Consider the following 53,217-nt stretch of genomic DNA (forward strand, 5'->3'; position numbering starts at 1 on the left):
CTTGTTTCTTTGGCGAGAAAAGCGTACCACTTTCAGCAGTTGGCTTCCTCTTCTAAACCTTTCTATGAGTGTCGCACTTATTATATGAAATCAGGCTTCTTCAGTGCGAATTTCATTCTAGGGAATAGAAATTTTTTGTTAATATTTAGCGTTTTACTTCCATATATTTAAAATATATCCTTTTTTAATTTTTATTTATTGAAATGTTAGATTTAAGATTTATGGTATGCAAAATGTCATAGCTGATGAAATTAACTATATGGTTAGTTTTATGTTGAATTATCTGATTTTATGGCTTTTTCTTATTTCCACACTTATTAATTTCGCAAGCTCTATCTCTTCTGGCAGTTTGAGTGATTGGCATTTAGGAAGAAAAGAAGTCACACTATTATCATTTGTGATGTTTATACTCAGGGCAAGATCACGAACTTTACCTTGACTTAAAAGTATGATCTTATATGTTTTTTTAGGTTGTTACTTTTATGTCTGATCCCCTTTTTCTAGAATATTTTGAATCAATTGATGACCCTCGCCAACAAGGTAAAGTCGTTCACAAACTCCTTGATATCATATTCTTAACTGTGAGCGCTGTTATTTCAGGATGCCAAGGTTGGGAAGATATAGAAGACTTTGGACATGATCGACTCAATTGGCTTAGAAAGTTTGTACCGTTTAAAAATGGCATTCCTCGCCACGATACGATTGCTAGAGTCATTAGCCGTATAGACATAACACAATTTCAAGATTCATTTTCATCTTGGATGAAAACGTGTTGTAAGCTTACTCATGGCGAAGTAATTGCCTTAGATGGGAAGCGATTAAAAGGCTCATTTACTCAAGCTGATAGGCGTGATGCACTGTTTATGGTGAGTGCTTTTGCGTGTGAAAACAGCGTCGTTTTGGGACAAGCCCAAGTTGATAAAAAGTCTAATGAAATAAATGCGTTACCAGAGCTTTTGAGACTTTTAGAAATAAAGGGTTGCTTAGTTACGATTGATGCAATGGGGTGTCAAAAGTCGATAGCGCAAAAAATCATTGATAAAGAGGCCGATTATCTACTTGCAGTTAAGGCAAATCAAAAAGCGTTACTTAAGCAAATTGAAAGTGCTCTATTACCAAAGCTAGCCGAACAAGCAAAAGGTGGTGTGCTGTTTAATGAAGCTGACTATCAAAGAAATAGAGAAGAATTCCGGTGTTGTGCAGTGAGCCATGATTTAAAGCAATTATCAGAAACGGTTCATTGGAAAAGTGCAAAAACGATTGGTGTAATTGCATCATATAGAAAAGAAAAAGGTAAAATAAGCAATGAGTTAAGTTATCGCTATTACATAAGTTCAGCGCATTTAACAGCAGAAGAACTGGCGATATCAGCGCGTCAACACTGGCAAATTGAAAATGGATTACACTGGCGCTTAGATGTAGGTTTTAGAGAAGATGGTTGCCGAATTAGGCGTCAAGGAGCAGCATCAGTGTTCGCAGGACTTAGGCATATAGCTTTTAATCACCTAAAAGCTGAAACAAGCTTTAAGAAAGGTATGCCCGCAAAGCAAAAGAAAGCGATGCGTAGTACAGATTACCTCGAAAAGGTCTTGAGTTTATAATGTTTTTTTCATGCTCTTACCCTGGTTTTTATCGTTCTATTAATTTACTTCCTTTTTGATATTGTTACAATTTTAATTGTATGCCGCTTTGTTAGAGTAACGAGTTACGCAGGCCATTTTTGTCGATTTTACCTGGTGCTCTGTCTCAGCTTAAATGCCATTTTTTTTCTTATATTGCATGTCGATGTTGTACTTAAGTGGGGCACTAAAGAGTATGGAACTTGGTTGCTTTGGACCATTCATTTTTATACGGTAAATACGTTGGATGGAATAATGATAGCCGTACTTTTATTGAAAAGGGATTTTTTAGGTATTTATCAGTTGAAAAGAAAGCTAGTGGGTATGAAAGGTTGTTGTTGAATCTTGCCCAAGTTTGCTTTATGCAGAGTTTATTTAAATTAGAGGTACTGCCACTGTACCTCTAATTATGTGGATCGCTGCTGTAGATATTTATCTATATAGCTACTAAAACATAGCTACTAAAACTGAAACTCCCAGCTTATTTTTACTGCACTTTCTATGTCACTCTCTTTTTGCGCGTTATCGTCTTGCCAAACAGTGACTGCTAACTTAGCGAGTCCGTTGAGTAAACCTTGTTGATAGCCGCCTTCTAACAATATACGGTTGGTTTGTGTGTGCTCAAAGTTGATATGCTTTAGCTTTGCGTACCCCCCAACACCTGACATTTGATAGTGATCCGCGGCAAGGGTAATGCTTTTAGCCTGAGGGCCTATTGCTGCACCTAGCCAGAGATCTCGTTCAGTATAATCAGAACCGTTATTTATATTGTCAAAATTACATTGAAAGCTAACTTGTTGAGCTTGGCAGTTTGTGGTGCTATCACTGTATTCTAGGTAGGCTTTAACTCGGTATTCAACGTCGCCAAAAAAGGTTTCTGCACCCAATGTGAGGCTGTTATGCTTTGATGAAATACCATTGTCATTGTTTCCTGCCAGTTCACCATAAACTGAGATAGGTTGGCTTTGCAGGGTTGTTGAATACTTAAAATCGATACTCGTGAGCCGTGTTTTTGTTGTCTGCTCAGGGTTATTAATTGGGTCTAACTGGGTATATACAAAATCACTGTGGGTGCTATTAAATGCCAACTCTAGTCCAGCAATAGGCGTGCTGGATAAACGAATTCCCCAGAAATTACCTTCCTCTGTACGTGTTAGTAATGGTGTTTGTTTAGCGGCTATTGCGGTTACTTGCCAAGGGCCAACAAAAGATAAAAAATTGGGGCCTTCATAATTGCTATTAGCGCGACTCAAGCGCAGTGCTTTCATTGGAGACGCATTGTTTGACAGGAGCAGTGCATTTTCATTGGCAGGTCCCCACCAATAATTTAATCGCTCAGCACTAAGCGCCCAGTTACCGTAAAGTATAGCGAGGTGGCTACCATGATGATTTACATGCTTTTTGTCTTGTGCATCGTGCGTGTAATTCATATTCAATTTAGCACTCACGTTTGCGCCAGTAATAATGCCATAGGTATTTAAACCAGAGCGCGCAGCATGGCGTGATCCAAACCCATTGGGTAAGTCTGACTCACTATTATACTGTGCTCTGATACTTGAATATTGTGTGCGTTTTGCTTGTTGTAAAGCATGTTTTAAGTGCTGCAAAGCAAAGTGAGATTGCGCTGTTAGGTTTGCTTCATCAATGGTTGCTAAATCTTGCACTATACCTTGCCATAGTAAGGGGTACTGATTTACAGGGCGGTTTATTATGTTATGACTTACTAATAAATCAATAGAGTGCTTTAGAGCTGCTTGATCATGGGTTACCCAAGGGCTTGCGATGACCTGTGTGCTTGCAGCAAGACTCAGTGCAATAGTGTGCGGAATGTACTTCATCCGTGTAATTTTTCCTTTAATGCGTTGGATACTAGAGGGCTGACAAACTCACTGACATCACCGCCATGTAATGCGACTTCTTTAACCAGTGTTGAAGAGATAAAGGAGTTTCTTTCTGAAGGGGTTAAAAACACACTTTCTAAATTTGGGTTTAATCGGCGGTTCATATTGGCCAACTGAAATTCGTAATCAAAATCGGAGACCGCTCTGATCCCACGGATCAATACTTCTGCATTTTGCTCTTTAGCTAAATCGACTAACAACCCTGAGAAACCAATAATTTTAACGTTCTTATGCTGGGCAAGTACTTGCTTAGCTAATTCCACTCTTTCATCTAATGTGAAACACGGCTTTTTATTTGGGTTATGTGCAATCGCAAGGATGACAACATCAAACATTTTGGCTGCGCGTTTAATAAGATCAGCATGGCCGTTGGTTAATGGATCAAATGTACCTGGGTATAAGGCGGTCACTTTCATAAAATCATAGTAATCATTGGAATTTTCGCTATGGTAGCAGTGTTCCATGTAAATTTCACTGGTCTGCTTAGATGTAATATTGCTTATATCTAAAACTGATTAATGCTATTTTCAGTTATTCTATTTAGCTATACTCAGCTAATAGAAATTCACTTATATTATAAAAATTTGCGTGTTAGAGAGAACAGGATATGAATACCAAGGAAAAAATTATTCGTACCAGTATTGCTTTGTTTAATTTACATGGGGAACGGGCGATCACCACCAATCATATTGCTTCCAATTTGGGGATAAGCCCAGGAAACTTATATTATCACTTTAAAAACAAGGAGGACATAATCCGCAATATTTTTACGTTATATCGTGAACATCTAAGTACGCATTTTAAACCTTTGAATACCGAGTTTGAGCCGTTAGAACAGTTGACTAAATATTTAGACTCCTTGTTTGAACTGATGTGGCGATACCATTTCTTTTACGATAACTTGACAGACATTTTGGCCAAAGATGAGGTGTTGAAAAAAGACTATATTTCATTTCAGGCTGACCTCTTTGAGCAAGTGCGTTCTGTTGTTATTGGTTTACGAACCAGTAAGGTCATTGATATTAGTGATGAAGATGCTGTTGAAGTGGCGCATATGCTAAAAATGACCGTAAGCTTCTGGACACCATATGTTAAAGCGAGACGATTGACCGGTGTGCTTGAACAACAAGATATTTACAATGGCATTGTTAAAGTCCTCATGCTGTTTAAACCTTATTGTACCGACTTAAGTGTACAAAAGATTAGTGCGTTGCAGGCGCACTACCAGCGGCTTGCTGATGAGTCACTCCCGAGTATTGCTTGATAGCATTGTTTTATGTAGGTGGTTATTTCCTAGTCGCAGAGAAGTTTGCTATAATCGCGCGCCTGTTGTCCCGGCGCGCGTTCGCCTAGTCTAAAGAGTTGTTTCTATGCTTAAATTTATCGTCAAATTGCATCCAGAGATTGCAATTAAGAGCAAGTCCGTTCGTAAGCGCTTTACACAAGTGCTTGAAAGAAATATTAAAATCATTTTGCGTCGGATTGATGAAAATGTAAAAGTAAAAAACAATTGGGACAATATCTCGGTTGAAAGTCAAAGTGTTGATGAAAATCTACGGTGTCAGTTTGTTGATAATTTAAAGCGGGTGCCAGGTATTGTGCAATTTATTGAAGTACAAGAAACAGCATTTGAGGGCTTAGATGATATTTATCAGCGCACGCTTGAATTAGCTGGGCACAGCATTGAAAACAAAACGTTCTGTGTACGTGTAAAACGTAGAGGTGACCACGAATTTACCTCCTCGGATGTAGAGCGTTACGTCGGAGGTGGGTTAAACCAGCATGTAAAAGGCGCACACGTTAAGCTAAACAAACCCGAAGTGACTGTTAAAATCGAGATTAAAGGTGACTTAGCTTATATTGTAACGCATACGCATTATGGCATTGCAGGCTTCCCATTACCTACACAAGAAGATGTTTTGTCACTTATTTCCGGTGGCTTTGATTCTGGTGTTGCAACCTATCAAATGATGAGAAAAGGGGCGCGTACGCATTTTTTATTCTTCAATTTAGGTGGCGCTGCACATGAGATTGGTGTGAAGCAAGTGAGCCATTTCTTATGGAATCGTTTTAGTTCTACCCATAAAGTGAAGTTTATTACGGTAGATTTTGAGCCCGTGGTTGCTGAGATTTTGGAGAATGTAGAAAACGGGCAAATGGGTGTGGTGCTCAAGCGTATGATGATGCGTGCAGGCAGCCAAGTGGCCGAACGATTAAATATTCCAGCTTTGGTTACTGGTGAAAGTATTGGTCAAGTATCAAGCCAGACATTGGCAAACTTGAACGTGATTGACCGTGTAACAGAGACGCTGATCATTCGTCCACTGATCCAGCATGACAAAGCAGAAATCATTAAGATTGCGCGTGATATTGGTACCATTGAAATGGCTGAGGCGATGCCTGAATATTGTGGGGTTATTTCGAAAAAACCTACAGTTAAAGCAAAGCTTGAGACTATTGTTGCTGAAGAAGCCAAGTTTGATTTTGATGTGTTAGATACCGTGATTAAGAACGCAACGGTTAAAGACATTAGAGAGATTGAAGCAGAAGCCAAAGAAGAAATTAAAGAAGCCGAAACGGCAAACCAACTACCTGAGAATGGTGTGATCCTTGATATTCGCTCACCTGATGAGGAAGATGCGGATCCATTAGAGGTTGAGGGCGTTGATGTAGAGCATTTACCGTTTTTCCGCCTAAGCACGAAGTTTGCCGACTTACCGCAAGACAAAGAGTACTATTTATACTGTAAAAAAGGGGTGATGAGTCAATTACAAGCGCTTATCCTTCATGAAAATGGCTTTATGAACGTTAAAGTGTATAAACCAGAGTAAATTAACAGTACATTATTTATCGCTGGGTCTACAAACTCAGCGATATGTCAGCTATGAAGCTTCAATAGCTGATTTAGCATCTCGCGGTTATAGGGGGTGTCAATACCATGATATGCTCCTCTTTTTACGATATATCCGCAAATAGCATCGATTTCAGTGTGTCTACCGTTCAGTATGTCTTGTGCCATAGAAGATGAGTTATGTTGAGTTCCAGTCATAACTTGATAAGCACTGGTGAGTGCTTCGTTGAGTTTTATGTCTATATTGTCTGCATTTGCCACGACACATGCTTCATTTAATAACTGTAAGATCATGCTGGCATAGCGTGGCTGACGTAGTTGACCATTCTTTACTTGGTGAATGGCAGATAAAGGGTTTATCGCGACATTTATGAGTAGTTTTTGCCATCGCAGTTGTGCGATATTATGATGAATTTTACTGTGTGGAATTTGCGAGCAGAAGAACTGGTTAAAGCTGAGAGATAGGCGCTCTAAAGCGATATCATTACATGCACCGAGATAGGTTTCTCCAGCTCCAGTGGCTTTTACGGTGGTGTCATTTATCTTTAATCCACCCATAGATGTACTGAAGAAAAACAGTGCCTGTTTTTCACCTAAATATTGTTCTATTTCTTTCAGATCGCTCATGCCATTGTGACTAATAAATAGATTGGCATGCTCTGCTAAATAGGGTGCAATTGATTGAATTGCTTGTTTTAATTGATATGACTTAACACAAATAAAGCCATGCTGGATGAGTGGTTTATTTTGTGTGGGATCGCTCAAGTCGATGTGCTTTACAGGTAAATGATACAGCTCTTGGCCGCTTGAAAACGCAAAAGGTACTGTATAGCGTCGTCTTACCAGTAAAGTCACTGAGTGATCATAAGCGAATGCGTTAGCAAGTGATAAACCAATTGCGCCTGCACCCACAATATGTAGATTAGCCATATTTGTTACCACGCCAAGTACGCCATAAAATATAGCTGGCGTAATAGCTAATAGCACCAAGGACATCGGCAATAAAGTCTGCAAACGATGCGTGACGGTGTGGCAGCATGCCTTGCATTAACTCAATACCAACGCCATAACTTGCGAGCAAGGTTATTTGTAACCACATTGGCCATTTAAAGGCGTGATGCATAATAAAAGCAAGTATAAAAAATATGCCAAAGTGAGCAATTTTATCAAGGTGTTCTATCCGTATGCCTGAATGTTGGATTTCTTTCGCAAAAAGCGCAGTACAGATAGCCAAGGTAATAAGCAAAACAATTTGATAAATACGTCTGGTCACAAAACTTCCTGGGTTGTTCGTGTGTAAAATAGTGAAGTCAGTATATCACTGAAAACTGGCTGTTGGGTGAATATAAAAAGTTGTCCAAAATTTATTTTAGGTTGATATAATTGCAGCATAAATATTAGGAGATTTACTATGCCATCATTTGACATTGTGTCAGAAATTGAAATTACAGAAGCGCAAAACGCAGTAGATAATGCGAAGCGTGAATTAGAAACTCGTTACGATTTTCGTGGTGTTGATGCCTCTATTGAGCTAACAAATGAAACCATTACGTTGAAAGCAGAAGCCGATCCACAAGTCATGCAATTGTTTGATATTTTAGCAAGTAAAGCATCAAAACGTGGTCTAGACGTAGCTAGCTTAGAGTTAAAAGACATTGAACGTGCAGGTAAGCATGTTTCACGTAAAGTGGCTTTAAAGCAAGGTATTGATAAAGAAACGGCGAAAAAAGTCGTTAAAGCGATTAAAGATGCCAAAATTAAGGTGCAAGCGGCGATTCAAGGTGAAGAAGTACGTGTGACAGGCAAAAAGCGCGATGACTTACAAGAAGCGATGCAAGTAGTTCGCACTGCTGATTTAGGGCAGCCTTTTCAGTTTAAAAACTTCCGCGATTAATGAAGATTCAGTGGTACCAAGCTGTACCACTTTTACTTGCAAAGTTTATGCTGGTCCATCAAATTATCGACTCTATGTGTGAACTTTTGGTTTTTAGATTTCTAGACGTCCATTGACATATCCCCTCAAAATTCGCACAATAACGGCTCTTTTCAAGGTGCTTAATAAGTTTCTATGATTTTCATATTGTGCAGTTAATATGAATAAACTTGCTAAGATAATCGGGAAGTTGGTGCAAATGCATGTACTGGTTTAAGTCCAACACTGCCCCCGCAACGGTAATGCTTTATAAGCAAAGTCCGGAGACCGGCCTTGATATTCATTTACTAATTATTACTTGTACGGTGGGTATGAGTAAGGGGAAACAATGCTAGCTAAATCCGCACTAAGCGCTGCAATTTTGACTGCGCTCTCTTTTTCTGTATCAGCACAAAGTTCATCTACCGAAAATATTGAACGTATTACGGTAACAGCAAATAAATTTGAACAAGCAATTAATAACACGCTTGCTACGGTCAATGTGATTGAACGTGCAGAAATAGAAAGCAGCAATATCCGTGATTTGCCTTCTTTGTTAAACACGGTAGCTGGCATTGATGTAGTACGTAACGGTGGCTTTGGTCAACAAGCCAGTGTATTTGTTCGAGGTGCAGCGACAAAGCATACCCTAGTATTGGTTGATGGGGTACGTATTAGTGATGCCAATTCAGGCAGTGTGTCATTTACCAATATTCCCGTAAACAGCATCGAGAAAATCGAAGTCGTTAAAGGGGCACGTGCTGCGATTTATGGTTCTGATGCGATGGCTGGGGTGATCAATATTATTACTCGCCAAGCTGTGCAGCATGAAATTACACTCACGAGTGGTAGTCACAACTATGTGAATTATCAGCAAGCGGGTGAGTTTAGCCAAGATAATATTACCCTTGGTTATAACTTAGGGTATGAGGATACAAAAGGCTATGACGTCATAGCAAAAGACCCTGTAGCACCTGTTGGTAAAGATCATGATTCAGATGGTTACAATAACCAAAATATTGGATTTAATCTTACGGTAAATACGGATGAGTTGGGCCAATTTAACGCCATTGTTCAATATAGTGAAGGCGATGCTGAGTATGACAATGCATGGGGTAATGATGCCTATGACTTTGAAAACTATAGCGGTAGAATCGCGTGGCAGAAAAAGTTAGGTCAATTTGAACACTCCGCCTCAGTGAGTACATCGCTAGAAGAGAACACCCAAACTGGTATACCTAAGCATGATATTTATAGTACTGACCGTGTAGAATTCGAATACCGTACTTTGTATAGGTTAAATGACGCAACTCAATTTACTGGTGCTGTTAATTATTTGACTGAAGATCTTGGCGGCTCTACTGCGACTTTCAGTGAAACACAGCGAGATAATCAAGCGGTATTTTTGGGTGGGTTTTATGATGATAATAAATGGCTAGCAAATGTGGTTGTGCGCTCTGATGACTATGATTACCATGGCAGAGCAAATACTTATACTACCGCTTTTGGTGTTAAACCTCATAGAGATGTGACATTTAGAGTAAATCATGGCACAGCTTTCAGAGCCCCTTCACTGACCAATACTTTTGTAGCGCAAAGCCCATGGTATTTACCGAATGCTGATATTAAGCCTGAAGAGGCAACTAATAATGAAATTGGCATGTCATTGTCAACGCGTTGGGGTCGATATGATGTTGCTGTTTTTCAGAACAAAATAGATAACTTGATCAGCAATCAATATGATGCAGATTCTGGAAAGTATATTCCTTACAATGTGGATAAAGCCACGATGGAAGGGGTGGAGCTGTCTGCAAATGTGAGTGCTTTCGGTTTTGAACATAGTATCAATGCCACATTTTTAGACGCTAAAGATGGCACAACTGGCGAAAAGCTTGTTCGCCGTCCTTCAGAGTCATTCAATTACACTGTGGCACGTTCATGGGACAAGCTTGATGTGAATCTTGCCATGCAGTATCGCTCATCACGCCCTTCAATTAACTTGTATGATTCGAATTTAGGCCAGTCTATGGCGACCATCCTTGCAGGGTATACAGTGTTTAACTTAGGCGCTAATTATAGGCTTTTTGATGGGTTAACCTTGAATGCGAGATTAGAGAATATTGCCGGTAAAGATTATATTACCGCAGCCACTGGATATGCGAGTAATGGCAACGTATTGGGGTATACTTCGTTGGGCCGTCAAGCTTATGTTGGTGCAACAGTACGTTTTTAACTGGCACTAACTGTGCGGGCTGAATATTGTTTAAAAAGGCGAGTAATTACTCGCCTTTCTTATGCACTCAGGTAGGCGTTGCGTAGCGCTTAAGCATACGTTAATAAATTAGCCGATAATCCATCTTCTAAATACTTGCTCAAACTTGGCTATTTTTGGTGCAATTAAGATGCTGCAATACCCTTGTTGAGGGTTTTCGTTGAAGTAATCTTGGTGATAGTCCTCAGCGGGATAAAAGGTTGAAGAGGGGCTTACTTCTGTCACAATTGGCGCGTTATGATGCGCTTGTTGTGTAGAGATCATTGCATGTGCTTTTAGCTGCTGCGCTTCGTTATGAAAATAGATGACGCTGCGGTACTGTGTGCCCACATCATTCCCTTGACGATTTAATTGCGTTGGATCATGCAATGTAAAAAACATCTCTAATAATGTGTCGTAATCAATGACTGTTGGATCAAAAGATATTTTGACCACTTCAGCATGGCCGCTGTCACCTTGACATATTGCCTGGTATGTCGGTGCTTCTAGATGACCTCCCGTATAACCTGAGCTTACTAAGGTGATGCCTTTGACACGGCGAAACGCCGCGTCAATACACCAAAAACACCCTCCACCGAAAGTCGCAATGTGTAGATTAGTCATGTTGTATCTCTTTAGTTGTTGAGGCCTGCTGTTCTAGCTTTTGTGCTAAAAACTCAGGCGACTGGGTATTTTTACAGAATAAGTTGTAAGCACACGGGATCACAAACAGCGTTAACAATGTGGCAATACTGACTCCAGTAAACACAACCACACCAATCACCATTCTGCTTTCTGCTCCCGGGCCGACAGCCATTACTAGTGGAATTGAACTCATTACTGTGGTGAGTGAGGTCATGATAATTGGTCTTAAGCGTTGCACAGATGCATCAACAATTGCTTGTTCGAACGCGACGCCTTTATCACGTAATTGATTGGCAAATTCAACAATGAGAATGCCATTTTTAGCACTTAGGCCAATCAGCATGACAATCCCGATTTGGCTATAAATATTGAGTGAACTATCGGTTAAGTACAAGCCATACATAGCACCTACTAGGCCTAGTGGCACTGTGAGCATGATCACAAGTGGATGAACAAAGCTTTCAAACTGGGCTGCAAGTACTAAAAACGTCACTGTTAGGGCGAGAATAAATACATAGGTCATTGCTGAAGCGCCTTCATAGAACAGCTGTGACTCGCCTTTATAATCAACAGCCCCATCGATGTCATTTTCTTCTGCTGCGATGGTATTTAAAAATGCGAGCGCCTCAGCCAGTGTATAGCCATTGGCGAGGTTGGCTGTGATGGTGATAGCACGCATTCTGTTGTACCTATTAAGCCTAGAAGCGGTCGCCTCTTCATTAATATTAATGAGACTGTCTAGCGGGATCAGTTGTTCGGTGCGTGATTTAACAAAAATGTTGGCGATATCATTAGGTCCACTAAAATCAGCTTTAGTGCCTTTTAGGATAACGTCATACTCTTCACCACGGTCGATAAAGGTGGTAATACGGCGTTGTCCTAGCATTGTTTCTAATGTATTACCTATATCACTTATAGATACACCTAAATCTGCGGCTTTGGTTTTATCTATGTGGATAAGAAATTGTGGAAAGGTTTCTTTATAATCATGGTCAAGGCGCACTAGGCCTTTATTTTCCTGTGCGCGTTTTATGATCCGGTCTCTCCACTGCGATAGTTCGGCGTAATCATTGCCCTGAAGTACAAATTCTATAGGACGAGATTGCCCACCGCCACCGATACCACGGCGCATGATGGCAAAGGCTCTAATATCTGTGACCTCACGCATTTTTGTACTGATCTCGCCCATTACTTCCCAAGTTGAGCGCTTTCGCTCATCCCAGTCAGGCATACCAATGATGGCTACGCCACCTTGCCCACCCCAGCCTGGTACCCGTACTAACACTCTACTAAGCTCGCCTGCATCGACATAAGGCAATAAGCGTTGCTCAATTTGTGACATGTTTTGTTCGTTATTCTCATAGCTTGCTCCTTCAGGACCATTCATCATAACAAAGAATGTACCTCGGTCTTCTTTAGGGGTTAGTTCTGAGGGGATCTGTTTATATAGGCTAAAGCTGGTAAAACCTGCCAGTATCAAGAGCACGATAAGACTGTAGCGACGTTTTAAGTTGGCTAATAAGGTATTGCGATAACCTTGCTCCAAACGCGTAAACTGGCTATCCATCCATTGACTGAATTTATTATTTGAATTGCTTGGCTTGAGGACTTTTGAGCATAAAGCGGGGGCAAGCGTTAACGCTGTAATACTAGAAAACAACACCGCAGCACTGACAGCCATGGCAAACTCTGTAAACAATGCGCCAATCCGACCATCCATAAATACCAATGGTAAAAAGACTGAGATGAGTACCAATGTAGTCGCGATAATGGCAAATCCCACCTCTTTTGCGCCCCGATAAGCGGCGAGAAGCGGGGGCTCTCCCTGTTCTATGCGGCGATGAATATTCTCTAACATGACGATGGCATCATCAACGACTAGCCCTATAGCCAGTACAAGTGCGAGTAGGGTGAGTAGATTGATGGAATAACCCATTGCCAGTAAAAACATAAAGGTGGCAATTAATGCCACAGGTACTGTAATTGCGGGGATTAGAGTAGCACGAATAGTGCCTAAAAATAAAAAGATGACGGCAACGACAAGGCCCATCGCTATCGCTAATGTACGGTACACTTCAGTAATTGATTCTTTAATAAAAACTGAAGAGTCATAGCTGTCTTGAATTGTGGTGCCTTCAGGCAGGTTGCGTTTTATCTTTTCTAGTTCTTGGCGTGCGTTATCAACCACATCTAAGGTATTTGCCTTTGCTTGTTTGACAATGCCAAGGCCAATCATATTTTTACCATTGCCACGGAAGGTGCTTTCATCATCTGCGGCTTCTAATACAACATCCGCGACTTCTCCGAGCTTAATTAAGTAGCCCTGATCACCGCGTTTAATAACGAGGTTTTTAAAATCATTTTGGGTTTTATAGCTACGTGCAATACGCACTGCAAAATCTCGATCAAGTGATTCAATTTCCCCGGCGGGAAGCTCTACGTTTTCTCGACGTAATACTTGTTCTATATCGCTTGTGGTAACACCTCGGGCGGCCATTGCCTGCCGATTTAGCCATACTTTCATGGCGTATTCTCGCTCGCCACCGATCCGGACATTAGACACGCCGTCTACCACAGCTAGTTTATCGACAATAAAACGCTGAGCGTAGTCAGATAGCTGTAATGTGTTCATATTGTCGCTGTTAAGTACAAACCATGCGATTGGACTTTCATCTGAATTTGACTTAGATACTTCAGGTAGTCTTACTTGTTCGGGTAACCTATCTAATGCACGCGATACTCGCTCTCTCACGTCATTTGCCGCCGCATCTATATCCCTATCAATATTAAATTCGATGGTGATATTAGAGCGACCATTTCGACTCGACGAGTTAATACTTTTGATCCCTTCAATACCCGAGATTCGATTTTCAAGCACTTGTGTTATTTTTGCTTCAACAACTTCACTTGATGCGCCTGTATAGTCAGTGCTGACACTGACAATGGGAGTTTCGATGTCGGGGTATTCGCGTAATGGCAGCATACTAAATGCCACGATACCAAAGGTCAGTAGTAGCAAATTAATAACAATGGCAAAAACAGGTCTTTTAACCGATGTATCAGTTATTTTCACAGTCTACCCCTTCTCAGTGACTGCAGAACCAGAGCGTATTTTTGTTGTACCCTCTGAAACAATTTTTTGGCCTATTGCGAGGCCATTTTTAATGGCGACCCAGCCACTAAATCGAGTGTGTAATTCAACCTCTGTGAGCTGTGCTTTGTTTTCATTATTAATTACAAACACATAATGTTGCCCTTTCCTTGGTATAATGCTTTTCTCAGGGACCATAATGGCGGTGAGAGCACGCAGCTCTACGATAATGTGTAACAACATGCCTGGTTTAAGTTGCGTATGCTCGTTTGTAAAATCGGCGGTGATTTGCACCGTGCGCGTTGTTTCATCAATACGTGGGTCGATGTGAGAGATCACGCCGTCAAAAGGGGTGGTGCCATATGCATCACTTAAGGCTTTGACAGTCATGCCTTTTTTCAACTTGCCTAAATATTTTTCAGGTACTTGGAAGTCGACTTTTATCACGCTGATGTCATCTAGTGTTGTGATCCGTGTATTGTTATCAACAAAGCTACCTACCGAGATAAGTCGTTTTCCGAGTACGCCTTTAAAAGGTGCTGTGACAGTCATTTGTGCCAGTTCTACTTTGGCACTTTGAAGTTGTGTGAATAAGGCGTCAGCCACTGAGCGCTGCTCTTCTAAGGCTGACTGTGCCGCTGATTGTGTCTTAGCCAATTCAGTGAGGCGTGCGAGTTGTCGTTGTTGTTCTTTTAATCGGATAGTTAATTCTTTCACTGCCAGCTTTTCTTCTATATCTTGCAGTTGTATTAATTTATCATTTTGTAAAACCATATCGCCGTCGGTAAAATAGACATCACTAACATAGTCATTTTGCGAACTGACGATGTCGATAGCTTGATTTGCTCTGGCGTTGCCTATTGCGGCAATTGTAATGATCCGAGATTGTTCTTGTGCTGAGACTGTTGTAACGGCTGTTGCGCCGCGTTTAGTATTTGTTGATTTACCTTGTGATGCGGGGAAATACAAATAGCCTGATATACAAATCAAGACTAAAATAATAAACGGAAAGAGGGCTTTACCCGATTGTTTTGCATACATGTTATTTGACCACTGCTATTGATAACCTTAGTGTACAAAATATGTAGCGAGAAAAGGTGGTTGGATGTCTCGTTAATTTGTGCGTTGACCGAAAAAACGCCTAAATATTTTATGTTTGTACCTAAATGTTTGAATTATATATTATGACTAAACGACAAAAGTGTCAGACGTGTAGGAGAATACGGCAATTGCTGGTATGGGCGATCATTATGTTTGTATTTTATTTTGGTCTTTATACGTAAAGGTGGCGTAACAAATGCAGGCAAAACTAAGAGCGCAGGCAAATCGGCATAGTATCGAGTTTATGATAGTTGGTGGTATTTCGCTGGCGGTTATTATGATTTTTGTATCTTTGCGTAGCAGCGCGATTAGTATCCTTGAAATCGCTTTAACAAGTAGCGCTATAGTAGCGATATTAATAGGTTTTTTGAAAAGTCAGCAGCCATATTATAGTATATTACTTGATGCACAGCAGATCGTATATGTGCACAAGTTCGGTCAATGGCAAATAGGGATACACAATTTGCATTCTTGCGGGATCCCACAGGCAGGGGAAACCTTTGAATTACTGGAATTAAACGCAGTTGGCATTAAACTTATTAGTATAGATGAGTTCTTAGAGGCGTTGAGTCCAAGATTAGCGGGTAAATTGTTGATTGAACAGCGGCATATATTTTTACAAGCTGTTAAAATGCATTGCAAAAATGGCAACTGCCCATCAGAATGGTTAATTGAGCCAGATGAATTTAAATCTGATTCAGGGCAAACATATACAGGCTTAATTGCGATGTTTGCTAACCGAATGCACAATTTGAAAACGTTAACCGGTTACGATTTGCTATTACCAGCAAATGTGTTGGACCGAGACATTTGGCGTTTTTCTACTTTATTAAACCGCTGGAAATTAAGTCCAGAACAGGTGGTTAAAAACTTGCGAGAAGAGCAGGTTACCAATGAACAGATGTAACAGGAATAGTCCATGAGCGATGATAGAGCCTATATAAAAAGCGGTCGTAATACGATCATTCATAAAGAGAAAAAGCTCGATTTGGTTATAGTTAACGGGGAAAGTCACCCGAAGATCCAAGTCACTGTGAATGGACTGATCCCGTTTAAAGATGAGCTTCCACGCAATCGTAGAGAAGCCAAAGAGCGATATTTAGAGGTGGTAAATATTGGCAGTGCCGATATATTTGGCGAAGTGAAGCGGTTGTTATTTATCCAGTCGCTGGACGGCAGAGAATATAAAGTCGATTATAGTAAAGTAGGCACAAAATTATTTGTGAGAATTCATCAAGAGAGCTACATGTAGCAGGCTAGGAGCCGAAGTATGTTGAACCGTTTATCCTGTATAGTTCTCTTTAGCAGTATTGTAATAGGCTGTGGGGGCGGTTCATCTTCCTCTGAGCCGACGGAAGTTAACGCCAGTATCAATGTAAGTAACAGTGTTACAGTGGTAGAGAAAGCCAGTGTAACCATAACGGCGTCAGCTTCACCAGCCGATGGGACATTTAATTGGCAAGTGATCAGTGGTCCCGCATTGGAAGGGTTTCCGCAGCAAACCAACGAAGTCACAATTACTGCTCCTGATGTAAAAACGGACAGTGTGATCACCTTACAAGTTGATTACCGAGCACCTAATGATAAAACGGCATCAGACACTGTGGTCATCAATGTGACGTCTGAGAATCAGCTACCTGTGGCTGTTGTCACTCAAACAGAACCAGCCGCATTACCTGCCAAATATCCAGATACGGTTAAACTCAGTGCAAAAGATTCAACGGATCCCGACAGCAATGGCGCCGTTGTGTCATATCAATGGCAGCAATTGTCAGGCCCGACATTAACGTTCAGTGATCTAATGCAAAGTGAAATAAGCTTTACTCATCCACTCCTATTACAAAGTCAAACAGCTCGATTTAGTTTAACGTTAGTGGACGATGAAGGCGGTGAAGCCGGCACTGAATTCTCAATGACATTAGAGTCTACGGATACGCCTGTTATTGCTGACGCGGGAGATGAACAAAGCGTTGTTGAGTTTGATACGGTCACGCTCGATGCATCCAAAAGTGTAAGTGTGTCTGGTAACTATACTTGTACATGGAACCAAGAAGCCAGTGGTAGCTTAACACTTTCGATATCTGATCCTACCTCCTGTAAAACCACGTTTTTAGCCCCGGATGTCGACAGCAGCATTGAAACTAAATTTAAAGTCACGGTGAAAGACCCGTTAAATCTGGTGAATGACGATGAGGTGACTATTACCATTAACCCTAAAGCACTCGGCTTGTTAAACGATTCTGGTATGGAAAGCTGCTTTAGTAATACGGCGCTGATCTCTTGTAACGATGATACGTTTATTGCTCAGGATGGTGATATGGGCCGCGATAGTGTTGCGAGCTACCTAGATAAAACTGGCACTGGGCGTGTGGCTTTTGATTTTACTAAATTAAATGAGTTTGCTGATGAACTACCAGACACTGAAACCACTTTTAGTTGTGTACGAGACAATGTTTCTGGGCTAATTTGGGAAGTGAAAGAAGCGAATACGGGCACGCTTCCAAATACATCAGTACGTGAAGGGAAAAATCACTATACTTGGTATCTAACCACAGATGGTACCGCGCAGGATGGCTCTATTACGGGGTCTGCGAATACAACCTGCCCTAGCAATTTGCATTGCGGCATTCAGTCGCTCATTGATGATGTAAATGCGAGCAACTTCTGCGGAGGAAGTAATTGGCGATTACCAACCTACATGGAGCTACTGAGCATCATAGACTTCGGTCGAAGTGATGGTTTGCAGTTGCTTGACCCTGTATTTTTTCCTAACACACCCAGTGAATCATTTTTAAATCACGTTTATTATTGGACAACTCAAACCAGCGTTGATGGACGTAGCTTAACTCAAGCGTTTATCCTTGATATGTTAACTGGCAATGATTTGGCTTACCCGAAAAATAATACAGCGTATGTTCGCTTAGTTAGAACGCCTTAGGAGTATGAAGTGAAAGTACTAGGTATTGTATTAAGTTTGGTTTCAACATCATTATGGTCTGCACAGACTTGTGTTTCTAGCGTGGTGAGTACAACGCCGACTGCACGTTTTTCGGTGAACGCAGACGACACGGTGACGGATACTGCGACAGACTTAATGTGGCAACGCTGTAGTTACGGTCAAACCTTTAGCTCTGGAAGCCAAAGCTGCACGGGAACTGCACAGCAGCTTAATTGGCAACAGGCGCTAACGGTAGCAGAAAATGATGAATTCGCTGATTTTAAAGATTGGCATGTACCGAGTGTAAAAGAGCTTGCAAGCATTGTAGAGCACCAATGTGTGGAGCCAGCAGCTAATACCAGTGTATTTACGGAGACACTTGACGAAAATTATTGGAGTAGTACCACTGCGATTAAGCAAATCGATCATGCGTGGGCCTATCAGTTCGCTGATGGGAAAAACAACATTAAAGCCAAAACCTCAGACATTTTTTTACGGTTAGTCAGGTATAGCAAATAACTTTGGCAATGCATAAAAATTTGCTACCCTTGGCTGAAGTATTTTAAGGGGTAGCCTATGTCATTTGTTACGCGTTGTGGAGTGTCGTTGTTGCTTGCTACATTGCCTTTGGTTAGTGTGGCGCAAAGCAAATGTGATGTTGAGCTAGGCCACGGTCTAATTATTACCGATTCAGTGATACGGATTGTTGATAACGGGCAAACCCGAGTGCAAATTAATAATGACAATCAGCTACTGATCCAAGGGTACTGGATAGACTTATCAGAACGAGAAACTCAAGTCTTACGTGAGTACTCAAAAGGTATCAGAGATACAGTTCCTGAATTGGTTAGCCTCGCAACAGATGGGGTGAATTTAGGGCTCAGTGCAATTGAGCAAGTTGTTGAAGGGATGTCTGATAAAAAACCTGAAGTTTTACAAACTCAATTAAAATATGTTGAACGCGCACTGATGGATAAGTTTAAACGGGGTGATGACTTCTTTTTCATTGCTCCGCAGTCTTTGTCTAAAATTGATGATTTTTTTACAAAAGAAATAAGTCAAAAAATTCACTCCGCCGTTCATGGCTCTTTAGGGGCCATTTTAATGTCTTTGGGTGATGCCTTTAAATCTAGGGAAGGTAATATTGAAGATCGTATTACTGACATGGGACAGCGCATGGACATCATTACTAAAGAAATAGATAAATCTCTACAGAAAAAAGCGCAACAACTAGAAAGTAAGGCTGATGAATATTGTGAGTGTTTAAATACACTCGATGAGACTGAAGCACGCCTTCAGGCCATAGTACCGCGTTTAGCCGCATATGACCTAGTACAAATTCGCTCTTAGTTTATTTTAGTCGATATAATCGCTTTGCATTATGGTGACTGAGCTTTTGCCATAGTAATTCATTTTCTACGAGCCCATGATAGCCAAGCCATACGGTTTCATAATTTTGACGCATCAAACAAACCGGATAGTTTGACGCAAACATTATCCTGTCCTCGCCAAAATATGACAATAACAATGTTAAACATGCTTGTGGCTCTAAAGGGCTTATTATATGTTCTATGCCTGAAAACTTAATCGCAATGTTGGGGCACTTCGAGAGCGTGTTTAAGCCTTTTTTATAAGGCTTATCACTTTCAATTAATCCGGCATGGTTAAGTATGATTTGCAAATTAGGTAATTGGATACAGTACTGTGCAACTTGGTTAGCAATATTATGTTGGTGTAATTCAAACTGTGCTTCAAAATGTAGCTGATATTGGCTCAGTGTTGCGAGGTTTTGCTGAACATGTTGATGGAGTAATCGATCAGCATCGTTACCCTCAGTAATATCACGGATCCCACGTAAATATTTACTTTGCGCTAATGTCTTAAGCTGCTGAGAAAATAAGCATGGTTTGAGTGTAATATCGAGATAGGCGATAGCACCATATTGCAGTGGAGGCACGGTTTGCTCAAGCCATTCAAGCTCTTGATAAGGTTGGTTATTATTGAATCCGGCTTCAATATGAACAATTGCTTTAACTAAAAAAGTTGGATTATTAAGCTGTGCTTTGTGATGGTTTACTTTTATCAAGAATAGGTTTGGCCAAGGAGGCGGGTTAGTGCCGGTTAGCCAATGATATTGACCCTTTTCTAGATCGAAAAAGTGAATGTGCGGGTCAATTATTGGGATCATTGTGCAGTATACCCACCATCAATTGACTGCAAGCTACCTGTTATAAAGCTCGCATCTTCACTGGCTAAAAAAGCCACTAATGCTGCAACTTCTTCGGCTTTACCTAATCGGCCTAGTGGTTGCAAAGCCGCTTCTTCAGCCACTATATCCGCTTTATTTACTCCACTCTTTTCACAGTATTGGTCGATTGCTGTATGAAAGAGGGGCGTTTCGATTGTTCCAGGGCATACTGCATTTGCTCGGATGTTATCTGCTGCGTAGTCGAGCGCGGTGGTTTTTGCCATTGATGCCAGTGCAGACTTTGTTAAGTTATAGGCAAATGAATTTGGTTTTGCTATCAATGCTTGATCAGATGAAATAAAGATGATCGCCCCGTATTGTTGTGCTTTCATACACGGTAATACCGCCTTAGTGGCCGCATACGCACCTTTTACATTAAGTGCGAAGAGCTGATCTAACGTTTCTTCATCTGTTGCTTCAATGGTTGCACTGAGGTGTTTTCCTGCATTTGATACCAGTACATCAACACGCCCAGTACGCTGGGTAATAGCGTCAATAGCGTGTGTAACGTCAGCTACGTTACTTACATCACATTCTACAAAATGGCCTGTTTCGCTCTGTTTTATATCTAAATTAAATACTTGATAATCTTGTGATAGCAGCTTTTCGACAATGGCCAAGCCAATGCCAAAGCTGCCACCTGTTACAATGGCAACTTTTGTCATAACCTTTTCTCTCTTAGTGGCCACAACCGCCAGCGCCATGCACATGGCCATGGCTAAGTTCTTCAGTTGTTGCTTCGCGCACAGAAACCACTTCTACGTCAAAAGTTAGCGTTTTACCGGCAAATGGGTGGTTAAGATCGCAATCTACATTAAAACGGCCGACTTTGACCACGGTAACTTGATGTCTGCCTTGATTCGACTCAACAATGGCAGACATTCCTTTTTTCCATACCTTGTTATCGCCTAAGCCTTGTAAATGCTTAATAGGGATACGTTGTATGAGACCTTCTTTAAATTCACCGTATGAGTCTTCAGGGGCAAGCGTTACACTGAATTTGTCACCAGCGACTTTGTTGTCTAATGCTTTTTCTAGGCCTGGCAACATACTATCATTTCCATGGATATAGCTTAGAGGCTCGTCTGTCTTACTGGTTTCAATTTGTTGATCGCCTTCACTCAAGGTGTAGTGAAACTCAACAGCGGTGTCTTTAATGATTTGCATAACAGTCTCTTTAATTTAATTACGGGGCCATTTTACGTTAGCAAGTAAGAGTAAGCTAGGGCTTCGGGCCGTTTTCTGGCTTTACTAACTGCTCTAATTCTGACAAGTACTGTTTGGCTTTTTGTGGCTTTGTAGCCTGTTGTGGTTTGGGCAAGTGTAAAACCAGTGTTTTACCTGGTTTCAGTATGCTGTGAGTCTTCAAGCTGTTCCACGTGAGTAAATCTTTAAGTGCCACATCATACCGTTGACTGATATCCCATAATGAATCCCCCGCTTTGATAGTATGATAGTGTTCAATTGTGGCAGGCTTAGGTCGTTTCTTTTCTACCAAGTATGGACTTATTTCATAGCTAACTAACAGGCTATCAGTTTTTTGTGCTTTGTTTAGAATTAACACCTCCCCGATACCGAGCAAAGACGAAGACTTATTATTGAGTAGTTTAATGGTGTTTATTTTGGTATTAAAACGTTTGGCGATACCGTACAAAGTATCACCTTTTTTTACCGTGTAAGTCTGGCTAAAATGACGTTTAAAAAAGCGGCTTTGTAGTAGTTGTTTTTCGGTCATCGGTAATAAGACTTTATGGGGTCCTTGTGGTGAGCTTTGATGGCGCAGATAACCAGGGTTGAGTTGATGGATCTGTTGTTTTGGGATATTCACTAAACTAGATAACAGACCAAAATCAAACTGTTGTCCAACATCTAATTGGGTCGTGTAGGCGTAATTGACCACATCGGGCAATGTAAACTTAGGGTGGTTTTTTTGTAGTAAATAACTCAAAGCTAAGAGCTTTGGTACGTATTCAGAGGTTTCTTTTGGCAGTGTTAAATGCCAAAAATGCGTACTGATCCCTAACTTCTTATTTCGCTCGATGGCATTTTTTACACGACCCTCGCCACTGTTATAGGCTGCAATGGCATGGAGCCAATTGCCGTTAAACCGTTTATGTAAATAACTTAAATAGTTTAGCGCAGCATCTGTTGCTGCTAACACATCTTTGCGTCCATCGTACCAAGGATCGGACTTTATACCAAAATGGTAGGCGGTTGCATCGACTAATTGCCATACTCCTACAGCTTGTTGGGCTGAGATCACCGTGGGCCTAAAGTCACTCTCAACAAATGGCAGTAATGCTAGTTCCATAGGCATATTACGTTGTGAAATACGTTGTATTATATGAAATAAATAGGGCGCAGCACGCTTATTTACTTGCACTAAATAAGTTGGTTGAGCTAAGTACCAGTCAATGCGTTTATGTAGCCGGGGAGTTGGTATAACATCAAATGCTAAGTTATCAGCAATGACTTGCCATAAGTTCGTTTCTGGAGGGGCGGGAATTGCGACATTGGGTGTTTCTATATTGGGCTGAAGCACTACAGCAGGCTGCTTATCTGATAACTGCGTTTTATTCTCAGTGGCTAAAGCACTGAGTACTGCATCAGTGTCGTTGCTTGTTGGGGGGGGGAGTTTACACCCGACTAAGATGAATGCACTTATACAGCATAAGCACACTGTTGATCTTATGTTATTCATGCAGAGCAAGCGTGTTACGGTGTGCATGTTTATAGGTTGAAATAGTACTCGTTGGCATTGATTGGGTATGTTTTAAGGCAAGATTAAAGAGCAGCTGTAACTTTTGCTGTTCAGCAACATCGTTTTTATACATTGTTCGTAATGCTGCCGGTACAGAGGGCTCTTGATCTAGACCGAATGTCATAATTGCATGCAAGAAAGCAACAGGCTTGGTGAGTTCATCTCTTTGATATGGTTTACCATGGCTGGGTAATAGCCAGACGACTTCGTTACGCTGTTTTAATGATACTAGTGTATTGTGCCACTGGGAGATGGAGTTATGAGTCACGTATGGAATAGGATCTAAATTGGCTCCGCCAAATAGTCCGCCATTTTTTTGATTGAATATGAATAAATCCCCGGCGCTGGCAGCAACTGCGGGTGTAATTTCAAGCGTATTTTGACCTAACTGTACTAACGTGACTTTACCCTGTGGTAGGGGGATATTTAAAGATTGCCAATAGGTAATTCGTTGCTTGGCGGTATGTAACCTTTTTTGCCAGTGTGCTGTTTCTTGCTCATTCAAGGCTTTTTTTCGTTGAGCGCTCACGGAATAGCTGCGTGAGTAGTGGTCGATTTTTTGCCTATAAGCATTTTGATATAATTGAATATTCTCTTTTACATAGTCAGGCGCGATCCATTTAGCTGCAGGAAAAGCATGTTGCAAAAGCGCAATACCTAATATTTCGTCGTGTGAACTGCCGGTGCTTATGAGGTAACACACAGGGACCGATAGGCGTTTTTTAATTTGATTGATTGTTTGCTCTAATACAGTGAAATCACCATGGGCATTAATGATTGCAGCACAGTCAGTTCCTGTTATTACTGCTTGATTTGCTTGAAGCTGGGCTATATTTTTAGGCGGTGCGATAATAAATGTATGCGTATCGACTTGATACCATTGTTGTGCAAAACAAGAGAGAGACAGAAAGGTTAAAATTAGTAAAGTTAAAAAACGCATCATCTGAAAAATCATGAAATATTCATGGTGATAATTTAACCGAAAACACGTTTTTTATAAAGGGCTCAATCCACTTCCAAGTAAAGAGAAAGCTTTTCTATCAGGGTTTGTTGTGCTTGTTGTTGTGAACTTTGCTGATGTTCTAATGCCTGTAGATCATGACATAAGTGCAAGGCTGCTAGTAGCAGTGCATTTTGTTCATTACGCACGGTAGAGCGTTGCTTCATTGTATCAACACGTTCATTGAGCAAGTTCGCAGCATCAAGGAGCAAATTTTCTTGCCCCTTGGTGCAGGCAAATTGATGAGTTTTACCGAGTAAAGTTACTTCAACTTGATTGGTTTTCTCAGGCATTAGCTCGCCTGAGTTGCGCTTTGTAATTTATCAAGTAAGTTAGTTAAAGTGCTACTTGTCTCTTTTTGCTTCTCTTCACTTTCAAGCACTTCAAGTTGTAAAGTTTCATTTTCATCAATTAGCTTACTGTTTTGCTCTTTAAGACCAGAAACTTCATTATTTAGTCGTTCATTTTGAGCAATTAATTGATCAATCAGTTGTTCGAGTTGGGGGAGTGTCTCGTTATTCATAAATGCGCTCTTATCACTGTATTTTGTCATGCAAATGTAAAACAAAGTGACTTAGGATGCTAGTAAATACGTGGCTTTATACTGATTTTTCTCGCGCTTTGCGCGATAATAGAGGTTAAACCCTATTTTATTCACACGCGGTTCAGCAAAATTGCTCAATTGCCCAGCAAGGTTACCATATGCTCAGTTATAGACATTCATTCCATGCAGGAAACCCTGCGGATATTATTAAACACCTCGTGCTTGCAAATGTACTTGAATACATGACGCGTAAAGATAAGCCTTTAGATTATGTTGATACGCATTCCGGGGCTGGTTTTTTTGAATTGAGCAGCAGTGACGCGCAAAAAACACAAGAATATTTAGACGGTATAGCGAAGCTTTGGCATTACAGAGGTCACAATGATGCGATTAAAGCGTTTGTTGATTTAGTTAAATCATTTAATGACGATACATTGGCGTTTTATCCAGGTTCTCCAAAAGTAGCAGAGCAGTTTCTAAGACGCCAAGATAAAGGGTGGTTTTTTGAATTACATCCAAAAGATTCGGTATTACTAACAGATAATTTAGCACACAAAAAGTCACTTAGAGTGCGCAGTGAAGATGGTTTTAAAGGGCTGTTAGGGTTAGTTCCCCCATTATCAAGACGTGCTTGTGTGTTAATGGATCCGCCATATGAAATCAAAACAGATTATCAGCAAGCAGCAAAAATGATCATTAAAGCGTATAAAAAGTTTAATTCGGGTACTTATATGATTTGGTATCCGGTTGTCGATAGGGCGCGTATTGATTTACTTGAGCAAACTTTAATTGAATCTGGTGTGAGTAATGTTCAACTGTTTGAGTTAGCGACCAGTGCAGATACGCAAGAGCATGGTATGACAGCATCGGGCATGATTGTTATTAATGCACCATGGACATTGAAAGCCACCATGGATTCGGTGTTACCTGAGTTAGTTGAAATATTGAGTGACGAGGCTGGGTTTTATCGCAGCGAGCAATTGGTTGCAGAGTAAATAAAACTAACTCCTATTAGCCCCGTAAAATACGGGGCCAATAGCTCTCTATTTTTTGACAAATTTAGTCAAAATAACAATGCGTTGCCCGTCAACACGCCCTTCAATGTGTTCAGGGTTTGAGGTGAGGCCAATATTTCGAACGGCTGTGCCTCGCTTTGCAACAAGGCTACTGCCTTTGACGTCTAAATCTTTGATAAGCACTACTGTATCACCGGCGCTGAGTCTTACGCCATTGCTATCTACATGAACTATATCGTCCTCTTCAGCAAGTGCTTGCTCTGCCCACGTACGGGTATCATCTTCTAAATACAGCATATCAAGCGCGTCTTGTGCCCACCCATGATCTGCCGCTAATCGGCTCAATAATCTAAAAGCAACCACTTGTACAGCAGGTGTTTGGCTCCACATACTGTCATTTAAGCAGTGCCAATGATTTGCTAGCAGGGTTTCTTCGCCTTCAATTTGGCTTTTGCAGATTGCACATAAATAGACACATTTATCTGAGTGAGCTTCATTGACCGGCGGTACTTCGAATACACTGAGATCTAGGTGACTGCTACAGAGTTCACATTGTCCATTACTGCGCTCAGCTAAAGTGGCGGCAATACTCATAATTTTTTCCTAAAAATACGACTAAAAGTGTGATTATACTTTATTCATTGAGTATGTCGCTAGAGGCGCAAAACACTTAACCATACTTTTTATAAGGTCTATAGTCTTTAACGAATTAATTGACTAGAGGCGTTATATATACTCAGTAATATGATTAGGAACGGTGCAAAAAAAGTGTCAAAATATTAGGTGGTGTTGAACGTTTGAGTGCTCTTTGCTGCTTAATAATCGCTTAGATTACTAGGTTACATACTAAGCGCCGGGATAAAGCAGGCTTAAAGAGAAAAAAGAACAGCAAAGTTTAACAGCCCCAAAGATTATGGTGCCATACTTAATGTCAGTAAAGGGTTTTGTAGCGTTATGCTAGATAGCATATGTCATCACTGGTGTTTGACATAACTCAATGCAACTCATTAATACGTCATACATAGAGATTGACTTCGTATAAGTGAACATTGTGCCATTTTTGTAGATTTTAGCGTACCTTACTAGATGTAAGCCTATGCATTAATTAAGTAATTAATGGTGAACAAAGCCAGTTTTTAATTGCTCAGCATACATGCATATCGTATTCTGCATTACAAACTTAGTTTAGTTTAATTCAGTAAAATAAAGGGGATGAATGTTGATGAGTGGGACAGCTGCGAATGTAAAAAACTCCTCAGTACAATACATTGCACGCCAAGTTATCCTTGATAAAGCGCAAAATATGTTTGCATATGAATTACTATATCGAGATTCTGACCATAATGCATTTCCATCCGGCGTTACTGATGGTCAGGCTACAGGCAGGATGTTTTTTAATTCATTAATGCTTGTTGGGCTAGAACGTTTGGCAGCAGGCCATCGCGCTTTTATTAATTTATCAGATGAATCTTTACTCCAAGAGCTCCCCAAGCTATTTAACCCTGATAACCTAGTAATTGAAATAGTTGAACGTTCCCAAAATATACCCGAGTTATTAAAGACGGTTTTGCGTTTGAAGCAGCAAGGCTATCATTTTGCACTTGATGATTATGACGGGGATGAACGTTGGTTGCCTTTGCTAGAGCATATGCATTACATCAAGTTAGAAATTGAGCAGCCAATTATAAAAACGACAATGATGCTGAAAAAGCTAAAACGTACGTATCCGGATGTAAAGATTGTTGTTGAGCGCATAGAGACTCAAGAAGAGTATAATTTTATCCATGCTGCAGGGGCTGATTATTTTCAAGGGTACTTTTTTGCGCGTCCCGAGATGTTGAATCACGGCAATATTGAACCGTCAAAATTTGCTGTGTTTGATTTATTGCGGTGTACGGCGAAGAAAAACTTATGCTTCAAAGAAGTGCAACAACGTGTAGCAAAAGATTTGAGTTTGACGGCTAGGGTATTAAAGCTGGCAAATGCCAAAGCCGGTGAGAGTAAAGTTGAAATGAAGTCGATAGCGCAAGCTGTTGTATACTTAGGGGAAGATGCAATACGACAGTTTGTCAGAGTGTTAGCCTTGAGTGAATTGGGTTTAGACAAACCCGCTGAATTAACCAAAATGGGCTTAATGCGAGCGCGGTTTATTGAGCTTTTTTTGAAACCTGGAGGAAATGAAATGGCTGAGCAGGGCTATTTGATTGGCTTGATGTCTATTCTCGATGCGGTATTAGAAATCGAACTTACGACCGTTATTTCTGAGTTCTCATTAGATAGCTCTCTAAGCAGTGCTTTACTCGATTATCAAGGTCTATTAGGCGGTGTATTGCGTTTGGCATTAGAAGTCGAGCAAAATAACTGGGTAGAAGCTGAGGCTATTTTAAATGCTATTCGACCCGCAACTGGCAAAGAACACTTATTTGACTTAGCTATGAAAAGCCGTGCCTATGCCGATGAGGTTTTTGCTGTTGTTCATACGGGGTAAACTTATTTTATTGATACGCTAGCGTATCAATAAAATAATATTCAATGGTTTTAAATAATGTTGCTCTTGCTGTAAATCAGCGAGTAGGATCGTGTGTTTATTAAGCCAGTTTTGATCAATGGTAATGCTTAGCTGTTCATCTTGTGCTTGTAATGCAATAACAGGAAGTGGTTGATGTTGGCGTTTTTGATTAAATATAACAGCCAGGCGAAGTATGGGAAGCAGTTTGCGTAATGTCTGCTGCTGTTCATCGTTAAGCACATTAAGTTCAGTTAGTTTAATTTTTTTTCGGTGAAAGCGGATAAGGCTGCTCAACATTAGCTGCTGCTCTTGTGTGAACCCTGGGAGCTGGCTGTGCATCACGATGTAAGCACTATGTTTATGTAATCCTGAAGAGTTTATCGTTAAGCCCACTTCGTGTAATTGTGCTGCCCAGTGCAACATTTGCAGGTCAAATGACGTGAGTTGCCAGGTCTTTTTCACCGCTTTAAAGAGTCGTTGTAAGGTTTTACAGATGTTGGCACTGTGTACTGTATCAACGGTATAGTGCTCACTCAAGGTTTGAATGGTTCGAGAGCGAATATCACGTGCTTCATTACGCTGCATTTCATTAAGTAGCCCCTCTCTGAGCGAGTGGTCACAGTAGTCAAGTGTGGTGATATCCAGTTGTTTAAACACGGCAATAAGAATGACTAACCCACCGACAATATTAGAATGTCGTTCTGTAGGTAGCCCTTTGATATTTATTTGTTCAATGTGGTTTTGTGCAAGAAGAAGCGCTTTTATTTGCTCTAAAGAGTGCAGTGTTAACAGGCTTTGAGCAAAGTTAGCTTGGTTTATTGCTACTAATGTTTTAATGGTACCTGATGTACCTAAGCATGTTTTCCAGCCGGTATTTAGGTAAGTCGCCGTGATGGATTCTACATCTTGTTCAGCCTTTATTTGTGCGTGATTAAAACGTTGAACACTGAGTTTTCCATCAGCAAAAAACTGTTTAGTGATAGTCTCACAACCCATATTTCTACTTGCTAAGTGCTGGTGTTCGAAGTGCCGACCAATCACAAGTTCAGTACTTCCTCCGCCAATATCAATAACCAAGCGGTTATGGTCGCTATGTATATAATTAGCGACACCTTGATAAATTAGCCGTGCTTCTTCTTGACCTGAAATTACGTTAATTTTGAATGGGAAGCAACGGTGTGCTTTGCGTAAAAAGTAATGAATATTTTTACTATTTCGCAGCGTATAAGTAGCAACAACTTGAACATGGCTATGAGGAAAGCTTTCGAGTGTAGTCGAAAATTGCTGTAATACATGTAATGCACGTGCGATGGCGTCTTGAGATAGGTAATAATCATCATCTAACCCAGCTGCCAAGTATACGCGTTGCTTTTCTTTATGTAATATTTGAAAGCGACCATCGACATGCCGGGCAACCAGTAAGTGAAAACTATTGGAGCCTAAGTCAACGGCGGCAATTGAAGGGTATTCAGTGTTCATAGTGTTTTGTGGCTTTCATATTTCTTTAGGTGGTCGTATATGGCTATTTGTGAGCGGATTTTTTTTCTGTTTCCTCTACGTACGTATAAGTTTTTTTGCTCTGAATCAATGACGCGCGCTTTACTTCGATCGCGAAATTGTAGCTCAAGGATATCTAGAATTAAGCGTTTCAACGTTTCATCATAAATAGGTGCAGCTACTTCAACACGATGATCTAGGTTACGTGTCATCCAATCTGCAGATGAGATAAAGACTTGTGGATCGCCGTTATTCTCAAACACCATAACTCGAGGGTGCTCTAAAAATCGGTCAACGATACTGATCACTTTAATGTTATCACTAAAACGCGGTAAGCCTGGAACCAAAGAGCACATACCTCTGAGGATTATTCTGATCTTGACTCCATGTCGCGCTGCGAAATACAGTTTATCAATTAATTGCTTATCAACTAGGTTGTTGACCTTAATGGTGATTCTAGCAACTTTGCCTTGTTCTGCATTGCGGACTTCTTTGTCAATGAGATCTAAAATACAATCTCGTGCGTTAACTGGCGAGATCATTAGGTGCTCAAAATGAAAAGGGCGATAGCTACTTTCTATAAATTTGAATACGCTGTCGCATTCATTACAGATTTCGTTGTGCTTTGTGAATAAGCTAAAATCGGTGTATATACGCGCGGTTTTTTCATGAAAGTTACCTGTGCCGATATGTGCATATTTGACGATTTTTCCCTTTTCTTTTCGGTGGATCACACATAATTTACTGTGAACTTTCAGTGCAGGGATCCCAACCATGACTTTGATCCCAGCTTCAGACAGTAACTTAGCCCATTCGATGTTATTTTGTTCGTCAAAGCGAGCTTTTAGCTCCACCATAACAGTAATTTTTTTACCATTTTTTACAGCACTGAGCAGCGATGAAATTAGCCGCGAACGGTTGGCAACTCGGTAGATGTTAATTTTGATCTGCGTTACTCTAGGATCAAAGGCGGCTTGGCGTACATATTCCAACATGTGATTGAAAGTATGATAAGGATAATACAGCAGAATATCTCTCTCACTGATAGCTTTAAAAACACTTGAGTGAGCGTTGAACGCACTGCTTTGCAATGGCTGAAGCGGGGCATTTTCTAAATTTTTTCTGCCAACGTTAGGAAATGAAATAAAGTCGCGAAAATTGCGATAGCGCCCTCCTGGGATTAATGCATCTTGGTGTGTTACACCGAGGCGCTTCTTCATCACCTTTAACATCTCTTCAGGCATAGTTTGATCGTAGACTAGTCTAACGGGCTCTGCATAAAGGCGCTGTTTTAAGCCTTTTGACATTTTGTCGAGCAAACCTTCTTCAATCTCATTATCGAGATTATATTCAGCATCACGAGTGAGCTTTATGGCATAGCCTTCGATACTGTCGAAATTAAAAAAGCTTTTAAATACATCAGCGATAAAGTATTGAACGACATCATCAAGCATGATGATGGTTTTATGTCGCTTCGATTTTTCTGGGGGCATTTGGACAAAGCGCTCTACTCGATCGGTTGGGATCTCGAGCAATGCATGGTGCTGTTTTTCTCCGAGCATTTGCACAAAAAAATAGGTCATTGTGTCATTGATATTGTCTGAGTAATCTTTATTTTCAGTCAATAACATGGGTGACATCTGTGGCAGCACTTGATCTTGAAAGAACTGTTGTAACCATGTCAAATGGAAATCGGATAATTCACTTGGTTGCGCGACATAAATGTTATGCTGCGCGAGATCTTTTAATATATGCTGGTGCACTACATTAAACTTCTGACCTAATTCGAGTACTTTTTTATTGATGTTACCTAATAAATCCTCATTAGCATCAAAGTTAGCATCAGAAAGGTTGTTTAGTAATACTCGCCTTTTTACATCGGCTACTCTGACTCGAAAGAATTCATCAAGGTTGTTAGAGAAAATCCCGAGAAAGCGCATGCGTTCAATAATTGGGTTATTTTTGTCTTTGGCTTCTTGTAGAACGCGTTCATTAAATGACAGCCAGCTCAGTTCTTTAGAAAAGTAGCTTATGGTCTCAGGAGGTGTAGGTATTGCCTGCATTATTAAATTCATTTTGGAAGACGCTGAAGATAATATAGGTCCAAATAATGACACCTTCATGACAAGCGTTATGTGCTTGTCACGTATGAAAATCATTCAATAAGAACTGTTTTTTCAGTCTTTATTCCGGCTCAATATCAACAATAAGATCACTGGTGATAGATTCTAGTGCCTCAATAACATTATCTTTATGCATACCTATAGGGAGGGTGACAGTGGCAAAAGCACTGAATATAGGAACACCCCAATTAGGCGCACTTTGCTGCCTTGAGTTTAAATGCGTGATGTTTGCTCCTTTATGACGAATAACAGCGGCTAACTCTTGTACTATTCCGGGTCTGTCATTACCTGTGATAACGAGGTTCAATGTTTCTGGGGGTTGTGGAGCAAGCTCTAGTTCTCCTAGCTCAAGTTTTACTTCTAAGCCAGGTAAGGTTTGCAGCGCACCTTGTATTTCTTGTAAGTGCTCTTCAGCTATTTCGACCTGTACTATGCCAGCAAACTGACCTGCTAAATGACTTAGGTTACTGGTAAGCCAGTTTCCGTGGTGCTTCAGTAAAGTAGAGGAAATTTCTTCTACTAAACCTGGTCGGTCTTTTCCGATAATGGTTAATACTAACTGCTTCATAATGTGAATCTCTTATTATTGTAGCCTTGTGAATATGACAAGGCATGAAAAAAGCGGCTACAACAAAGTGGGTATGATCCTTATACATAGCCTACTAAGGTAGATAGTGCTTCTATAGATTAGTTCAGTGTTTTGGCTTGTCCAATAAAATCATCGTTGTAATGTAAACAAATGCAAACTGTTTTGCGCAATATCAACATGCGCGATTGCCTTGAAAATATGTATCTAAAAACATGATGTTCGTTATCTCTCGATGTAACATGCTGTATGTAACATAACTGTCATCTTGATGAAATATAATGCGCGCAACTTTAAGATAAAAGGGTGTTTTGATGTCTTCAAATCCGCAGAAACCGTCTTTTAAAACGGATAGAAGCCGTCTATTTAAAGATCGGTTTGCACAATATGGCATTACCGCCGGTGGGGTAATGGTTTTGATCGCTTTGTTGATGATCTTCTTTTACCTATTATATGTTGTTCAACCAATTTTAGAGTCGGCTAAAGTTGAGAAGCGTGTTGATATTACGCTGCAAAACTCTGAACAATATGTGGGTATTGGTGTTGAGGAACAAACCGAAATTGCTTACTTATTAAATAGCACCGGTGCTGTCGACTTTTTTCAATTGAAAGGAGCTAACACAGGTAAAAAACTAAAGAGCTTGGTGACTGACCTTGATGGACAAGTAACCAGCTTTGCGAAAAGTACGCCATTCTTAGGCCAGTACGCATATGGTTTAGATAACGGTCAAGTACAATTGGTACGCCCTTCGTTCTTAGTAACGTTCCCAGGTAATCAGCGTGTGATCACACCGCGTTTAAGTTATCCGTTAGATGGTCAGCAGCTATTAGTTGATGAACAGGGGGCTGCTATTGAACGCCTAGCATTCAGTCACTATGAAGAAAAAACCGCCGTTGTTGCATTAACTGCCGACAAGCGCGTCATTTTTGCCTCTTTCACTGCTGAAGAAAATATGTTCAGTGGTGAAGTCGAGTGGGTGGTAGAAAGAAGTGAACTGGGAGTCGATAGCAGAATTGATGAGCTATTAATGTCACCAGACACGACACGTACTTTCATTCGCTCAGCAAATCAAATTTATATCTTTGATACCCGAGATGCGAGTGATATTAGACAAATTCAGATACTTGCTGCTAATGAAGAAAATGCTAACTTAGTGGGTACCACGTTATTAGCGGGCGCGAACTCTTTAATGCTTGCCAACGATAATGGTGAAGTATCACAGTGGTTTGAAGTAAATACTGACGACGGTCGCAAGTTTAATAAAATTCGTGCATTTGAAACCAGTAAAAATAGCAATGTAGATATCCATAGTGAGTTTTATCGCCGTACGTTCTTTACCACGACAGATACGGGTGATCTAGGGCTATACTATACAACGAGTCAAGCCCACTTATGGCAAGGCAAAGTCAGCGACAGTGCCATTGAAGCATTTGCCGTATCGCCGCGCTCTGATGCTGCATTGATCATTACAGATAATAAAATCTCTGTATTTGATATTCACAATGAGCACCCAGAGGTAACATGGTCAGCTTTATGGCAAGAAGTATGGTACGAAGGGTATCCTGAACCTGCTTATACCTGGCAATCGACTTCAGCGTCAGATGATTTTGAATCCAAGTTTTCATTGGTGCCTATTTCATTTGGTACCATCAAAGCAGCCATGTATGCGATGTTATTCGCAGTCCCGATTGCGCTTTCTGCGGCGATATATACGGCGTATTTTATGTCGAGTGAGCTGCGTAGAGTGGTAAAACCAACCGTTGAAATAATGGAAGCGTTACCCACCGTAATTTTAGGCTTTTTGGCTGGTTTATGGTTAGCGCCTTTAATCGAAAAGCATTTACCTGCTATCGTCGCATTGTTGATTTTACTGCCTCTTTCTATGATAGGAACGGCCTTTTTATGGACAAAACTTCCAGAGCGTATTCGTCATTTATTACCTGATGGTTGGCATTCAATCGTGTTAATTCCTGTTGTGCTCTTAGTTGGCTGGTTGTCATTTGCGATCAGTGGCGGTGTAGAAGAGTTTATGTTTGACGGTAATGTGCGTCAGTACTTAACCAATGAACTCGGCTTGACATTTGACCAACGTAACTCTTTGGTGGTGGGTATTGCTATGGGGTTTGCGGTTATCCCGACGATTTTCTCTATTGCAGAAGATGCGGTATTTAGTGTACCAAAGCATTTATCAAATGGGTCATTAGCATTGGGTGCGACGCAGTGGCAAACACTCGTCAGAGTTGTGTTGTTAACTGCAAGTCCAGGTATATTCTCTGCAGTTATGATGGGATTAGGTCGTGCAGTAGGTGAAACCATGATTGTTTTAATGGCCACAGGTAACACCCCTATTATGGATTGGAGTATTTTCCAAGGTATGCGTACGCTTGCCGCAAATATTGCTGTTGAGATGCCAGAATCAGAAGTAGGGAGTTCGCATTATCGAATTCTTTTCCTCGCAGCGTTTGTATTGTTTATTTTTACTTTCGTATTTAACACCATTGCTGAATTTGTACGTCAGCAGTTGCGTGAAAAATACAGTTCAATGTAATTACTGGAGCTCATGACATGGTAAAGCAGTGGTTTAAGTCAGGTTCTCCGTGGATCTGGATGACAGGTGGTGCCGTTAGTATCAGCTTGATATCGGTACTTGGGTTATTAGCAATGATCGCATGGAAAGGCTTGAGTTTTTTCTGGCCATCAGAAGTCGTTGAATTAGAGTTAAATGGGTCTGTACCTCAACAAACGGTTATAGGTGAAATTTATGACCGTGAGATGGTACCAAAAACACGATTAGAAGCTGCAGGGTATGATTTATCGGCTTTTGATTCGGAGTTTATTGAACGTATTTTGGTTAAAACAGGTAACCGTGAATATGTAGAGTTAGACTTCAGATGGGTATTATCGACTGATATACAAAAGCAATCGGCACCTGAAGCATTGGCGGTGTTTGAACGCAGTAAAAATGGTAACTTTTATGGTTATGTCGATCATGTTATTGAAGATGGCAAAGTGATCAATGAGCAAGCAGTTGTGCGTTTATACGAGTTAGTTGAGCGTGCGGTTGATTTGAATGATGAGGCACTCGACTTACAAAATGGTGAAATTGGCCACATTAACTATGAACTTGAACGACTTCGTTTAAAAGAGAAAGGCTATGTGCTTGATAACGCGTTGACCAAAGAACGAGTTGCTGATTTACAAGCTCAACGCACTGCACTTAGAGATGAATATAAAGTCTTTGAAGAGCGTTTATTTAAGTTGCGCAAACAAGCAAAGCGTGATCAAGTTGTTGTCCGTGATATGCGTGGCGAGCTCGTAACTCTACCTATTTACCAGGTGCTTGATGTTTGGTTTCCGAATGATATGGGCACCTTGGCAAAAATTGCCCATTACTTGTCTCAAATTGGTAAGTTCGTTAGCGATGACCCGCGTGAAGCAAACACTGAGGGCGGCGTATTCCCTGCTATATTTGGTACTGTATTCATGGTGATGCTAATGGCCGTTATTGTGACGCCATTTGGCGTGATTGCGGCAATATACTTACATGAATATGCCGCGAAAAATGCAGTGACTAAGATGATCCGTATTGCTGTTATTAATTTGGCGGGTGTTCCTTCTATTGTATACGGTGTATTTGGCTTAGGCTTTTTTGTGTACATGTTAGGTGGTTCTCTAGATCAGTTGTTTTATCCTGAAGCTGCTCCAAGTCCTGTGTTTGGTACACCAGGCGTGATTTGGTCTGCACTAACTCTTGCAATCTTAACATTGCCTGTGGTCATTGTTTCCACAGAAGAAGGCTTATCTCGTATTCCGAGTACAGTGCGCCACGGGTCGTTAGCCTTGGGTGCCACGCAAGCTGAAACTCTATGGCGTATTATTGTACCAATGGCAAGCCCTGCGATTATGACCGGACTGATTTTAGCCGTTGCACGTGCTGCGGGTGAGGTTGCGCCACTCATGCTGGTGGGTGTTGTGAAAATGGCACCAACGCTGCCGCTGGATGGCAACTTCCCGTATATTCATTTAGACCGTAAATTTATGCACTTAGGTTTCCATATATATGATGTCGGTTTCCAAAGCCCGAATGTTGAAGCCGCGAGACCGTTGGTATATGCGACTGCGTTTTTGTTGGTGTCGGTGATCATTGCACTCAATATCACAGCGATTGGTATTCGTAACCACTTACGTGAAAAGTTCAGATCACTTGAGCATTAATAGTAAAGATTTTAAGTAGGTAAAAAATAATGATTACAGTAGCTCCAGAAGTTAATCAGGCCAATGGCCAAAATAAATTAGATTTAGCAAACTTGTCGCCAGAGCAAACGGCGCTTGAGATCAAGAACCTCGATCTTTACTATGCAGACAAGCAAGCGCTTAGCAATGTCAACATGCTGATCCCAAAAGGGCAAGTGACTGCGTTCATCGGCCCATCAGGGTGTGGTAAATCAACATTATTACGATGTATCAACCGTATGAATGATTTAGTAGATACATGCCGTATTGAAGGCGAAATCATTCTACATGGGCAAAATATTTACGATAAACGTGTCGATGTGGCAGCATTGCGTCGAAATGTCGGTATGGTATTTCAGCGCCCTAACCCATTTCCTAAATCAATTTATGAAAATGTTGTGTATGGTTTGCGTTTACAAGGGATCAAAGATAAACGCAAACTCGATGAAGTCGTTGAAAAGTCATTACGTGGTGCTGCGCTATGGGATGAAGTAAAAGATAGGCTTCATGATAGCGCATTTGGCTTATCGGGTGGTCAGCAGCAACGTTTGGTGATTGCGCGCTCTATTGCAATTGAACCTGAGGTATTGCTTCTTGATGAACCTACATCTGCACTCGATCCAATTTCAACATTAGTGATTGAAGAGCTCATTAATGACTTAAAGAACAAATACACTGTTGTTATTGTAACGCATAACATGCAACAAGCCGCGCGCGTATCTGATCAGACAGCCTTTATGTACATGGGTGAATTGATTGAATATGCAGATACGAATACCTTGTTTACGACACCCTTAAAGAAGAAAACCGAAGATTATATTACGGGCCGTTACGGTTAAGCGCTTTAAGTTTGTAGGAGAAGAATTATGGAACACAATTTAAATAAGCACATTTCGGGTCGTTTTAACGAAGAACTCGAAAATGTGCGAAATCATGTTTTGAGTATGGGTGGGTTAGTTGAACAGCAACTCAACTTAGCACTCGATGCGGTCAACAGTGCAGATGCTGATAAAGCACGTAAAGTCAGCGAAAATGACTATAAAGTTAATGCGATGGAAGTCAATATTGATGAGGAATGTACACGCATTATTGCTAAACGTCAGCCTGCTGCAAGTGATTTACGCTTGGTCGTTGCAATAGCAAAAACCATTGCCGATTTAGAACGTATTGGTGATGAAGCTGAGCGTATTGCAAGAGTGGCGTTAGACTCATTTACTAAAGATCAGCAAGATTTATTATTGAACATTGATAATATGGGGCGCCAAGTGTCTCGTATGCTGCATGACGTACTTGATGCATTTGCACGTATGGATGTGCAAAAAGCATTTGAAGTACACAAAGAAGATGCAAAAGTAGACCGTGAGTATGAAGCATTAACACGTCAAATAATGACGTATATGATGGAAGACCCGCGTTCAATCCCAAAAATAATGGATTTAATTTGGTCCGTTCGCTCATTAGAGCGTATTGGCGATCGTTGCCAAAACATTGCAGAGTATGTAATTTATTTTGTTAATGGTAAAGATATTCGTCATACATCTCAAGAAGATATAGAGAAATCACTCTAACTACTTCGGTAAAAAGTAGTCATATAAAAATGAATTATGTGACTACTTAATCATCTTTACGATAAAAATCCATTCACAATGGCGCTCAATGCTGTAAAATTCGATCTGCAAAGCATATAAATATGATTTAAGGGTCAATTATGCCTACAAATGCGTTTTTAGGAGTATTTGCAAAATCTCCTATTAAGCCAGTGGAAGAACACATCAAAATAGTGCATAAAGCGAGCAAAACTTTAGTGCCGTTTTTTGAGCATGTCTTCAAAGGGGAATGGACTGAAGCGGAAGCGCTACGAGTTCAGATCCGTAACTTAGAGCGTGAAGCTGATGTATTAAAGCGTGAAGTACGCTTACAGCTGCCTCGTGGTCTATTTATGCCAGTAGAACGAACTGATTTACTGGAGTTGATTACCCACCAAGACAAAATCGCCAATAAAGCGAAAGACATCGCAGGTCGCGTTGTTGGTCGTGAAATGGAGATCCCAGAGTCTATCCAAGTCTACTTCCTTACCTATTTACAACGTTGTGTGGATGCCACAAAACAAGCATCGAAGGCAATCAACGAACTTGACGAACTATTGGAAACCGGATTTAGAGGTCGAGAAGTGACCTTGGTTGAAAAGATGTTGGTTGAATTGGATGCAATCGAGCAAGACACGGATGATATGCAAATTAAAATTCGCCAAGAACTACGAGCAATCGAAGGTGAGCTTAATCCAATAGATGTAATGTTTTTATACAAAATCATCGAGTGGGTTGGCGGACTTGCCGATATTGCTGAGCGTGTTGGCTCAAGATTAGAAGTAATGCTTGCGCGTTAATCTAAAGACTATTGTTTTAAAAAAGTAAGGTTTTACAATGGATATCATTGCATCCTACGGTACCATGCTGGTGCTTTTAGCAGCCGCAGTGGGCTTTTTCATGGCTTATGGTATTGGTGCGAACGACGTTGCCAATGCGATGGGGACATCGGTTGGTTCTAAAGCGCTAACTATTAAACAAGCAATTATTATTGCTATGATCTTTGAGTTCGCGGGTGCATATCTTGCCGGCGGAGAAGTAACGTCAACAATCCGTAAAGGGATCATTGACGCAGCCCCTTTTGCAGATATTCCTGAACTGATGGTATTGGGGATGATCTCAGCACTATTTGCTGCTGGTACATGGTTATTATTGGCTTCAATGTTAGGTTGGCCGGTATCAACAACGCACTCAATTATTGGTGCAATCATTGGTTTTGCGTTAGTTGCTGTTGGTAGCGAAGCAATCCAGTGGGGCAAAGTCGCAGGTATTGTCGGTAGTTGGATTGTTACCCCTGCTATATCAGGCTTTATCGCTTATCTCATCTTCATGAGTGCGCAAAAATTGATTTTTGATACGGAGCAGCCATTAAAGAATGCGAAGCGTTATGTGCCTATTTATATGGGTCTAGCAGGCTTTGTCATGTCGCTAGTGACTATTAAGAAAGGCTTAAAACACATTGGTATTAATTTTGGTACCGTTGAAGGCTATTCGCTGGCTATTGGCTTTGCGGTTATCATTGGTGTGATCGGTAAGTTTGTTATTGATCGTATGAAGATGGATCCACAAGCTGACAAACAGATGCAGTTCAATAATGTTGAGAAAGTATTTGCTATCTTGATGGTATTAACAGCATGTTGTATGGCGTTCGCGCACGGCTCAAATGATGTTGCAAATGCAATTGGTCCACTTGCTGCGGTAGTAAATATCGTTGAAAATAATGGTGAAATTGCTAAGAAAGCAGCGATTGCGTGGTGGATATTACCACTTGGTGGGTTTGGTATTGTTGCGGGTCTTGCTATTTTAGGTAAGAAAGTGATTAAAACCATTGGTGAAGGCATCACACACTTAACACCAAGTCGTGGCTTTGCGGCTGAGCTTGCAGCTGCTTCCACAGTGGTTATTGCCTCAGGTACTGGTTTACCAATCTCTACTACACAAACACTGGTTGGTGCGGTATTAGGGGTTGGTATGGCGCGCGGTATTGCCGCATTAAACATGGGGGTGATAAGAAACATTGTAGTTTCTTGGGTGATCACATTGCCAGTTGGCGCAGCCCTTGCTATTGTTATATTCTACGTATTAAGAAGCGCGTTTGGCGTGTAATTAATCGAACAGACTTTTAGCTTGAAAAGATCTCAATACCCTAGGTATTGGGGTCTTTTTATTTTTTGGTGACAGAATCATCCAGAGTGCGGCCGCACCGTAAGCTATAAACTAACTGACTTTACTTGTCTTTAAAGTACAGGCTATAGATATTGAGCACTGTGTGATCAGTTCGATTGATATCAGCAAATAGTTTTCCTCATAATATATCAAGGTTATACTGGACGTATTGATCTCCAAAGCTTAAAGCAAAGTTTTATATAGTGAATAATTTACCTAGTATTAAACAGCTTCAGTATTTAATTGCAGTACATCAACATCAGCACTTTGGTAGAGCCGCAGAAGCATGCTTTATTGGCCAATCGACTTTAAGCAGTGCAATTCAAACGCTAGAAGAAACCCTCGGTTGTCAGCTTATTGAGCGAGAAAATCGCAGTTTAATGTTCACTGACATTGGCGAAGAGGTTGTTGTACGAGCGAAGAAAATTATCGCAGACACAATGAGTGTGAAAGAACTCACGAAGAGTTATAAGCATCCTTTATCAGGCAAGTTGACGCTCGGGGTGATCCCCACTATTGCCAGTTTTATTGCGGCACCTTTATATCAGTTTTGTAAGCAGCACTTCCCCCACCTTCAATTGATCCTAGTTGAAGATACCAGTGATAGGTTGCTTGATAAGCTAGAGCATGGTCATATTGACATGGCGATGTTGGCTCTACCATATAGGACTGAAAAATTTCACACGCAGGTATTGGCTCAGGACCACTTTTCGTTAGTACATCATACAGACTACACTGTTGCGCAAGGAGTGGAAGATTTTAATTTGCTTCCAGAGCAGAGTGTTTTTCTTCTTGAAAAAGAGCACTGTATGACAGGCCACGCATTAAGTGCGTGTCACTTAAATCGCAGTGCGTGTATTAATCCTTTTGAAGCAGCAAATCTACATACGCTGCTCAGTATGGTGGAATACCAAAATGGGGTCACTTTCTTACCTAAAATGGCTATTAATGCAGGGATCCTTGATGGAAAGAATATGACAACGAAAGCCTCACAAGCTGATGCTTATCGTGAAATCGGGCTATTGTGGCGCAAAACAACAGGGCGGATCAGAGACTTTAGATTATTCAGCGAAAAGGTAGGATCATTTGTAAGTGAGCAATGCCAATAACGCATCATAAACATAAACATGGGTGCCGTGTGCACCCACTAAAGCTTTTATTAGAACAATATCATAAGGGTTGTTCAAATTTACGTGCATTGCTCAGATCGGGCAAAAACAATAAATAGACCCACACCACTAAATTAAAGTAAGGTATTAGACCCAGAGCAACGAAGATCTTACTCGGATAACCTTTGTTTAGAGAAAGCCGATAACATTGTTGTGCAACAGCAAAGTGGACCGCCAATAAGAATGAAACTAAAAGTAGCATAATAGTACTCCTCAACATCTACAACGTGATGTAACTCAATCCATTGAATGTCTACCAGAAAAGAATAAATCAATAACTTAGGTGGACATCTTCACTTTAAATAATTATAGGTGATTTTTTGACAAGCAAAAGGGCGGGGCGGCAATTATTTTTTATCAACTTGTTTTACAGGCTAAAATAGTTGTTAAATTACTTTTCAAGGAAGCTATGGGCATGGGTTTAGCAATGTAGTAGCCTTGCCCGTAATCTACGCCAATGTCTTTTAAAGCATTGAAAATATCAACATTTTCAACATACTCTGCTACGGAACGCTTGTCTAGAGAGTGACTTATATCGTGAACAGCTTTCACTAATGCAAGGTCAATGGGATCATTGAGCATGTCTCTCACAAAGGATCCATCTATCTTAACGTGCTGTGCTGGCAGTTGTTTTAAGTAACTAAAAGTACTGAAACCAGTACCAAAATCATCAATGGAAAAGTGACACCCTAGCTGGTTTAGCTTTGCTATCATCGCTTGTGTTGCACTCAAATTGTTAATACTGGCAGACTCGGTTATCTCAAAAATAATGCGTTCGGCTGGCACTTGATGTTCGATTAAACATGCTTGTATATGTGGTAAAAGGCGCTCATCTAAGAAGGAATGGGCCGACAAATTAATCGCGACTTGATTGAGTTCAGGGTGTTGTGCAACATCTTGTATCGCGTGCTGGATAACGCATTTATCCATTAAAAAGGTGTCATTGAGCAATTCTAAAGCGGGGATAAAATGATTTGGGTACACTAATTCATCATTTATTTTTAAGCGCAATAAGGTTTCATAATACGCAACGGTGTCTTTTTTAAAGTCCCATATTGCTTGGTAGTGCAGCTCAATATGATTGTTTTGTAATGCTTGTCTGACGCTATGCCCCCATTCAAGGCCTGTTTGTAGCGTATTATTTTGTGCGTCTTCTTTGTTATAGCAGTGTACAAGGTTTCGGCCCAAGCTTTTGGCTATGTATAGCGCGATATCAGCCTGCTTAAGGCACTCATTAGCGTCGTGATTATCACAGGTGATTTGGGTTAAACCAATGGAGCAACTAATTGAGTAGCTATGCTCTTCAGAATGGAATGTATGCTTTTCAATGGCAACACAAATACTTTCAGCGACAAGGTGCGCATCAAGTAAGTTAATATCCTTTAAGATCACGGCGAACTCATCTCCACCGATCCGAAAAATCAAATGTTCATCATCAATGTTATGGCCAAAAAGCTGAGATACTTCTTTGAGGACAATATCGCCTTGTTGATGCCCTTTACTATCATTGATAATTTTAAAGTGATCTAAGTCTATATACAGTAAAGCATGTTCGGTAGATGAATTGGGCTGCACCTTAGAGCATAACGCTTGCAACTGTTGATCAAAATAATAGCGGTTATGTAGTCCTGTTAACGTATCATGCAATGCCAGGTGCCGCAGTTGCAGCTCAGCTTGCTTACGCTCATGGATATTATCTACCGTGGCAGTAATTGTTGCTGTATTGGTACTATTTTTGATCATCTGAAAGCGACACTCGGTCCAGATGTTATGGTTTTGCTGATGGACAAGCTTCAATTCTAGTTTGGCATGTTGCTGCTTGCCTACCAAAATATCATTGAGCGTCGTTTGTAATGTCGTACGACACTGAGCATCAAAATAACCACTGAGGCTTTTACCCAGACTGGCTTTTATACCAAAACCAGTTAACGACTCCCACGCTGGGTTAATAAAGCGGATCTTGCCTTGTGTATCCAACTCCATGACAACCGTATTGAGGTGTAACAAAATACGTTGGTGTGCAGAAAAAAGCTCTTTGTAACGATGTTCGCTTTTGCTTAGTAAGGACACTTTATCTGCAAACTCAGCATAACTGACCATAAAGTCTTCGCGTCGAGCTGCGTGGTCGCATACTTTTCCGAGCATAGATATATCGTAGGGCGCACGAACAAAGTCAGTAACCCCTAACAACAGCAATTGCTCAGCGTAATCAGCATCTTTGTTATCAATTATTGTGACTATGGCTTGGTTGGGATTATGATCTAAAATACTGTCAACGAGTTCTTTTGCTGCTTCTGCTCTTGTGGCTGTGGCATCTAGCAACACAATGGCGTATTGATGCTGTAAAAATTGCGAGAGTGCTGCGTTGGCTGTGGTGACATGTTTGCACGCAAAGTTTAGTGCTAAATGCTGGCAAATCTCATTTGCGCGTGGGGTGTCTGTTTCAAGCAATAGTAAATCTAAGCGGCTGCTTTTTTCTAGGTGCGTGGACAGCACATTAGCGAGCACTTGTGGCAGCATTTCTTGGCGTTCAAAAGGCAGCACTGCATCTATGCTGTAGCTGCGTGCTGTAGTCTCTGCTATTCGTTCGCAATAAATAGGTGGGATCAGCACAATCGGGGTATTCTTAGGCGTATTCAGTAACCCTGAACGCACCATTCTTGCAAAGCGCCAGCCATCTATTTTACCGACATCTAGGCCGGTTATGATTAAGTCAACTGCTTGCTGTTTTAGAACATGCAAGGCTTCTTGACTATCTGAACGTTCAATAAAGTTGAATACGTCTAAATTGGCCAAGGTTTGTTTTATAGCACTGCGTTCTTCATTGCTCGCATTAACGATTAACAATTTAAGTTGTCTTGCCATGGTTACAGCTTTAATCCCATGTCGATCTTTAGTAACAATTTTTACCCCGAGTAATAATAATGTCACAAGTAATTGTTTCTAATTGGCTATCTAGTGTAACTCGCAGACCCAATTCCCTTGGTGCATTGCGCTTTTTTATCAGCAGCCAGCAATCAGGCTAGGTTAATGCTATTTTTGCAAGGTTACAAGTACTTGATTTAGGCTTTTATGATCTCTAGACTTGGCGCCAATTTAGATATTTAGAGAAGTTGTTATGCGCGTTGCTGATTTTAGCTTTGAATTACCCGATGAATTAATTGCTCGTCATCCAAAAAAAGAGCGTACAAGTAGTCGCTTGCTGGCCTTAGACGGTAATAGTGGTCAGCTGGGCCATAAAACTTTTACTGATATCATTGATATGTTGGAGCCAAATGACTTGATGGTGTTTAATAATACCAAAGTGATCCCAGCTCGAATGTTTGGCCAAAAAGCGTCGGGCGGTAAAGTCGAAGTCTTGGTTGAGCGTGTGTTAGATGAGCACAGTGTATTGGCACATGTGCGTGCCAGCAAGTCACCAAAGCCAGGGGCTGAGCTTATTTTGGAAGGCAAAGCCAAGGCTACAATGATTACGCGCCATGGTGAGTTATTTGAATTAAAGTTCGCGGGTGAGCAAACTGTACTGACGATACTTGATGACATTGGTCATATGCCATTACCCCCCTACATAGATAGACCTGACGAAGAAGAAGATAAAGAACGTTATCAAACTGTTTATAATGAAAAGCCGGGAGCGGTTGCTGCGCCAACAGCGGGATTACATTTTGATGAAGCGTTATTGGCACAAATTCAGAGTAAAGGCGTCGAAACCGCTTTTATTACCTTGCATGTCGGAGCCGGTACTTTTCAACCTGTGCGTGTTGATGAAATTGATGATCACGTTATGCACTCAGAGTATATTGAAGTACCGGTGGAAGTTGTGGATGCCATAGCCCGTACTAAAGCAAAAGGCGGTCGCATCGTTGCCGTTGGCACAACGTCAGTTAGATCGTTAGAGTCAGCTGCCAAAGCGAGTGCAGGGGACTTACAAGCATTTTACGGTGATACGGATATTTTTATCTATCCCGGTTACGAGTTTCAAGTAGTTGACGCCATGGTAACAAACTTTCATTTACCAGAGTCGACATTGATCATGCTTGTCAGTGCGTTTTCTGGACAAGCTCATATTATGAGGGCTTATCATACCGCAGTGGAAGAAAAATACCGTTTCTTTAGTTATGGTGACGCGATGTTTTTAACGAAACAAAGCCAAAAGTAACCCGCTTTTGAGCTCAGAACACGCTGAGCTCATTCTTAAACCCTTTAGTTTTCCTCTTATGCTCGCTTTAAAAGCCAATTTTCGACCCAATAATTAGAATTGCACTGGCAAACAAGGTAGAATTGAGCAGATTTTTTAACCTGATTATTAACAATGTCATGTTGATAACAGTTTATGTTGGACTGTTTTTCCGACTTTGAGGTAATGATGAAATTTGAATTAGATCGTACAGACGGCAAAGCGCGTCGTGGACGCTTAATTTTTGACCGTGGTGTTGTTGAGACACCTGCATTTATGCCTGTTGGCACGTACGGTACTGTAAAAGGTATGACCCCGGATGAGTTGAAGGGCACTGGGGCAGAAATTTGTTTAGGTAATACCTTTCACTTAATGCTTCGCCCTGGTACTGAGATCATCAAACAGCATGGTGATTTACATGACTTTATGAATTGGGATAAGCCCATTCTAACTGATTCAGGTGGCTTTCAAGTATTTAGCTTAGGTGCTATGCGCAAGATATCTGAAGAAGGCGTGTTGTTTCAGTCCCCCGTAAATGGTGAAAAGATCATGCTATCTCCTGAAAAAGCAATGCAAGTGCAATGTGATTTAGGCTCTGATATTGTTATGATTTTTGATGAGTGCACGCCTTATCCAGCGACTGAAAAAGAAGCGCGTGACTCTATGGAGCTATCTCTTCGTTGGGCTAAGCGATCTAAGGAAGGGCACGGTGATAACCCATCGGCATTATTTGGTATTATCCAAGGTGGCATGTATCCAGAATTACGGGCTGTGTCGCAAAAAGGCCTAGAAGAAATCGGTTTCGATGGCTATGCGCTAGGTGGCTTGTCAGTTGGTGAGCCTAAAGAAGATATGATCCGTATTTTAGACCACTGTGCTTACAAAATGCCTGAAGACAAGCCCAGATATTTAATGGGTGTTGGTAAACCTGAAGACTTAGTTGAAGCAGTGCGTCGTGGTATTGACATGTTTGATTGTGTAATGCCTACACGAAATGCACGAAATGGGCATTTATTTATTACTGGCGGTGTCATTAAAATTCGAAATGCAGTACATAAAACTGATACAGGTCCGCTAGATCCAGAATGTGATTGCCATACGTGTACAGGTTACTCTCGCGCGTATTTGCATCATTTAGATAAATGTAATGAGATTTTAGGTGCGCGTTTAAATACGATCCATAACTTGCGTTATTATCAGCGTGTGATGGAAGGGCTACGTAACGCAATTGGCGAAGGCAAATTAGATGAGTTTGTCGCTGATTTTTATGCGCGCCGTGATTTACCAGTACCGCCATTGGCTGATACAACAAGTTAATACCGCAACAAATTAAATAGAAAGTTTTAAAATTAGAGAGGAAGTATTATGAGTTTATTTATGTCAAGCGCGCATGCAAGCACTGCAGGTGCTGCGCCTGCAGGCGGTGGTATGGAAATGTTGATCATGTTGGCTGTATTTGGCCTTGTGTTTTATTTCTTAATTTATCGCCCTCAAGCAAAGCGTGTTAAAGAGCATAAAAGTTTGATGGGTGCTTTAAGTAAAGGGGATGAAGTGTTAACGCAAGGTGGTTTAGTGGGCAAAATTTCAAAAGTATCTGATGATAAAGACTTTGTTGTTGTTGCTTTAAATGATCAAGCCGAAGTAACAGTTCAAAAATCAGCCATTTCAGCCGTGTTACCAAAAGGTACGATGAAGTCGCTATAACACATAACAATAAAAAAGGGATAATCCAGTGTTAAACAAGTATCCAATGTGGAAATACTTACTTGTGCTCGCTGTGTTAGCGGTAGGGATTTTATATGCCTCACCGAATCTGTATGGCCGTGATCCGGCTATACAGATCTCTGGTACCAAAGGTGCCAGTGCTGACTTAAGCGTACTTGATCAGGTAAATAGAACACTAAAAAGTAATAATATCACTGTTAAATCAACAGTATTAGAAAATGATCAAGTATTAGTACGTTTTAAAAATGTTGAAGAGCAGTTAAAAGCACAAGATATTTTGCGAGGTACATTAAGTGAAGATTATATCTCTGCGATTAATATGAGCCCTGCACAGCCTGAGTGGTTAAAAAACTTAGGTGGTAATCCAATGAAGCTAGGATTGGATTTAAGCGGTGGTGTTCATTTTACGATGGAAGTTGACATGGTAACGGCATTAGATAATGCATTAGAAACCATGGAGCAAGATTTTAAAAGTGATTTGCGAGGCGAAAAGTTACGTTATCGCAGTATTCGCCGAGTTGCAGGTAGTGAACGAATTCAAGTTGTGATGCGCAATGATGCGGATCGAGATGCAGCTGAGCGCTTTTTAAAAACCCGTTACCCACTTTATACATTTATAAATGATAGTAGTAATGGTTTAGCGTTCTTTGCCAGCTTGTCACCACAAAAATTTAAAGAAATTCGTGAATATGCAATCAAACAAAACGAAACTATCATTCGTAACCGTATTAACCAATTAGGTGTAGCAGAACCAAATGTACAGCGTCAAGGCGCTGAGCGCATTATTGTGCAGCTACCAGGTGTCCAAGATACGGCGCGCGCTAAAGAGATATTAGGTGCAACCGCAACACTTGAGTTTCGTGAAGTAGACGAAAATGCTGATGTGCGTTCAGCTGCTCAAGGCAGAGTACCGCCAGGCACTGAAGTGATAAATCACAAAGATGGTTACCCAGTCGTGATGAAAAAGCGTGTGATCTTGGGTGGTACACATATCACGGGTGCGCAGTCTGGTGTTGATGAATACCAGCGTCCTCAAGTAAGTATTAGCCTTGATAGTAAAGGCGGTGCAAAAATGAGCGCATTTACCAAACGTGCGGTTGGTAAACGTATGGCAACGGTTTTCATTGAATATAAGCCATCTGGCAAGAAAGATGAAAATGGTAAAGCGTTACCGCCTATAAAAGTAGAAGAAGTTATTAACGTTGCAACGATTCAATCTCGTTTAAACAATTCATTCCGTATTACGGGGATCGATAGCCCTGCTGAAGCACATAACCTAAGTTTATTGCTACGTGCAGGTGCTTTGGTTGCGCCAATTCAAATCGTTGAAGAGCGTACAGTTGGACCCAGCCTCGGGCAAGAAAACATCGAAGCGGGTATGACTGCGGTTGTGCTTGGTTTTGCATTTGTATTAGCGTTCATGCTGGCTTATTACAAAGGCTTTGGTTTAGTGGCAAATCTGGCATTGGCAGCAAACTTAGTGTTAATCATTGGTGTTATGTCGATGATCCCAGGTGCCACACTGACTTTACCGGGTATCGCGGGTATCGTATTAACTGTTGGTATGGCGGTAGATGCGAACGTATTAATATTTGAACGTATACGTGAAGAGTTAGTTGATGGGCGAAGTCCTCAACAAGCTGTACATCAAGGCTATGACAGTGCATTCAGTACCATTTTTGATGCAAACATTACGACCTTAATAGCAGCAGTTATTTTGTTCTCTGTGGGCACCGGTCCAATTGCAGGTTTCGCGGTGACATTAGCGATTGGTATTATTACATCTATGTTTACAGCCATTGTTGGCACACGTGCGGTGATTAACTTCTTCATCGGTGGTAAACGTATCGATAAGCTTTCAATTTAGGAGAACACTATGCAGTTATTAAAATTGAAAGATACTATTCGTTTTATGGCGGCTCGCAAACTAACGATGGCATTTTCAGCGTTGCTGATCATTGCATCAATTGCGTCTATGACAATACGCGGACTAAATTTTGGTTTGGATTTTACGGGCGGTACAGCCGTTGAAGTTGGTTTTTCACAACCGGCTGATCTGAAAAAAATCCGTTCAGTGTTAGCGGAAAATGGCTTCGCAGATGCATCAGTGCAACTCTTTGGTACTAGCCAAGAAGTACTCGTCCGCTTAGCCCCGCGCGGTGATGATGTGAAAGCTGAGGAGATTGGTAATCAGCTAGTTGCAGCTCTACAACAAGCTGACAGCAGCGTAGAAATGCGCCGTATTGAGTTTGTGGGTCCTAGTGTAGGTGAAGACCTTAAAGAGCAAGGTGGTTTAGCTATGCTGACTGCGTTGATCTGTATTCTACTGTATGTTGCTTTTCGGTTTGAATGGCGCTTTGCAATTGGTGCAGTAGCGGCACTCTTTCATGATGTAATACTCACGATGGGATTGTTTTCGATTCTAGATTTAGAATTTGATCTTACCATTTTAGCGGCAATACTTGCGGTGATAGGGTACTCCTTGAATGACACGATTGTTGTATCTGATCGTATTCGAGAGAACTTCCGTAAAGTGCGTATTGATGACACCATCGAAATCATTAATATTTCACTTACGCAAACACTGAACCGTACATTAGTAACGTCTATTACAACTATTCTTGTACTTGTTGCCCTATTTGTTTGGGGCGGTCAAACAATTCATGGTTTTGCGACTGCCTTACTGTTTGGTGTGTTCATTGGTACATATTCTTCAGTATATGTGGCCAGTTCTGTTGCTGTTGCAATGGGGGTAAGTAAAGAAGATCTTATTCCTGTTGAAGTAGAGAAAGAAGGCGCTGATTTAGACGCTATGCCGTAAAGCGTATTCGTGTATTTAAAAAGCCACACTCAGTGTGGCTTTTTTTGTTTCAATAAAATGACACTCGAGTATAATGAGAATCGTTTTCAATCATACTTTGAGGTTCTTATGTATAAACAGTTGGTAATTTTGCTAGCTGCAGCCAGTTTGACTGCATGTTCAGAAAAGGAAGAAGTAGCGCAAGTGCAAAAAGCACCTGTTGAAAAAGCGGAAACTACGCTTCAGACATATAAGAGTCAGGCTAAATCATTATTAGCCGATATTCGTACTCAAAATACGGCGCAAGAGCTAGAGAAAAGCTCTGCAAACTTAGTTAAAACATCGCGCAAGCTTTTATCAGAATTCACTGTTAAGTACCCCCAATGTCAAACGTATTTAGGGGCGCTTGATGCCGCAGCCGATCTAATCCCCACTTTACCGCTTGAAGAAATTGAAACGGGCTATCATGCTGATGGTAAGTTACCAAAATTTGATGACCCAGTGTGCTACCATGCTAAAGATTTATTAGTGCACCCAGCGACAGTGCAAGCAATTGCGAAGCAAGGCTTTAAATCTGAAACCGCATACCAAGATGCAGAACTAGAAATTGTTGAAGTGATCGCGCATTTTGATCAAGTTGAGCGAGCTTTAAATTAAGCAGTGCGATACGGCAAGGGCTGAGTGAGTTCAGCCCTAATTTATTAACATATTACTTATATAACGCTCTCTAGGTAGACGTTCTGTAGCCATCTTTTTAAAATAAAAATTCCGACAGTTATCATCGTAATTACTATTACCAACATCTATTCTATAATTGCTGATAGACCAATTATATAGAGACGTAAAACAACCATTATTGAGCAAAAAGAATGCACATGGGGTCCATTGGATTGACCGCTTAGGCAGAGATCTTGGCTTTTCTTATTGGCGTAACGTCCGAGCCACGTACCAGAATTAATTACACTCCCTGTTTGATAGTGCAAATTAGTCATATGATAATATTGTGTCGCGTAACCACTGGAGTGGGTGACGCGAACATTACATGAAGAGTATCGTGTAACGGTGCCACCGTGTGAAGCTTGTACCCAGGGGGGATTGCTTCCCTAGTTACCAGAACTATTGTTAAAACCTAATGACGAGTAAGGGTATCCAGAGCCGGTATTCAAATATACGCCGCCGCTATACCATGTATAGCCCAATGGCCATGGGAAGCTCATATCAATATTACTTGGTTGCTCTGTACTTATCACCGTGCGGTTTTGTGGAGTAAAAGGAAGATATTGATAAGAGTGTCATACATCAATTAATAGATGCAAAGTGTCAGAGGGCTGGACTTGTATGCTGCTGAGTATATTTACCAAACTGGACGTGGAAGAATTTATTGGGCTTTGTAGTGTTTGCTCCTCAACTTTTGTGCAACTTGATAAAAGCATTAATTTAATGTGATTGCTAAACCTTGGTCTTGCTCAGTAAACTCTTGTTTGTCGCTTTTTTGCACCAAATTAAGATACTATATTTAATGTAGTCGGTTCGCTTAATACATTGCTCTGTAATTCTATTAATGCCAGCAAAAGTTTGGGGTTAATACTAGAGTAAACCGCCCAGTGAAAAATGGTAGCTTTAAATTCTAATTAATGGGGGGCACTGCGATAGAAAAAAGCATCCTAATCTTGGGTTCGTAATGCGTTGTTAAATACAGTATCTAGTCAATAGCTATGACTGAGTTTACGGTGGTTTTAATTAACGCGGTTTGTTCTGCGCACTAAGCTCTTTGATTAGCGGGTGTTGTCCTTGGGCTTGAACAAAACTGGTCACGGGCAATGCGAGCAATGACAGGTACCATATTGATTTCATGTTGTATCCTTATCTTATTTTCTCTGACGTATTCCTTTTATGTAAACTTAAAGTAAATTTTTATGGGGGGGGTTAGTCAACTGTATTGTATGATTTACGAATAGAGCTTATAGGTGTGATTATTGGGATTAAATAGGTTTAAAAATTCTGATAATGCAATGCCTTGTTGTTATAAAGATAAAAAATTAGTTGCATATATTGCAAAAGTGCTCGGCTGAGCTATTTTTATCTTTACAGAACTTTGTAGGGTGTGCTTATGAAACCGATTATTTTTATAGAGCAACTAGAAGCATTACTTGAAGAGCGGAAATTCAAAGAGCGCCGTCAGTTCAAGCAAATTGTTCATCCTTTATTTGAGCGCCGAATATGCAATAGACGAAAACAGCCCATTCCTCAGCCATTGAACAAATGATTTTATGTGTAATCTTTAGGCTTATTAGGAAACTTGTTATCGTGGCATAAGAAGCTACAGCCTCATGTTCATCAACAGTGAGCTTTATATAAGATAGGGTTAAGCTTAGAGCTCTTAACATGACGAAATTTTTGTATGGTAAATATACTCCCCGTTAGTGTTGTGTACTAAAAATATACGGTTCGAGTGGGATTTGTTCGAACGCGCTGTTTTTATCACTTTTCTTCAAATAAACGCTTGCGCTTTTTCTGCATCGCCCTATAATGCGACCCCACTGACACGGAGCGCTACGCTCACTTAGCAAAGCAAAACGAAGTCAGCGTTAAGTAAAACTTAGTTTAGCTTTTCACTAAGAAAATGTTTAAAATCAAGTGTTGACAAAAAAATAGGAAAGCGTAATATGCGCAGCCCTAGCGAGATAAAGCAAAGCGCTTAATCATCGCAACGTTCTTTAAAAATATGAAGCAATCATCTGTGTGGGCACTCGTACAGATTGAGTTC

Annotated in this window: 46 protein-coding genes, 1 pseudogene and 1 riboswitch; of the genes and pseudogenes, 26 read left to right on the forward strand and 21 right to left on the reverse strand. The window is 40.8% G+C overall.

The window, feature by feature from the left end:
• Window positions 1–482 precede the first annotated feature (482 nt).
• Complete coding sequence (locus CWC18_RS05830; RefSeq protein ID WP_138674890.1) at window positions 483–1,601, forward strand: ISAs1 family transposase; 1,119 nt, start codon at window positions 483–485, stop codon at window positions 1,599–1,601.
• 479 nt (window positions 1,602–2,080) lie between these two features.
• Here CWC18_RS05830 and CWC18_RS05835 read toward each other — a convergent pair whose 3' ends face one another.
• Window positions 2,081–3,457 (reverse strand): capsule assembly Wzi family protein, encoded by a 1,377-nt coding sequence (locus CWC18_RS05835; RefSeq protein WP_138593555.1) that lies wholly within the window; start codon window positions 3,455–3,457, stop codon window positions 2,081–2,083.
• Window positions 3,454–3,936, reverse strand: coding sequence for a pantetheine-phosphate adenylyltransferase (gene coaD / locus CWC18_RS05840; RefSeq protein ID WP_119860031.1), 483 nt, complete (start codon window positions 3,934–3,936; stop codon window positions 3,454–3,456). Before coaD ends, CWC18_RS05835 begins: the two co-directional genes overlap by 4 nt.
• Window positions 3,937–4,127: 191 nt before the next feature.
• Here coaD and CWC18_RS05845 point away from each other — a divergent pair, with 191 nt between their 5' ends.
• Together CWC18_RS05845 and thiI are read left to right on the forward strand one after the other, a co-directional pair.
• Complete coding sequence (locus CWC18_RS05845; RefSeq protein ID WP_138593554.1) at window positions 4,128–4,784, forward strand: TetR/AcrR family transcriptional regulator; 657 nt, start codon at window positions 4,128–4,130, stop codon at window positions 4,782–4,784.
• A 106-nt stretch (window positions 4,785–4,890) separates the two neighbouring features.
• A complete protein-coding gene (gene thiI / locus CWC18_RS05850) occupies window positions 4,891–6,351 on the forward strand; it encodes a tRNA uracil 4-sulfurtransferase ThiI (protein WP_138593553.1) in 1,461 nt (486 codons plus the stop codon).
• 47 nt (window positions 6,352–6,398) lie between these two features.
• Here thiI and CWC18_RS05855 read toward each other — a convergent pair whose 3' ends face one another.
• On the reverse strand, window positions 6,399–7,301 hold the full coding sequence (locus CWC18_RS05855) for a ketopantoate reductase family protein (RefSeq protein ID WP_171041042.1): 903 nt from the start codon (window positions 7,299–7,301) through the stop codon (window positions 6,399–6,401).
• Window positions 7,294–7,644, reverse strand: coding sequence for a VanZ family protein (locus CWC18_RS05860; protein ID WP_138593551.1), 351 nt, complete (start codon window positions 7,642–7,644; stop codon window positions 7,294–7,296). The genes CWC18_RS05855 and CWC18_RS05860 overlap by 8 nt, the downstream gene beginning before the upstream one ends.
• A 138-nt stretch (window positions 7,645–7,782) precedes the next feature.
• Here CWC18_RS05860 and CWC18_RS05865 point away from each other — a divergent pair, with 138 nt between their 5' ends.
• Together CWC18_RS05865 and CWC18_RS05870 are read left to right on the forward strand one after the other, a co-directional pair.
• Window positions 7,783–8,265 carry a YajQ family cyclic di-GMP-binding protein gene (locus CWC18_RS05865; protein WP_138593550.1) on the forward strand — a complete coding sequence of 161 codons (483 nt, stop codon included), beginning with the start codon at window positions 7,783–7,785 and terminating at the stop codon, window positions 8,263–8,265.
• A 167-nt stretch (window positions 8,266–8,432) separates the two neighbouring features.
• Window positions 8,433–8,594: riboswitch (cobalamin riboswitch) on the forward strand.
• A 38-nt stretch (window positions 8,595–8,632) separates the two neighbouring features.
• Entirely contained in the window at window positions 8,633–10,516 is a 1,884-nt protein-coding gene (locus CWC18_RS05870) for a TonB-dependent receptor domain-containing protein (RefSeq protein WP_138674891.1), read from the forward strand.
• Between the two features lie 108 nt (window positions 10,517–10,624).
• On the opposite strand, the gene msrA is transcribed toward CWC18_RS05870, so the two are convergent.
• From msrA to CWC18_RS05885, 3 genes are read right to left on the reverse strand one after another with little or no spacing between them, the layout of a single operon-like run.
• On the reverse strand, window positions 10,625–11,158 hold the full coding sequence (gene msrA, locus CWC18_RS05875) for a peptide-methionine (S)-S-oxide reductase MsrA (RefSeq protein ID WP_138593548.1): 534 nt from the start codon (window positions 11,156–11,158) through the stop codon (window positions 10,625–10,627).
• A complete protein-coding gene (locus tag CWC18_RS05880; protein ID WP_138593547.1) occupies window positions 11,151–14,252 on the reverse strand; it encodes an efflux RND transporter permease subunit in 3,102 nt (1,033 codons plus the stop codon). Before CWC18_RS05880 ends, msrA begins: the two co-directional genes overlap by 8 nt.
• Window positions 14,253–14,255: 3 nt before the next feature.
• On the reverse strand, window positions 14,256–15,311 hold the full coding sequence (locus tag CWC18_RS05885; protein ID WP_138674892.1) for an efflux RND transporter periplasmic adaptor subunit: 1,056 nt from the start codon (window positions 15,309–15,311) through the stop codon (window positions 14,256–14,258).
• A gap of 256 nt (window positions 15,312–15,567) precedes the next feature.
• Between CWC18_RS05885 and CWC18_RS05890 the strand changes: the two genes are divergently transcribed.
• Genes CWC18_RS05890 through CWC18_RS05910 form a run of 5 tightly spaced genes read left to right on the forward strand, consistent with a single transcriptional unit; the run spans window position 15,568 to window position 19,659 of the window.
• Window positions 15,568–16,278 (forward strand): DUF2982 domain-containing protein, encoded by a 711-nt coding sequence (locus CWC18_RS05890; protein WP_138593545.1) that lies wholly within the window; start codon window positions 15,568–15,570, stop codon window positions 16,276–16,278.
• Between the two features lie 12 nt (window positions 16,279–16,290).
• Complete coding sequence (locus CWC18_RS05895; protein WP_138593544.1) at window positions 16,291–16,623, forward strand: hypothetical protein; 333 nt, start codon at window positions 16,291–16,293, stop codon at window positions 16,621–16,623.
• Window positions 16,624–16,641: 18 nt separating this feature from the next.
• On the forward strand, window positions 16,642–18,309 hold the full coding sequence (locus tag CWC18_RS05900) for a DUF1566 domain-containing protein (protein ID WP_138674893.1): 1,668 nt from the start codon (window positions 16,642–16,644) through the stop codon (window positions 18,307–18,309).
• Between the two features lie 9 nt (window positions 18,310–18,318).
• A complete protein-coding gene (locus CWC18_RS05905; protein ID WP_138674894.1) occupies window positions 18,319–18,828 on the forward strand; it encodes a DUF1566 domain-containing protein in 510 nt (169 codons plus the stop codon).
• Between the two features lie 57 nt (window positions 18,829–18,885).
• A complete protein-coding gene (locus CWC18_RS05910) occupies window positions 18,886–19,659 on the forward strand; it encodes a YggN family protein (protein ID WP_138593541.1) in 774 nt (257 codons plus the stop codon).
• Between the two features lies 1 nt (window position 19,660).
• On the opposite strand, the gene CWC18_RS05915 is transcribed toward CWC18_RS05910, so the two are convergent.
• The 7 genes from CWC18_RS05915 to zapB form a co-directional block, all read right to left on the reverse strand.
• Window positions 19,661–20,497, reverse strand: coding sequence for an amidohydrolase family protein (locus tag CWC18_RS05915; protein ID WP_138674895.1), 837 nt, complete (start codon window positions 20,495–20,497; stop codon window positions 19,661–19,663).
• Window positions 20,494–21,222, reverse strand: a complete 729-nt coding sequence (locus CWC18_RS05920; RefSeq protein ID WP_138674896.1) for an SDR family NAD(P)-dependent oxidoreductase — start codon at window positions 21,220–21,222, stop codon at window positions 20,494–20,496. Before CWC18_RS05920 ends, CWC18_RS05915 begins: the two co-directional genes overlap by 4 nt.
• 13 nt (window positions 21,223–21,235) lie before the next feature.
• Window positions 21,236–21,724, reverse strand: a complete 489-nt coding sequence (locus CWC18_RS05925) for an FKBP-type peptidyl-prolyl cis-trans isomerase (protein WP_138593538.1) — start codon at window positions 21,722–21,724, stop codon at window positions 21,236–21,238.
• 55 nt (window positions 21,725–21,779) lie between these two features.
• Window positions 21,780–23,258, reverse strand: a complete 1,479-nt coding sequence (locus CWC18_RS05930; protein WP_138593537.1) for a LysM peptidoglycan-binding domain-containing protein — start codon at window positions 23,256–23,258, stop codon at window positions 21,780–21,782.
• Entirely contained in the window at window positions 23,251–24,261 is a 1,011-nt protein-coding gene (locus CWC18_RS05935; protein ID WP_138674897.1) for a hypothetical protein, read from the reverse strand. The genes CWC18_RS05930 and CWC18_RS05935 overlap by 8 nt, the downstream gene beginning before the upstream one ends.
• Before the next feature lie 62 nt (window positions 24,262–24,323).
• Window positions 24,324–24,611: a cell division protein ZapA gene (zapA, locus tag CWC18_RS05940; RefSeq protein ID WP_138593535.1), complete on the reverse strand. Its 288-nt coding sequence runs from the start codon at window positions 24,609–24,611 to the stop codon at window positions 24,324–24,326.
• The gene (zapB, locus tag CWC18_RS05945) at window positions 24,611–24,841 is read right to left on the reverse strand and encodes a cell division protein ZapB (RefSeq protein WP_119860051.1); all 231 of its coding nucleotides are present in this window, start codon (window positions 24,839–24,841) and stop codon (window positions 24,611–24,613) included. Before zapB ends, zapA begins: the two co-directional genes overlap by 1 nt.
• Window positions 24,842–25,020: 179 nt before the next feature.
• Between zapB and CWC18_RS05950 the strand changes: the two genes are divergently transcribed.
• The gene (locus CWC18_RS05950; RefSeq protein ID WP_138593534.1) at window positions 25,021–25,857 is read left to right on the forward strand and encodes a 23S rRNA (adenine(2030)-N(6))-methyltransferase RlmJ; all 837 of its coding nucleotides are present in this window, start codon (window positions 25,021–25,023) and stop codon (window positions 25,855–25,857) included.
• A 48-nt stretch (window positions 25,858–25,905) separates the two neighbouring features.
• Here CWC18_RS05950 and CWC18_RS05955 read toward each other — a convergent pair whose 3' ends face one another.
• Complete coding sequence (locus CWC18_RS05955) at window positions 25,906–26,472, reverse strand: PhnA domain-containing protein (protein WP_138674898.1); 567 nt, start codon at window positions 26,470–26,472, stop codon at window positions 25,906–25,908.
• Window positions 26,473–27,094: 622 nt separating this feature from the next.
• On the opposite strand from CWC18_RS05955, the gene CWC18_RS05960 reads away from it, so the two are divergent.
• Window positions 27,095–28,366, forward strand: coding sequence for an EAL and HDOD domain-containing protein (locus CWC18_RS05960; RefSeq protein WP_138593532.1), 1,272 nt, complete (start codon window positions 27,095–27,097; stop codon window positions 28,364–28,366).
• 18 nt (window positions 28,367–28,384) lie between these two features.
• Here CWC18_RS05960 and CWC18_RS05965 read toward each other — a convergent pair whose 3' ends face one another.
• The 3 genes from CWC18_RS05965 to CWC18_RS05975 all read right to left on the reverse strand — a co-directional run bounded on the left by CWC18_RS05965 (window position 28,385) and on the right by CWC18_RS05975 (window position 32,575).
• Window positions 28,385–29,866, reverse strand: a complete 1,482-nt coding sequence (locus tag CWC18_RS05965; protein WP_138593531.1) for a Ppx/GppA phosphatase family protein — start codon at window positions 29,864–29,866, stop codon at window positions 28,385–28,387.
• Window positions 29,863–31,947 (reverse strand): polyphosphate kinase 1, encoded by a 2,085-nt coding sequence (gene ppk1 / locus CWC18_RS05970; protein ID WP_138674899.1) that lies wholly within the window; start codon window positions 31,945–31,947, stop codon window positions 29,863–29,865. Before ppk1 ends, CWC18_RS05965 begins: the two co-directional genes overlap by 4 nt.
• 121 nt (window positions 31,948–32,068) lie before the next feature.
• Window positions 32,069–32,575, reverse strand: a complete 507-nt coding sequence (locus CWC18_RS05975) for a glycine cleavage system protein R (protein ID WP_138593529.1) — start codon at window positions 32,573–32,575, stop codon at window positions 32,069–32,071.
• Between the two features lie 332 nt (window positions 32,576–32,907).
• On the opposite strand from CWC18_RS05975, the gene CWC18_RS05980 reads away from it, so the two are divergent.
• The 7 genes from CWC18_RS05980 to CWC18_RS06010 all read left to right on the forward strand — a co-directional run bounded on the left by CWC18_RS05980 (window position 32,908) and on the right by CWC18_RS06010 (window position 41,688).
• A complete protein-coding gene (locus CWC18_RS05980; RefSeq protein WP_138593528.1) occupies window positions 32,908–35,142 on the forward strand; it encodes an ABC transporter permease subunit in 2,235 nt (744 codons plus the stop codon).
• A 17-nt stretch (window positions 35,143–35,159) separates the two neighbouring features.
• On the forward strand, window positions 35,160–36,809 hold the full coding sequence (pstA, locus tag CWC18_RS05985) for a phosphate ABC transporter permease PstA (protein ID WP_138593527.1): 1,650 nt from the start codon (window positions 35,160–35,162) through the stop codon (window positions 36,807–36,809).
• 29 nt (window positions 36,810–36,838) lie between these two features.
• On the forward strand, window positions 36,839–37,666 hold the full coding sequence (pstB, locus tag CWC18_RS05990; RefSeq protein ID WP_138593526.1) for a phosphate ABC transporter ATP-binding protein PstB: 828 nt from the start codon (window positions 36,839–36,841) through the stop codon (window positions 37,664–37,666).
• Between the two features lie 27 nt (window positions 37,667–37,693).
• Complete coding sequence (gene phoU / locus CWC18_RS05995; RefSeq protein WP_010364047.1) at window positions 37,694–38,395, forward strand: phosphate signaling complex protein PhoU; 702 nt, start codon at window positions 37,694–37,696, stop codon at window positions 38,393–38,395.
• A gap of 140 nt (window positions 38,396–38,535) precedes the next feature.
• Entirely contained in the window at window positions 38,536–39,213 is a 678-nt protein-coding gene (locus CWC18_RS06000) for a TIGR00153 family protein (protein ID WP_138593525.1), read from the forward strand.
• A 37-nt stretch (window positions 39,214–39,250) separates the two neighbouring features.
• Window positions 39,251–40,519, forward strand: coding sequence for an inorganic phosphate transporter (locus CWC18_RS06005; protein ID WP_138593524.1), 1,269 nt, complete (start codon window positions 39,251–39,253; stop codon window positions 40,517–40,519).
• Window positions 40,520–40,782: 263 nt separating this feature from the next.
• Window positions 40,783–41,688 (forward strand): hydrogen peroxide-inducible genes activator, encoded by a 906-nt coding sequence (locus tag CWC18_RS06010; RefSeq protein ID WP_119860063.1) that lies wholly within the window; start codon window positions 40,783–40,785, stop codon window positions 41,686–41,688.
• Window positions 41,689–41,749: 61 nt separating this feature from the next.
• On the opposite strand, the gene CWC18_RS06015 is transcribed toward CWC18_RS06010, so the two are convergent.
• Together CWC18_RS06015 and CWC18_RS06020 are read right to left on the reverse strand one after the other, a co-directional pair.
• The gene (locus CWC18_RS06015) at window positions 41,750–41,950 is read right to left on the reverse strand and encodes a hypothetical protein (RefSeq protein ID WP_138593523.1); all 201 of its coding nucleotides are present in this window, start codon (window positions 41,948–41,950) and stop codon (window positions 41,750–41,752) included.
• 155 nt (window positions 41,951–42,105) lie between these two features.
• Window positions 42,106–44,613: an EAL domain-containing protein gene (locus CWC18_RS06020; RefSeq protein ID WP_138593556.1), complete on the reverse strand. Its 2,508-nt coding sequence runs from the start codon at window positions 44,611–44,613 to the stop codon at window positions 42,106–42,108.
• Window positions 44,614–44,866: 253 nt separating this feature from the next.
• Between CWC18_RS06020 and queA the strand changes: the two genes are divergently transcribed.
• The 6 genes from queA (at window position 44,867) to CWC18_RS06050 (ending at window position 51,107) form a co-directional block, all read left to right on the forward strand.
• Window positions 44,867–45,907 carry a tRNA preQ1(34) S-adenosylmethionine ribosyltransferase-isomerase QueA gene (queA, locus tag CWC18_RS06025; RefSeq protein ID WP_138674900.1) on the forward strand — a complete coding sequence of 347 codons (1,041 nt, stop codon included), beginning with the start codon at window positions 44,867–44,869 and terminating at the stop codon, window positions 45,905–45,907.
• A gap of 207 nt (window positions 45,908–46,114) precedes the next feature.
• Window positions 46,115–47,242 (forward strand): tRNA guanosine(34) transglycosylase Tgt, encoded by a 1,128-nt coding sequence (gene tgt, locus CWC18_RS06030; protein ID WP_119860066.1) that lies wholly within the window; start codon window positions 46,115–46,117, stop codon window positions 47,240–47,242.
• A 48-nt stretch (window positions 47,243–47,290) separates the two neighbouring features.
• Window positions 47,291–47,629 carry a preprotein translocase subunit YajC gene (gene yajC / locus CWC18_RS06035; RefSeq protein ID WP_138593521.1) on the forward strand — a complete coding sequence of 113 codons (339 nt, stop codon included), beginning with the start codon at window positions 47,291–47,293 and terminating at the stop codon, window positions 47,627–47,629.
• Between the two features lie 28 nt (window positions 47,630–47,657).
• Complete coding sequence (gene secD, locus CWC18_RS06040) at window positions 47,658–49,517, forward strand: protein translocase subunit SecD (protein WP_138674901.1); 1,860 nt, start codon at window positions 47,658–47,660, stop codon at window positions 49,515–49,517.
• Between the two features lie 9 nt (window positions 49,518–49,526).
• A complete protein-coding gene (gene secF / locus CWC18_RS06045; RefSeq protein ID WP_138593519.1) occupies window positions 49,527–50,471 on the forward strand; it encodes a protein translocase subunit SecF in 945 nt (314 codons plus the stop codon).
• Window positions 50,472–50,579: 108 nt separating this feature from the next.
• Window positions 50,580–51,107, forward strand: a complete 528-nt coding sequence (locus tag CWC18_RS06050; protein WP_138593518.1) for a hypothetical protein — start codon at window positions 50,580–50,582, stop codon at window positions 51,105–51,107.
• Between the two features lie 146 nt (window positions 51,108–51,253).
• Here the strand turns inward: CWC18_RS06050 and CWC18_RS21410 are convergent.
• A pseudogene (locus CWC18_RS21410) lies at window positions 51,254–51,475 on the reverse strand (hypothetical protein); the annotation flags it as partial.
• A 1,085-nt stretch (window positions 51,476–52,560) separates the two neighbouring features.
• Between CWC18_RS21410 and CWC18_RS20990 the strand changes: the two are divergent.
• Entirely contained in the window at window positions 52,561–52,716 is a 156-nt protein-coding gene (locus CWC18_RS20990; protein ID WP_171041043.1) for a hypothetical protein, read from the forward strand.
• Window positions 52,717–53,217 lie beyond the last annotated feature (501 nt).

The organism is Pseudoalteromonas aurantia (assembly GCF_005886875.1).
In the GTDB taxonomy this organism is placed as follows: Bacteria; Pseudomonadota; Gammaproteobacteria; order Enterobacterales; family Alteromonadaceae; genus Pseudoalteromonas; species Pseudoalteromonas aurantia_A.

Excerpts from the sequence above, each read along its gene's own strand:
- CWC18_RS05835 (WP_138593555.1), bottom strand. The coding sequence starts at position 3,457 with ATGAAGTACATTCCGCACACTATTGCACTGAGTCTTGCTGCAAGCACA.
- CWC18_RS05845 (WP_138593554.1), top strand. The coding sequence starts at position 4,128 with ATGAATACCAAGGAAAAAATTATTCGTACCAGTATTGCTTTGTTTAAT.
- CWC18_RS05900 (WP_138674893.1), top strand. The coding sequence starts at position 16,642 with ATGTTGAACCGTTTATCCTGTATAGTTCTCTTTAGCAGTATTGTAATA.
- CWC18_RS05865 (WP_138593550.1), top strand. The coding sequence starts at position 7,783 with ATGCCATCATTTGACATTGTGTCAGAAATTGAAATTACAGAAGCGCAA.
- CWC18_RS06005 (WP_138593524.1), top strand. The coding sequence starts at position 39,251 with ATGGATATCATTGCATCCTACGGTACCATGCTGGTGCTTTTAGCAGCC.
- secF (WP_138593519.1), top strand. The coding sequence starts at position 49,527 with ATGCAGTTATTAAAATTGAAAGATACTATTCGTTTTATGGCGGCTCGC.
- thiI (WP_138593553.1), top strand. The coding sequence starts at position 4,891 with ATGCTTAAATTTATCGTCAAATTGCATCCAGAGATTGCAATTAAGAGC.
- CWC18_RS05935 (WP_138674897.1), bottom strand. The coding sequence starts at position 24,261 with ATGATGCGTTTTTTAACTTTACTAATTTTAACCTTTCTGTCTCTCTCT.
- CWC18_RS05895 (WP_138593544.1), top strand. The coding sequence starts at position 16,291 with ATGAGCGATGATAGAGCCTATATAAAAAGCGGTCGTAATACGATCATT.
- tgt (WP_119860066.1), top strand. The coding sequence starts at position 46,115 with ATGAAATTTGAATTAGATCGTACAGACGGCAAAGCGCGTCGTGGACGC.
- CWC18_RS05855 (WP_171041042.1), bottom strand. The coding sequence starts at position 7,301 with ATGGCTAATCTACATATTGTGGGTGCAGGCGCAATTGGTTTATCACTT.
- CWC18_RS05965 (WP_138593531.1), bottom strand. The coding sequence starts at position 29,866 with ATGAACACTGAATACCCTTCAATTGCCGCCGTTGACTTAGGCTCCAAT.
- CWC18_RS05870 (WP_138674891.1), top strand. The coding sequence starts at position 8,633 with ATGCTAGCTAAATCCGCACTAAGCGCTGCAATTTTGACTGCGCTCTCT.
- msrA (WP_138593548.1), bottom strand. The coding sequence starts at position 11,158 with ATGACTAATCTACACATTGCGACTTTCGGTGGAGGGTGTTTTTGGTGT.
- CWC18_RS05915 (WP_138674895.1), bottom strand. The coding sequence starts at position 20,497 with ATGATCCCAATAATTGACCCGCACATTCACTTTTTCGATCTAGAAAAG.
- CWC18_RS06020 (WP_138593556.1), bottom strand. The coding sequence starts at position 44,613 with ATGGCAAGACAACTTAAATTGTTAATCGTTAATGCGAGCAATGAAGAA.
- CWC18_RS05830 (WP_138674890.1), top strand. The coding sequence starts at position 483 with ATGTCTGATCCCCTTTTTCTAGAATATTTTGAATCAATTGATGACCCT.
- CWC18_RS05925 (WP_138593538.1), bottom strand. The coding sequence starts at position 21,724 with ATGCAAATCATTAAAGACACCGCTGTTGAGTTTCACTACACCTTGAGT.
- coaD (WP_119860031.1), bottom strand. The coding sequence starts at position 3,936 with ATGAAAGTGACCGCCTTATACCCAGGTACATTTGATCCATTAACCAAC.
- pstB (WP_138593526.1), top strand. The coding sequence starts at position 36,839 with ATGATTACAGTAGCTCCAGAAGTTAATCAGGCCAATGGCCAAAATAAA.
- CWC18_RS05950 (WP_138593534.1), top strand. The coding sequence starts at position 25,021 with ATGCTCAGTTATAGACATTCATTCCATGCAGGAAACCCTGCGGATATT.
- CWC18_RS06050 (WP_138593518.1), top strand. The coding sequence starts at position 50,580 with ATGTATAAACAGTTGGTAATTTTGCTAGCTGCAGCCAGTTTGACTGCA.
- CWC18_RS05890 (WP_138593545.1), top strand. The coding sequence starts at position 15,568 with ATGCAGGCAAAACTAAGAGCGCAGGCAAATCGGCATAGTATCGAGTTT.
- ppk1 (WP_138674899.1), bottom strand. The coding sequence starts at position 31,947 with ATGCAGGCAATACCTACACCTCCTGAGACCATAAGCTACTTTTCTAAA.
- CWC18_RS05930 (WP_138593537.1), bottom strand. The coding sequence starts at position 23,258 with ATGAATAACATAAGATCAACAGTGTGCTTATGCTGTATAAGTGCATTC.
- CWC18_RS05920 (WP_138674896.1), bottom strand. The coding sequence starts at position 21,222 with ATGACAAAAGTTGCCATTGTAACAGGTGGCAGCTTTGGCATTGGCTTG.
- CWC18_RS05975 (WP_138593529.1), bottom strand. The coding sequence starts at position 32,575 with ATGAAGCAGTTAGTATTAACCATTATCGGAAAAGACCGACCAGGTTTA.
- CWC18_RS05955 (WP_138674898.1), bottom strand. The coding sequence starts at position 26,472 with ATGAGTATTGCCGCCACTTTAGCTGAGCGCAGTAATGGACAATGTGAA.
- queA (WP_138674900.1), top strand. The coding sequence starts at position 44,867 with ATGCGCGTTGCTGATTTTAGCTTTGAATTACCCGATGAATTAATTGCT.
- CWC18_RS06000 (WP_138593525.1), top strand. The coding sequence starts at position 38,536 with ATGCCTACAAATGCGTTTTTAGGAGTATTTGCAAAATCTCCTATTAAG.
- pstA (WP_138593527.1), top strand. The coding sequence starts at position 35,160 with ATGGTAAAGCAGTGGTTTAAGTCAGGTTCTCCGTGGATCTGGATGACA.
- phoU (WP_010364047.1), top strand. The coding sequence starts at position 37,694 with ATGGAACACAATTTAAATAAGCACATTTCGGGTCGTTTTAACGAAGAA.
- CWC18_RS05885 (WP_138674892.1), bottom strand. The coding sequence starts at position 15,311 with ATGTATGCAAAACAATCGGGTAAAGCCCTCTTTCCGTTTATTATTTTA.
- zapA (WP_138593535.1), bottom strand. The coding sequence starts at position 24,611 with ATGCCTGAGAAAACCAATCAAGTTGAAGTAACTTTACTCGGTAAAACT.
- CWC18_RS05910 (WP_138593541.1), top strand. The coding sequence starts at position 18,886 with ATGTCATTTGTTACGCGTTGTGGAGTGTCGTTGTTGCTTGCTACATTG.
- CWC18_RS05960 (WP_138593532.1), top strand. The coding sequence starts at position 27,095 with ATGTTGATGAGTGGGACAGCTGCGAATGTAAAAAACTCCTCAGTACAA.
- zapB (WP_119860051.1), bottom strand. The coding sequence starts at position 24,841 with ATGAATAACGAGACACTCCCCCAACTCGAACAACTGATTGATCAATTA.
- CWC18_RS06015 (WP_138593523.1), bottom strand. The coding sequence starts at position 41,950 with ATGCTACTTTTAGTTTCATTCTTATTGGCGGTCCACTTTGCTGTTGCA.
- CWC18_RS20990 (WP_171041043.1), top strand. The coding sequence starts at position 52,561 with ATGAAACCGATTATTTTTATAGAGCAACTAGAAGCATTACTTGAAGAG.
- CWC18_RS05980 (WP_138593528.1), top strand. The coding sequence starts at position 32,908 with ATGTCTTCAAATCCGCAGAAACCGTCTTTTAAAACGGATAGAAGCCGT.
- yajC (WP_138593521.1), top strand. The coding sequence starts at position 47,291 with ATGAGTTTATTTATGTCAAGCGCGCATGCAAGCACTGCAGGTGCTGCG.